The 55,523-nt window shown below is 71.4% G+C and carries 50 protein-coding genes and 5 pseudogenes; 31 read left to right on the forward strand and 24 right to left on the reverse strand.

Annotated elements, in window-relative coordinates; all coding sequences use genetic code 11:
- Positions 1-374 (reverse strand): annotated as a pseudogene (locus ACIRR9_RS42035) (hypothetical protein); the annotation flags it as partial.
- Positions 375-1,068: 694 nt separating this feature from the next.
- Between ACIRR9_RS42035 and ACIRR9_RS42040 the strand changes: the two are divergent.
- Positions 1,069-1,539 (forward strand): ester cyclase, encoded by a 471-nt coding sequence (locus ACIRR9_RS42040; protein ID WP_403763761.1) that lies wholly within the window; start codon positions 1,069-1,071, stop codon positions 1,537-1,539.
- A 128-nt stretch (positions 1,540-1,667) separates the two neighbouring features.
- Here ACIRR9_RS42040 and ACIRR9_RS42045 read toward each other — a convergent pair whose 3' ends face one another.
- Positions 1,668-2,576: a helix-turn-helix transcriptional regulator gene (locus tag ACIRR9_RS42045; RefSeq protein ID WP_403763764.1), complete on the reverse strand. Its 909-nt coding sequence runs from the start codon at positions 2,574-2,576 to the stop codon at positions 1,668-1,670.
- A 281-nt stretch (positions 2,577-2,857) separates the two neighbouring features.
- On the opposite strand from ACIRR9_RS42045, the gene ACIRR9_RS42050 reads away from it, so the two are divergent.
- The 5 genes from ACIRR9_RS42050 (at position 2,858) to ACIRR9_RS42070 (ending at position 9,794) form a co-directional block, all read left to right on the forward strand.
- Positions 2,858-3,619, forward strand: a complete 762-nt coding sequence (locus ACIRR9_RS42050) for an NADPH-dependent F420 reductase (protein WP_403763767.1) — start codon at positions 2,858-2,860, stop codon at positions 3,617-3,619.
- A gap of 307 nt (positions 3,620-3,926) precedes the next feature.
- Complete coding sequence (locus tag ACIRR9_RS42055; RefSeq protein ID WP_403763770.1) at positions 3,927-5,666, forward strand: pyruvate dehydrogenase; 1,740 nt, start codon at positions 3,927-3,929, stop codon at positions 5,664-5,666.
- Between the two features lie 153 nt (positions 5,667-5,819).
- Positions 5,820-8,666, forward strand: coding sequence for an ATP-binding protein (locus ACIRR9_RS42060; RefSeq protein ID WP_403763773.1), 2,847 nt, complete (start codon positions 5,820-5,822; stop codon positions 8,664-8,666).
- A 146-nt stretch (positions 8,667-8,812) separates the two neighbouring features.
- Positions 8,813-9,202, forward strand: a complete 390-nt coding sequence (locus tag ACIRR9_RS42065) for an SsgA family sporulation/cell division regulator (protein WP_403763776.1) — start codon at positions 8,813-8,815, stop codon at positions 9,200-9,202.
- A gap of 67 nt (positions 9,203-9,269) precedes the next feature.
- Positions 9,270-9,794, forward strand: a complete 525-nt coding sequence (locus tag ACIRR9_RS42070) for a hypothetical protein (RefSeq protein WP_403763779.1) — start codon at positions 9,270-9,272, stop codon at positions 9,792-9,794.
- A 96-nt stretch (positions 9,795-9,890) separates the two neighbouring features.
- Here ACIRR9_RS42070 and ACIRR9_RS42075 read toward each other — a convergent pair whose 3' ends face one another.
- The 5 genes from ACIRR9_RS42075 to ACIRR9_RS42095 form a co-directional block, all read right to left on the reverse strand.
- Complete coding sequence (locus ACIRR9_RS42075) at positions 9,891-10,607, reverse strand: NADPH-dependent F420 reductase (RefSeq protein ID WP_403763782.1); 717 nt, start codon at positions 10,605-10,607, stop codon at positions 9,891-9,893.
- A 22-nt stretch (positions 10,608-10,629) separates the two neighbouring features.
- Positions 10,630-11,655 carry an LLM class flavin-dependent oxidoreductase gene (locus ACIRR9_RS42080; RefSeq protein ID WP_403763784.1) on the reverse strand — a complete coding sequence of 342 codons (1,026 nt, stop codon included), beginning with the start codon at positions 11,653-11,655 and terminating at the stop codon, positions 10,630-10,632.
- A 116-nt stretch (positions 11,656-11,771) separates the two neighbouring features.
- On the reverse strand, positions 11,772-12,692 hold the full coding sequence (locus ACIRR9_RS42085) for an NADP-dependent oxidoreductase (RefSeq protein WP_403763786.1): 921 nt from the start codon (positions 12,690-12,692) through the stop codon (positions 11,772-11,774).
- A 215-nt stretch (positions 12,693-12,907) separates the two neighbouring features.
- Positions 12,908-13,303: an SsgA family sporulation/cell division regulator gene (locus tag ACIRR9_RS42090; RefSeq protein ID WP_403763788.1), complete on the reverse strand. Its 396-nt coding sequence runs from the start codon at positions 13,301-13,303 to the stop codon at positions 12,908-12,910.
- 150 nt (positions 13,304-13,453) lie between these two features.
- A complete protein-coding gene (locus ACIRR9_RS42095; RefSeq protein WP_403763790.1) occupies positions 13,454-13,852 on the reverse strand; it encodes a hypothetical protein in 399 nt (132 codons plus the stop codon).
- A gap of 519 nt (positions 13,853-14,371) precedes the next feature.
- Here ACIRR9_RS42095 and ACIRR9_RS42100 point away from each other — a divergent pair.
- Together ACIRR9_RS42100 and ACIRR9_RS42105 are read left to right on the forward strand one after the other, a co-directional pair.
- Positions 14,372-15,322 (forward strand): NmrA/HSCARG family protein, encoded by a 951-nt coding sequence (locus tag ACIRR9_RS42100; protein WP_403763792.1) that lies wholly within the window; start codon positions 14,372-14,374, stop codon positions 15,320-15,322.
- Positions 15,323-15,493: 171 nt separating this feature from the next.
- Positions 15,494-15,961 carry a MarR family winged helix-turn-helix transcriptional regulator gene (locus tag ACIRR9_RS42105; protein ID WP_403763794.1) on the forward strand — a complete coding sequence of 156 codons (468 nt, stop codon included), beginning with the start codon at positions 15,494-15,496 and terminating at the stop codon, positions 15,959-15,961.
- A gap of 227 nt (positions 15,962-16,188) precedes the next feature.
- Here ACIRR9_RS42105 and ACIRR9_RS42110 read toward each other — a convergent pair whose 3' ends face one another.
- On the reverse strand, positions 16,189-16,677 hold the full coding sequence (locus tag ACIRR9_RS42110) for a carboxymuconolactone decarboxylase family protein (protein ID WP_403763796.1): 489 nt from the start codon (positions 16,675-16,677) through the stop codon (positions 16,189-16,191).
- 122 nt (positions 16,678-16,799) lie between these two features.
- Here ACIRR9_RS42110 and ACIRR9_RS42115 point away from each other — a divergent pair, with 122 nt between their 5' ends.
- From ACIRR9_RS42115 to ACIRR9_RS42135, 5 genes are all read left to right on the forward strand, one after another.
- Complete coding sequence (locus tag ACIRR9_RS42115; protein ID WP_403763798.1) at positions 16,800-17,789, forward strand: pirin family protein; 990 nt, start codon at positions 16,800-16,802, stop codon at positions 17,787-17,789.
- Positions 17,790-17,811: 22 nt separating this feature from the next.
- A complete protein-coding gene (locus ACIRR9_RS42120) occupies positions 17,812-18,150 on the forward strand; it encodes a GNAT family N-acetyltransferase (RefSeq protein ID WP_403763800.1) in 339 nt (112 codons plus the stop codon).
- A gap of 9 nt (positions 18,151-18,159) precedes the next feature.
- A complete protein-coding gene (locus ACIRR9_RS42125) occupies positions 18,160-18,627 on the forward strand; it encodes a MarR family winged helix-turn-helix transcriptional regulator (RefSeq protein ID WP_403763955.1) in 468 nt (155 codons plus the stop codon).
- A 91-nt stretch (positions 18,628-18,718) separates the two neighbouring features.
- Entirely contained in the window at positions 18,719-19,825 is a 1,107-nt protein-coding gene (locus tag ACIRR9_RS42130; protein ID WP_403763802.1) for an LLM class flavin-dependent oxidoreductase, read from the forward strand.
- Positions 19,826-19,863: 38 nt separating this feature from the next.
- Positions 19,864-20,295: a tetratricopeptide repeat protein gene (locus tag ACIRR9_RS42135; RefSeq protein ID WP_403763804.1), complete on the forward strand. Its 432-nt coding sequence runs from the start codon at positions 19,864-19,866 to the stop codon at positions 20,293-20,295.
- Positions 20,296-20,343: 48 nt separating this feature from the next.
- On the opposite strand, the gene ACIRR9_RS42140 is transcribed toward ACIRR9_RS42135, so the two are convergent.
- Positions 20,344-21,246 (reverse strand): HAD family hydrolase, encoded by a 903-nt coding sequence (locus ACIRR9_RS42140; protein ID WP_403763806.1) that lies wholly within the window; start codon positions 21,244-21,246, stop codon positions 20,344-20,346.
- 477 nt (positions 21,247-21,723) lie between these two features.
- Positions 21,724-22,371, reverse strand: coding sequence for an isochorismatase family protein (locus tag ACIRR9_RS42145; RefSeq protein ID WP_403763808.1), 648 nt, complete (start codon positions 22,369-22,371; stop codon positions 21,724-21,726).
- A 286-nt stretch (positions 22,372-22,657) separates the two neighbouring features.
- Between ACIRR9_RS42145 and ACIRR9_RS42150 the strand changes: the two genes are divergently transcribed.
- From ACIRR9_RS42150 to ACIRR9_RS42160, 3 genes are all read left to right on the forward strand, one after another.
- Positions 22,658-23,662: a helix-turn-helix domain-containing protein gene (locus ACIRR9_RS42150; RefSeq protein ID WP_403763810.1), complete on the forward strand. Its 1,005-nt coding sequence runs from the start codon at positions 22,658-22,660 to the stop codon at positions 23,660-23,662.
- A gap of 70 nt (positions 23,663-23,732) precedes the next feature.
- Positions 23,733-24,518 (forward strand): peptidoglycan-binding protein, encoded by a 786-nt coding sequence (locus ACIRR9_RS42155; RefSeq protein ID WP_403763812.1) that lies wholly within the window; start codon positions 23,733-23,735, stop codon positions 24,516-24,518.
- A gap of 505 nt (positions 24,519-25,023) precedes the next feature.
- Positions 25,024-26,547 (forward strand): SDR family oxidoreductase, encoded by a 1,524-nt coding sequence (locus ACIRR9_RS42160; protein ID WP_403763814.1) that lies wholly within the window; start codon positions 25,024-25,026, stop codon positions 26,545-26,547.
- 97 nt (positions 26,548-26,644) lie between these two features.
- Here the strand turns inward: ACIRR9_RS42160 and ACIRR9_RS42165 are convergent, their stop codons facing one another.
- Entirely contained in the window at positions 26,645-27,979 is a 1,335-nt protein-coding gene (locus ACIRR9_RS42165; protein ID WP_403763816.1) for an alpha/beta fold hydrolase, read from the reverse strand.
- A gap of 66 nt (positions 27,980-28,045) precedes the next feature.
- On the opposite strand from ACIRR9_RS42165, the gene ACIRR9_RS42170 reads away from it, so the two are divergent.
- Together ACIRR9_RS42170 and ACIRR9_RS42175 are read left to right on the forward strand one after the other, a co-directional pair.
- Positions 28,046-28,663, forward strand: coding sequence for a TetR/AcrR family transcriptional regulator (locus ACIRR9_RS42170; protein WP_403763818.1), 618 nt, complete (start codon positions 28,046-28,048; stop codon positions 28,661-28,663).
- An 80-nt stretch (positions 28,664-28,743) separates the two neighbouring features.
- Entirely contained in the window at positions 28,744-29,031 is a 288-nt protein-coding gene (locus ACIRR9_RS42175) for a hypothetical protein (protein WP_365341673.1), read from the forward strand.
- Between the two features lie 97 nt (positions 29,032-29,128).
- Here the strand turns inward: ACIRR9_RS42175 and ACIRR9_RS42180 are convergent, their stop codons facing one another.
- Positions 29,129-29,782, reverse strand: coding sequence for a TetR family transcriptional regulator (locus ACIRR9_RS42180; protein ID WP_403763820.1), 654 nt, complete (start codon positions 29,780-29,782; stop codon positions 29,129-29,131).
- A 57-nt stretch (positions 29,783-29,839) separates the two neighbouring features.
- Between ACIRR9_RS42180 and ACIRR9_RS42185 the strand changes: the two genes are divergently transcribed.
- The 3 genes from ACIRR9_RS42185 (at position 29,840) to ACIRR9_RS42195 (ending at position 32,021) form a co-directional block, all read left to right on the forward strand.
- The gene (locus ACIRR9_RS42185; RefSeq protein ID WP_403763822.1) at positions 29,840-30,517 is read left to right on the forward strand and encodes a class II aldolase/adducin family protein; all 678 of its coding nucleotides are present in this window, start codon (positions 29,840-29,842) and stop codon (positions 30,515-30,517) included.
- On the forward strand, positions 30,514-31,443 hold the full coding sequence (locus ACIRR9_RS42190) for a carbohydrate kinase family protein (protein WP_403763824.1): 930 nt from the start codon (positions 30,514-30,516) through the stop codon (positions 31,441-31,443). Before ACIRR9_RS42185 ends, ACIRR9_RS42190 begins: the two co-directional genes overlap by 4 nt.
- A 182-nt stretch (positions 31,444-31,625) precedes the next feature.
- Positions 31,626-32,021, forward strand: a complete 396-nt coding sequence (locus ACIRR9_RS42195; protein ID WP_403763826.1) for a luciferase family protein — start codon at positions 31,626-31,628, stop codon at positions 32,019-32,021.
- A gap of 21 nt (positions 32,022-32,042) precedes the next feature.
- On the opposite strand, the gene ACIRR9_RS42200 is transcribed toward ACIRR9_RS42195, so the two are convergent.
- Positions 32,043-32,822: a DeoR/GlpR family DNA-binding transcription regulator gene (locus ACIRR9_RS42200; RefSeq protein WP_403763828.1), complete on the reverse strand. Its 780-nt coding sequence runs from the start codon at positions 32,820-32,822 to the stop codon at positions 32,043-32,045.
- 123 nt (positions 32,823-32,945) lie between these two features.
- Between ACIRR9_RS42200 and ACIRR9_RS42205 the strand changes: the two genes are divergently transcribed.
- Positions 32,946-33,839 (forward strand): SIS domain-containing protein, encoded by an 894-nt coding sequence (locus ACIRR9_RS42205; protein WP_403763830.1) that lies wholly within the window; start codon positions 32,946-32,948, stop codon positions 33,837-33,839.
- A gap of 2 nt (positions 33,840-33,841) precedes the next feature.
- Complete coding sequence (locus ACIRR9_RS42210; RefSeq protein WP_403763832.1) at positions 33,842-34,708, forward strand: ketose-bisphosphate aldolase; 867 nt, start codon at positions 33,842-33,844, stop codon at positions 34,706-34,708.
- A 9-nt stretch (positions 34,709-34,717) separates the two neighbouring features.
- Here ACIRR9_RS42210 and ACIRR9_RS42215 read toward each other — a convergent pair whose 3' ends face one another.
- The gene (locus tag ACIRR9_RS42215; protein WP_403763834.1) at positions 34,718-35,848 is read right to left on the reverse strand and encodes a methyltransferase; all 1,131 of its coding nucleotides are present in this window, start codon (positions 35,846-35,848) and stop codon (positions 34,718-34,720) included.
- A gap of 67 nt (positions 35,849-35,915) precedes the next feature.
- Between ACIRR9_RS42215 and ACIRR9_RS42220 the strand changes: the two genes are divergently transcribed.
- On the forward strand, positions 35,916-36,566 hold the full coding sequence (locus tag ACIRR9_RS42220) for an alpha-ketoglutarate-dependent dioxygenase AlkB family protein (protein ID WP_403763836.1): 651 nt from the start codon (positions 35,916-35,918) through the stop codon (positions 36,564-36,566).
- 135 nt (positions 36,567-36,701) lie between these two features.
- On the forward strand, positions 36,702-37,940 hold the full coding sequence (locus ACIRR9_RS42225; RefSeq protein WP_403763838.1) for an ROK family protein: 1,239 nt from the start codon (positions 36,702-36,704) through the stop codon (positions 37,938-37,940).
- 25 nt (positions 37,941-37,965) lie between these two features.
- On the opposite strand, the pseudogene ACIRR9_RS42230 reads toward ACIRR9_RS42225, so the two are convergent.
- Positions 37,966-38,716 (reverse strand): annotated as a pseudogene (locus ACIRR9_RS42230) (LysR substrate-binding domain-containing protein).
- A 114-nt stretch (positions 38,717-38,830) separates the two neighbouring features.
- Here ACIRR9_RS42230 and ACIRR9_RS42235 point away from each other — a divergent pair.
- A pseudogene (locus ACIRR9_RS42235) lies at positions 38,831-39,040 on the forward strand (ketol-acid reductoisomerase); the annotation flags it as partial.
- Between the two features lie 18 nt (positions 39,041-39,058).
- On the opposite strand, the pseudogene ACIRR9_RS42240 reads toward ACIRR9_RS42235, so the two are convergent.
- From ACIRR9_RS42240 to ACIRR9_RS42250, 3 genes and pseudogenes are all read right to left on the reverse strand, one after another.
- Positions 39,059-39,961, reverse strand: a pseudogene (locus tag ACIRR9_RS42240) (phosphotriesterase); the annotation flags it as partial.
- Positions 39,958-40,542: a DUF4865 family protein gene (locus ACIRR9_RS42245; protein WP_403763840.1), complete on the reverse strand. Its 585-nt coding sequence runs from the start codon at positions 40,540-40,542 to the stop codon at positions 39,958-39,960. The pseudogene ACIRR9_RS42240 and the gene ACIRR9_RS42245, both read right to left, overlap by 4 nt.
- Positions 40,543-40,548: 6 nt before the next feature.
- The gene (locus ACIRR9_RS42250; protein WP_403763842.1) at positions 40,549-41,118 is read right to left on the reverse strand and encodes a TetR/AcrR family transcriptional regulator; all 570 of its coding nucleotides are present in this window, start codon (positions 41,116-41,118) and stop codon (positions 40,549-40,551) included.
- Positions 41,119-41,285: 167 nt separating this feature from the next.
- Here ACIRR9_RS42250 and ACIRR9_RS42255 point away from each other — a divergent pair, with 167 nt between their 5' ends.
- The 3 genes from ACIRR9_RS42255 to ACIRR9_RS42265 are packed head-to-tail and all read left to right on the forward strand — an operon-like array spanning position 41,286 to position 44,880.
- Positions 41,286-41,576: an SHOCT domain-containing protein gene (locus tag ACIRR9_RS42255; protein ID WP_403763843.1), complete on the forward strand. Its 291-nt coding sequence runs from the start codon at positions 41,286-41,288 to the stop codon at positions 41,574-41,576.
- The gene (locus ACIRR9_RS42260; RefSeq protein ID WP_403763845.1) at positions 41,573-42,322 is read left to right on the forward strand and encodes an ABC transporter ATP-binding protein; all 750 of its coding nucleotides are present in this window, start codon (positions 41,573-41,575) and stop codon (positions 42,320-42,322) included. Before ACIRR9_RS42255 ends, ACIRR9_RS42260 begins: the two co-directional genes overlap by 4 nt.
- A complete protein-coding gene (locus ACIRR9_RS42265; protein WP_403763847.1) occupies positions 42,319-44,880 on the forward strand; it encodes an FtsX-like permease family protein in 2,562 nt (853 codons plus the stop codon). The genes ACIRR9_RS42260 and ACIRR9_RS42265 overlap by 4 nt, the downstream gene beginning before the upstream one ends.
- A 131-nt stretch (positions 44,881-45,011) precedes the next feature.
- On the opposite strand, the pseudogene ACIRR9_RS42270 reads toward ACIRR9_RS42265, so the two are convergent.
- Both ACIRR9_RS42270 and ACIRR9_RS42275 read right to left on the reverse strand, forming a co-directional pair.
- Positions 45,012-45,569, reverse strand: a pseudogene (locus ACIRR9_RS42270) (ATP-binding protein); the annotation flags it as partial.
- A gap of 183 nt (positions 45,570-45,752) precedes the next feature.
- Positions 45,753-46,076 (reverse strand): hypothetical protein, encoded by a 324-nt coding sequence (locus tag ACIRR9_RS42275; RefSeq protein ID WP_123971824.1) that lies wholly within the window; start codon positions 46,074-46,076, stop codon positions 45,753-45,755.
- A gap of 369 nt (positions 46,077-46,445) precedes the next feature.
- On the opposite strand from ACIRR9_RS42275, the gene ACIRR9_RS42280 reads away from it, so the two are divergent.
- Complete coding sequence (locus ACIRR9_RS42280; RefSeq protein ID WP_403763849.1) at positions 46,446-47,570, forward strand: PLP-dependent cysteine synthase family protein; 1,125 nt, start codon at positions 46,446-46,448, stop codon at positions 47,568-47,570.
- A gap of 4 nt (positions 47,571-47,574) precedes the next feature.
- Here the strand turns inward: ACIRR9_RS42280 and ACIRR9_RS42285 are convergent, their stop codons facing one another.
- Both ACIRR9_RS42285 and ACIRR9_RS42290 read right to left on the reverse strand, forming a co-directional pair.
- On the reverse strand, positions 47,575-48,045 hold the full coding sequence (locus tag ACIRR9_RS42285; RefSeq protein WP_403763851.1) for an SRPBCC family protein: 471 nt from the start codon (positions 48,043-48,045) through the stop codon (positions 47,575-47,577).
- A 79-nt stretch (positions 48,046-48,124) separates the two neighbouring features.
- Positions 48,125-48,940 carry a DeoR/GlpR family DNA-binding transcription regulator gene (locus ACIRR9_RS42290; protein WP_123971821.1) on the reverse strand — a complete coding sequence of 272 codons (816 nt, stop codon included), beginning with the start codon at positions 48,938-48,940 and terminating at the stop codon, positions 48,125-48,127.
- 615 nt (positions 48,941-49,555) lie between these two features.
- On the opposite strand from ACIRR9_RS42290, the gene ACIRR9_RS42295 reads away from it, so the two are divergent.
- Entirely contained in the window at positions 49,556-51,877 is a 2,322-nt protein-coding gene (locus ACIRR9_RS42295; RefSeq protein ID WP_403763853.1) for a hypothetical protein, read from the forward strand.
- Here the strand turns inward: ACIRR9_RS42295 and ACIRR9_RS42300 are convergent, their stop codons facing one another.
- Both ACIRR9_RS42300 and ACIRR9_RS42305 read right to left on the reverse strand, forming a co-directional pair.
- Entirely contained in the window at positions 51,878-54,310 is a 2,433-nt protein-coding gene (locus ACIRR9_RS42300) for a right-handed parallel beta-helix repeat-containing protein (RefSeq protein WP_403763855.1), read from the reverse strand.
- A 174-nt stretch (positions 54,311-54,484) separates the two neighbouring features.
- Complete coding sequence (locus ACIRR9_RS42305; protein WP_403763857.1) at positions 54,485-55,090, reverse strand: hypothetical protein; 606 nt, start codon at positions 55,088-55,090, stop codon at positions 54,485-54,487.
- Positions 55,091-55,523: the final 433 nt, after the last annotated feature.

Genomic DNA, 55,523 nt, shown 5'->3' on the forward strand with positions numbered 1-55,523 from the left:
ATCTTCAGCGGGTCGGGTGCGGTGGGGTGCGGCACGGTGAAACCCGACGTGAGCGCGGTGACGAGGTTGGTGAGAATCGGGTTGTCGCCGGCCAGTGCGGCAGCCTGGTCGAAGTAGGTCTGCGAAGTCGTGCCGCTGCTGCTCGTGCTTGAGGGAGTGCTCGAAGGGGTGCTCGACGCACTGCTGGAGGCACTGTTCGAGGGCCTGCTCGAAGGCCTGGACGTCGCGGCCCCGGCGGCACCTCCCGGAATCAGCGTTGCCGCGCCGGCGGTGAGCGCCGCGGCGGTGCCGACCTGCCAGAAGCGGCGGCGTGTGAGGGCCCCGTGCTCGGTGGGGACGGCCGGGTGGATGCGGTCGGCTTGCGGCTCGTTCATGTGTGCGGCTCCTTGCCGGTGGATGAGTCCTGGATTTCCTCGGGCGGTGACGATGGCCTGCCCGTCGCGCTGCTCGGGTAGCGATGGCGAAAGAACCGGCGGGGACGGCCGGCGGCCGGTCAGCCGGTGTGGCTGGGTGCGGTCCGGTCGACCCTGCGGCGCAGTGCGCCGCACAGCGGCGCGCCGTCGGAGTGTGTGTGCTCCTGGTTCGTTCCAAGGCATCGTCGGAGATGAGGCGCTGCCCTCGGTGTGCAGGAGCATGAGGCTGAGGCCACTTGCGGGCCAATATCGACGGCGACAGCGAATGAGTTCCGGCGGTGTCTGATCCGACATTGCGTCAGTTACCGCTGCTGGAGCGGGGAATGAGGGTCCGTCGTACGAGGAGTGTCGGTGACGGCAGACGGAGCGACGGTTCGCAGAGGTGAGGCGGTCCGGGGTTCCGAGCGGCGATGCATGCCTTCGACGGGGTGGAACGCCGGGAATCGGGCTCAGCCGACCCTGGGTCCGGCTGGGCCAGGTACGCGCGACGGAAGTGAGTTTTCCGGGTCAAGACTGGATATGTGCCGCCCGGCATTCCTCAAGTGCCAGGGCCGCACATCTCCCCCAGCGGGCCGGCCATGCCGACCGTTCGATCGCGCCGACGCGCATCCCCCGGGGGAATCCGCTGCCACCCCTTCAGACTGGTGAGAACCTCATGACCGACTCCACTGCTCAGCGCAACCTCGACAACACGCTGCTGCTGCTCCAGGACGCGATGCCGAACGGCGACTTCGACCTGATCCGCTCGCTGGTCACCCCGGACGCCCCCATCCGCCGGGCCGGCTTCGCCGACCTGTACGCGCTCACCGGGGACGCGATTCCGCAGGGCGGCAACTTCGTGGAGTGGCTGGAGACGGGCTGGAAGGTGCTGTCCGGTGTCCTGACCGACCAGACGGCGCAGGCCCGTGACATCGTGGCCTCCGGCAACACCGTCATGCTCCAGTTCCACATGAGCGCCCTGCACACCGGTACGTTCGCCGGCGCCCCGGCCACGGGCAAGCGGGTGGAGTGGGACGAGATCGGCGTGCTGCATTTCGACGACGACGGCAAGATCACCGACCTGTGGTTCATGTGCCAGGAACTGGGCCTGGCAGAGCAGCTCGGCTACAGGACGCGGCTCGGCTGAGCCACCGCACCTTCCTGCCCCGGCCTCGTGGTGGTTCCCCTGGTGAACTCCGCGGGGCCGCAGGGGGGAGCCCCTCAGGAACTGCTGAAGGTTCATGACCTGCCGGGGGATGAAGTCGGGGACACCGCTCACTGGGGACGTGTCACGGTGCCGGGCCGAGCGGCGTGTGCCGCGCCGTCACCCCGGGTGGCGTCGGGAGCGCTCCAGCTGGCCAGCAGGGCGAGCGCCTGTGCGGAGGGAGAGCCCGGTTCGGCGGTGTACACACAGACGGTCTGGTCCGGGTCGGCCGGGAGGGACAACGTCTCGTGGTTCAGGGTGAGTTCGCCGACCACGGGGTGGTGGAAGTGCTGGACGCCGTGGGCACACTGGGCCACCCGGTGGCTATCCCACCAGGCGGAGAACTCGGGGACCTTGACGACAGCCTCGCCGATCAGCTCGTTGAGCAGGGCGTCGTCGGGGTGGCGTCCGGCTTCCAGGCGCAGGTTGGCGACGGTGATCTCCGCGACCTCGTCCCAATTCCGGTACAACTCGCGAGCCGCCGGATCGAGCAGGACGTAGCGGGCGAAGCTGCGCTCCCGGTACGGCCGGGCGTCCCAGTCCGTGATCAGAGCGCGCGCCAGCTGGTTGGCGGCCAGCACCTCGCCGCGGTGGTTGGCGACGAAGGCCGGCGACACGCTGTTGAAGATGTCCAGCATCTGATGGACCTCGGGGCGCACCCGCTGCACCCGGTCGGGACCACGGCGCCGCGGACCGGTGGAGCGGGGCCGGGCGAGATCGAAGAGGTGGCCGCGTTCGTCGTCGTCCAGACGCAGAGCACGGGCCACGGCCTCCAGGACGGCCTCGGAGACGTTCGGGTGGCGGCCCTGTTCGAGGCGGGTGTAGTAGTCCGTGCTCACTCCGGCCAGCTGCGCGACCTCCTCACGGCGCAGGCCTGGCACCCGGCGGGCACCGATCCCCGGGTGCAGTCCCGCTTCGGCGGGGCTCAGCCGGGCCCGGCTGGTGCGCAGGAAGTCTGCCAGTTCAGCGTTCTGCTCCATTTCTCCAGTATTCGCACGGGGCGGCTGGGCCGCCCGGTCCAGGGTGGCCCAGCCGGACCCAGGCTCGGCTGGGCCATTCTTCCCGGCCGATCCGTTCTCCGGAGGCGTGAACCTGGAGAAACACGGCCGCTCGGCGGGCCCAGTCGGTCCCGGCAGGCCGTCCCCCCCCCGCCTCAGAAGCGCCCCGCTCCACCCGGTGCCGACGAGCCCGCAGCTGTCTCCCGGTGACCGGGCCGCAGCCTTCCAGCAGCACAGACCCCACTCCCGAAGGAGACATCGCCATGTCCCGGACCATCGCCTTCATCGGCAGCGGCAACATCGGCCGCTCCCTCGCCCGTCTTGCCGTCGACGCCGGACACGACGTCGTCCTGAGCAACTCGCGCGGACCGGAGACCCTCGCCGACACCGTCGCCGAACTCGGCGACCACGCCCGCGCCGCCGCCGCGGCCGAGGCCGCCCGGGCCGGCGACCTCGTCGTGGTCTCCCTGCCCTTCCACGCCTACGACCAGCTCCCGGCCGACGCCCTGACAGGCAGGAGCGTCATCGACACGATGCACTACTTCCCGCAGCGCGACGGCCGCATCGACGATCTGGACGAGCGGCGCGCCACCAGCAGCGAACTGCTCCAGCACCACCTGTCCGGCTCCCACGTCGTCAAGACGCTCGGCACCATGGACTTCCTCCGCCTCCACAGTTCGGCCCGCCCCACCGGCCACCCCGAGCGCAGTGCCCTGCCCGTCACCGGCGACGACCCCGCGGCCAAGGCCGACGTCGCACGGTTCATGGACGCCATCGGCTACGACGCCGTGGACGTGGGCTCGCTCGCCGACAGCTGGCGCCACGAGGCCGGCACCCCCGTCAACGTCCTCCCCTACGTCGGCGAGCCGCCCCGGGGCATGAACCACGAGCAGGCGGAGGACTGGATGTTCAACGGGCCGTCCGCCGTCGTCACCGCCGACCGTGTCAGGGAACTCACCGACCGGGCCGCCCGCACCGGCCGCGTCGGCCTGTTCCTGGAGGATCTCTTCCCGGTCGGCCGCTGAACCTGCCCGCCGGCACCGGGCCCACCACGCGCGCGGCCCTGATACTCGACCGCTCAGTCACCATCAACGGCCTGACGCCACGCGCGCCACACCGTCGCGAGCGCCGGCCCGATCATCACCGACGCGGCCGTCGTCACCGGCCGAGGCATGGGGGGACAGGTGTCTGGAACTCGTCAAGGTCTGGCGGCTGAGCCGTCCCCGACGGCGGGCCCCGGCATCCATGCCCCTAAGGTGGACGTATCAACTATATTGAGGCTGTCGAGTGTCACCTGAGACAGGTGTGCAGCCCGAGGGGAGAAGTCCGGCGATGCGGAATCTGACCGTGGCCCAGCAGTTGGTGGACGTCCTGCGCCAGGCGGGCGTGGAGCGGATCTACGGCGTGGTGGGTGACAGCCTGAACTCGGTGGTCGACGCGGTGCGCCGTACCGACGGCATCGAGTGGGTGCATGTACGGAACGAGGAGGCCGCCGCCTTCGCCGCGGCAGCGGAGGCGCAGCTGACCGGCAGGCTCGCGGTGTGTGCCGGAAGCTGCGGCCCCGGAAACACGCATCTGATCCAGGGGCTGTACGACGCGCACCGCTCCGGTGCGCCCGTGCTGGCACTCGCCTCGCACATCCCGTCCCACCAGATCGGCACCGGGTTCTTCCAGGAGACCCACCCGGAACGGCTGTTCACCGAGTGCAGCGACTACTGCGAGATGATCAGCACCCCCGAGCAGATGCCCCGGGTGCTGCGGATCGCCATGCAGCGGGCTCTCGGCAACAATGCGGTGTCGGTCCTGGTGATACCGGGCGATGTCGCGCACGACGAGGCGATCCACCCGACGGGAAGCAGCGACCTGGTCACCGAGCGCGGCCGGGTCGTCGCGCCGGACACGCAGGTCCGGGCGCTGGCCGAGAAGCTGAACGCGGCACGGAAGGTCATGCTGTTCTGCGGTGCCGGGGTGCGGGACGCGCACGCCGAGGTCATGGCGCTCGCCGAGAAGGCCGCCGCTCCCGTCGGGCACACCCTGCGGGGCAAGGAGTGGATCCAGTTCGACAACCCGTACGACGTGGGCATGAGCGGTCTGCTGGGCTACGGCGCCTGCTTCGACGCGATGCACGAGGCCGACCTGGTCGTCCTGCTCGGCACCGACTTCCCGTACAACGACTTCCTGCCGCAGGCGCGGACCGTGCAGATCGACCACGATGCGGGCCGCCTCGGCCGTCGTACCGTGCTGGAACTCGGTGTTCACGGTGATGTGCGGGAGACGCTGCGGGCCGTGCTGCCGTCGGTCGAGGCCAAGCGGGACCGTGCCTATCTGGACCGGATGCTGCACAAGCATGCCAGGTCGCTGGAGACGGTGGTCTCCGCCTACACCCACGACGTCGAGCGGCACACCCCGATCCACCCCGAGTACGCGGCTTCGGTGCTGGATGAACTCGCCGCCGACGACGCGGTGTTCACCGTGGACACCGGCATGTCCAACGTCTGGGCGGCGCGCTATCTGACCCCCAACGGGCGGCGCCGGGTGATCGGTTCGTTCCTGCACGGCACGATGGCCAACGCGCTGCCGCACGCCATCGGCGCGCAGTTCGCCTACGCCGGCCGTCAGGTGATCTCGATGTCGGGTGACGGTGGACTGGGCATGCTGATGGGCGAGTTGCTCACGGTGAAGCTGCACGATCTGCCGGTGAAGACGATCGTCTTCAACAACTCCTCCCTGGGCATGGTGAAGTTGGAGATGCTGGTCGAGGGGCTGCCCGAGCACGAGACCGACCACGAGCCGGTGGACTACGCGGCGATCGCCCGCGGCGCGGGTATCGAGGCGATCCGCATCGAGCGCCCCGGGGATGTCGTCGAGGGTCTCAAGCGGGCGCTCGCCCACGACGGACCATTCCTGGTCGATCTGGTGACCGACCCCAACGCGCTGTCGATCCCGCCGCACATCTCGGCCGCCCAGGTCAGGGGATTCGCCTTCGCCGCCGGCCGGACCGTGCTCGACGGGGGCGTCGGCAGGATGCTCGACCTGGCCCGCGCCAACCTGCGGAACATCCCCCGCCCCTGAGATCGCCTTCGGCCTCGTCGAGGTCCCCGGTGGGAGGGACGCCGGTGGTCGCGTTCTCCTGTGACGATTACTTTGGGATTCACCTGAGGGGACGTGCGCCGTCCTGAGCCTCAGGTGATGCGACTCGCCTCGCTCCCGCCCCGAGGACCGCCCGTGAAACCGACCCAGCCGCCCCCGCCGTTCCCCGCCGACGAGGCGCGTCGCCCGCCGGTGCGGGGCCGGCTGGAGGAACGCGCCGTGCTCGGCACGGGGTTCGATGCGCTGGCCCGGGGCCGCGGCGGGGTCCTCTGCGTGGAGGGACCGCCCGGCAGCGGTAAGACCCGGCTCCTCTCGGAGGCGTGTTCGGCGGCCGGGCGCCGGGCGTTCAAGGTGTTCAGGGGCGGCGCGGACCCCGACAGCCAGTTCGTGCCGCTGGCCCCGCTGCTGGAGGGCACACAGGCCGACGGGAAACCGCTCTTCGACACGGTCGGACTGCGTGCCCTGGCCACCGCACCCGAGCAGCGCTTCTGGCTGCTGCAGGAACTACAGGACCAGCTGGAGCGGGCGGCTCTCGACTGCCCCCTGGTCATGGTTCTGGACGATGTCCAGTGGTGTGACGACCTGACCCTCCTCGCCCTGCGCACGCTCTCGTCCCGGCTGTCGGCCCACGCCATTCTGTGGCTGGTGGCGGTACGGGGCGGGAGCAGCACTCCGGAGGTGCTCACCACACTGGACCGGTTGGAGCGGGACGGCGCACTCCGGGTCAGCCTCGGTCCGCTCTCCGATGCCGCCGTCAGCGAGATCACCCAGGACGTGCTCGGTGCCCCTCCGGACAGCGCGACACTGGACGTCGTCCGGCGGGCGGAGGGTGTTCCCCTGCTCCTGGTGGAGCTGCTGCACGGCATGACGGCCGAGGGCAGGGTGGTCGTCAAGGACGGTGTGGCCCGCCTGGTCGGCCGCCGCCTGCCGGCCCGGTTCCAGACCTCAATCCGGCAGCGCCTCTGCAGCCTCTCCGAGCCCACCAGGGATGTCGTCCGGGCGGCTTCCGCGATCGGGCACACCGTCACCGTCGAGCTTCTCGCCGGACTCCTCGACCGGCCGGTCGGCGCGCTGGTCGCGCCGGTGCAGGAGGCCCTCGACTCCGACCTCTTCACCGAACGGGAGGGACGGCTGGTCTTCCGGCACGACCTCATCCGCGAAGCCGTGGCGGACAGCCTTCCGGAGTCCGTACGAAAGGCCCTGCGGCGCCATGCGGCAGAGATCGTTCTGGCCCGTGGCGCATCGCTGAGCGAGGCGGCCGCCTTGGTGATGGACAGCGCGGAACCCGGCGACCAGGCAGCCGTGCAGCTGCTGCGGGCCGCCGCCGCGGAGCTGTCGGAGACCGCTCCTTCGGCCGCCGGAGAACTGAGCCGTCAGGCACTGGACCTGACCGCCGCCCAAGCGCCGGAGCGGTCGACGATCACCGCCGAGACGATGGTGCTCCTCTGGCGGGCCGGACGCGCCACACAGGCGCGCGCACTCGGCGCCACGGCCCTGCCCGGCACCCTGCCCTGCGAGGCCGAGGCACGGGTGCGTCTCAGCCTCGCACGTGTGTCGAGCCAGTACGACTTCACCGAGGGAGCGCGCCAAGCCGGCATCGGAGCAGCTTTGCCGGGGATCCCGGAGTGCCTGCGTGCTCACCTACTGGCCCTGTACTGCCTCGATCTGGGGCTGGTGGGGGACTTCGGAGCCACGGCCCTGGCGGCTGTCGACGAGGCGCTGCGGTCCGCGCGGCAGGCGGGGGACAGGGACGCGTTGGCCACCGCCATGACGGCCCACTCGGTCGTGCTCTACTACCAGTGCGACTGGGCACGGGCGTTCCAGCGGGCGGACGAGGCCGAGGAGATCGCTTCCGGGCCCGGATTCTCGCGCTCCCTCTGGGTGCCCGAGGCGCTGTGGAAAGCGTTCATGCTCAACGCGGCAGGGCGTACGGCGGAGGCACTCGCCGAGTCCGAGACCGGCATCCGGGACACCCAGCGGCAGGGCCAGGCGGCCGCCATGCGTCTGTGGCTCATGAACCGCTCCCGCGTCCTGCTGGACGCCGGCCGGCTGTCCGACGCGCGAGCGGAGGCGGAAGCGGGCACCGCCATGGCCGACGAACTGGGCATGGGCAACTTCGCCGACGCGACCCTCCTGTACACGCTGCTCCGGGTCGCCCTGCACACCGGCGACCGCGACGCGGCGAAGGCCTGCGCGGCCGAGGTCGGACGGATGGTCGGCGATCCGGCCATACTCGTCCGCAACGCCGGGTCCTGGCTGCTGGCGCTCATGGCCGATGCGCAGGGCCGCCCGGACGAGGCCATGGCGCTGCTCGACGAGTCGTTCACCACGTTCGAGCAGGTGGGCCCCTCGCTGGCGAGTCCCGACGACCCGGCCGATCTTCCCGTCTTCGTGCGTATGGCGCTGCGCGCGGGTGCCCATGACCGTGCCGCCGCCGCGGTCGCCCTCGCCGAGCACCGGGCCGCCCGCAACCCCGGGTTCCCGATCCTCGCCGCGGCGGCGGCCCACGCCCGGGGCCTGCTCGACAACGACACCGCACACCTGCTGTACGCCGTGGACCTGTACGACGGGATCGAACGGCTCCTGCCGCACGCCTCGGCCCTGGAGGACGCCGGGCGGAAACTGGCCGTGGCCCATCCCACGGACGCCGTGCCCGTCCTCGGCACGGCCCTCGACCGCTACATCGAGGCGGACGCCGAGCACGACGCCGCCCGGGTCCGCCGCCGGCTACGGGTGCTGGGCGCGCCTCGTCGCCGTACGACCTCCACCGGGACCGGGACCGCGTGGCCGGAACTGACGGCGTCGGAGGTCGCCGTGGTGCGACTGGTGGCGCAGGGCATGACCAACCGGCAGGTCGCCGAACACCTCGCGAACTCGCCGCACACCGTCAGTTCCCACCTGCGGCACGCCTTCCTCAAACTCGGCCTGACCTCGCGTACCGAACTGGCCCGGCTGGCGCGCGAGCGCGAACACACGGAGTAACCGCTTCATATCCCACATCCGTCGGTGGAACCGGCGGGAAGACGTGCGATGTGCCGATTTGCCCGGTAATGCGAGGCTCATCCATGTAAGGCCATGGATGGAGGGGTGAAATGCGAAAGTCAATTCACTCGGTCGTGTACGAAACGATGGCACAAGTGAAGGTCAGGGGGGAGCCCGCGGTTTCCCTTCTGGCGGAGCTGCGCTACAGAACCACCGATCCCTATGCTGTCTGCCTTTCCCTCGGGGCGCCCCTCGCGACTCCGGTCGACTGGCTCTTCGCCCGCAGTCTGCTCACGGAGGGGCTGTGTCTGTCGGTCGGCACGGGGGACGTGCTGGTGATCCCCCGGCGCCCCGGACACCCGGACCTCGTACGCATCGTGCTCCGGTCGCGGGCCCAGGAGGCGGTCGTCGACATCGACACCTCCGTGGTGAGCGCGTTCCTACTGCGGACCCTCGCACTGGTGCCCGAGGGTGAGGAGGGCCTGCATGTCGACCTGGACCGTGCTGTCGCCGAGCTTCTGGAAGATGCCGAATGAATTCCGAAACGTTCCGGCCTTTCCCGTACCACCCGTATACGAAGAAACCTCTCTGCTCGGAGATGCGATGCAGCTCGTGACACATGCACCCACACGTTCGTACGATCTCGGTCACCTGAGGATCTATGTTCTGCATTCCGACGGCCGGTCCGCCCCGGCGCCCCCGTGGGTATCGGACCCGGACGCCGGTGATGCCCTGTACGCGGCGATACACGGGCACGGTTCGGTCGCCGCGATCCACGGTCGGCAGGAGACCTGCGGGCACGCGGGTGACATCGTCTTCTGCCACCCGCGGCGGTCGGAATTCACCCGCTGCGGTCACCCATGCGCCATGACGGTCCTCCGCGTGCCCCGGCGCAGCCTGGGCATCGCCGAATCAGACCTGCGCCGTATCCACGGAGTGCGTCTGGCCTGTGCGGAGAGTGCGCGGGCGCGGGTGGCCCACTTCCTCACCGCGCTCGTCTCGGAGGCGGAGTGCCGTCGGACCCGGATCGGTGACCGGCTCGCCCGCAGCGCTGTGGACCTGCTGGCCGTACTGGTCACGGAGTGGGCACTGGAGCGACGGGCGGAGGCGGAGAACGCGGGGGCGTAGCCGCCGACGCGACCGCGGTTGTCCCAAGCCGGTCGGGCGCGGGGATGGGGCCCCTGGACGTGGACATCCGTCCGCCGACCGACTCGGATCGGGCGATCAGGCCGCGTGCTCCGCCGACTCCACGGCGGCGGCCCGTGCGCCGAGTACGACCCTTCCGCGCTCCGACTCCGGAAAGCGGAGGAGCATCGCACGCAGTTCCTCGGCGCCGACGTTGGCACCGAACGGCTCGGTGCCCGGTTCCAGTCGTACCCCGTCGGCCAGGGGGCCGGCGATGACGGGGTCGAAGCCGACCGCGTCGACCATGCCCGCGACGGTGGTGAGGTCGTTCGGATCGTCACCGGCGATCGCGATCGCCTTGCGTCCGGGTGTTCCAGGGCGCTGGGCCCCGTCCTCCAGATCGTGGTAGCCCATGTGGTTGAACGCCTTGACCACCCGTGAATCCGCCAGGTACTCCTGCACGATCTCGCTGGAGGAGGTCAGCGGGTCGGTCAGGTCCTCGCGGATGCCGTCGACTTCCCACCAGTAGTTCATGGCGTCGATCACGAGCTTGCCGCGCAACGCGTCCAGGGGAAGAGCGCGGTACTTGCCGAGCGGAAGCGCCAGGACGACGACGTCCGCCGCCGCGGCGGCCTGAGCCGCGGTGACCGCGGCCGCGCCGGGCGTGAGGACCTCGACGGTGAGCGCGATCTTGGCGGGGTCGCCCGAGCCCGCGATGAGCACCCGGTAACCGGCGGCCAGGGCCAGCCGCCCCAGCGCCGTGCCGACCTTGCCCGCGCCCAGGATGCCTACGGTGTTCACGGCCGTGGTGGGCATGTCTTCTTCTCCGTTCACGGTGTCAGCCCGCGAGGATCTCGCGGACCATCGGGAGCACCTTGGTGCCGTACAGCTCGACGGCGCGCAGGCGGGCGCTGACCGACTGGTTGCCGTAGATGAGGTCGAAGCGGCCGACGCCGAGTGCCTTGATCGCGCGGGCCGTCTTGCGGGCGACCGTCTCCGGAGACCCGACGTAGAGGGAGCCGTGCTCGATCTCCGAGTCGTACTCCTCCTTGCGCAGCGGCGGCCAGCCCCGCAGCGCGCCGATGCGGTCCCGGACGACCTTGTAGCGCGGCCAGTGCAGTTCCCGGGCCTGCTCGTCCGTGTCGGCGACGAAGCCGGGGGAGTGCATGCCGACCGGGTGGGCGGTCGTGCCGAACTGGTCGGTGGCGCGCCGGTAGAGGTCGATGAAGGGCGCGAAGCGTTCCGGGCTGCCGCCGATGATGGCGATCATCAGCGGGAAGCCGTAGTGCGCGGTGCGGATGACCGACTGCGGAGAACCGCCGACGCCCACCCAGGTGCTCAGGTGGCCGGACTCGGTCTTGGGGAAGACGTCGGCGTTCTCCAGCGGAGCCCGTTTGCTGCCGGTCCAGGTGACGGGCTTCTCCTCCAGCAGCTTGGCGAAAAGCTCGATCTTCTCCTCGAACAGGACGTCGTAGTCGGCGAGGTCGTAGCCGAAGAGGGGGAACGACTCGGTGAAGGAGCCGCGTCCGAGGATGACCTCGGCCCGGCCGTTGGACAGTGCGTCCACGGTCGCGAACCGCTGGAACACGCGGACCGGATCGTCGGAGCTGAGGACGGTCACGCCGGAGCTCAGGCGGATCCGGCTGGTGCGCGTGGCGATCCCGGCCAGCACGGTCTCCGGGGTGGTGATCGCGAACTCGGGGCGGTGGTGTTCGCCGAGCGCGATGACGTCCACGCCGGTCTCCTCCGCGAGTACGGCCTCCTGGACCACCTGGCGGATGGCCTCCGCGTAGGACACGGGGGTGCCGGAGTCGTCATCCGGAACGTCTCCGAATGTGTCCAGACCGAAGACGAGATCAGACATGGTGGGCTCCTGCGCAGGGCCGATTGTTGAGGTGTCAATCATCCTGCATTTGGTTGCTATGTCAACTAATAGGTGCTGGTGCTTCGGGGGAGGGGGGAGGGAATCCCCCGACCGCTCTACTCCGTCAACAGGACGATCTTGCCGGTCACGTGGCCGGCCCGGCTCTCCTCCAGTGCGGCGGCCGCCTGCGTGAGGCCATAGGTGCGCGCGATCGCCACGCGCAGTCGGCCGTCCTGGATCAGGCCCAGGATGTCGCTCAGGGCGCGAACACCCTGCCCGGCCGCGCCGCCCGCATGGATCTGGATGCCGGTCCCGGCGGCGTCGAAGGCCACCAGTGTGAGAACCCGCTCCGGGCCTCCCGCCAGCTCGATCGAGTCCGGGATCTCACCGCGGCCGGACGCGTCGACGACGGCGTCGACGCCGTCGGGGGCGATGGCGCGGACCCGCTCCACCAGCCCGGGCATGTAGGTGACCGGCAGAGCACCGAGATCGCGCAGCAGCCCATGGTTGCGCTCGCCGGCCGTGCCGATGACGCGGGCACCGCGGGCAACGGCCAGTTGGACCGCGAAGGTGCCGACGCCGCCGGCGGCCGCATGGATCAGTACGGTCTCGCCTTCGGTGACCTTCAGCCGCTCCAGGACCGCCCATGCGGTGCCGCCCGCGCCGGCGAGGGCGCCCGCCACCTGCCACGGCACCGTGCTGGGCCTGGCGACCAGCGCGGCGGGATCGGCCAGGGCGAACTGGGCGTAGGAGGGGGTGAGCGAGGTGCCGAGCACCTCGTCGCCGACCTCGGTCCCGGTCACACCCTCGCCGACGGCGTCGACCACGCCGGCCACGTCGGACCCGAGACCGGAGGGGAGGACGAGGGGGATCTGCTCGCGCATCGCTCCTTGGAGGATCTTCCAGTCGACGGGATTGACGCCGGCCGCGCGCACGGCCAGCCGTACCTGACCCGGCCCGGGAGCCGGGGGCGTCACGTCGACGACACGCAGTTGTTCCGTGCTGCCGTACTCGGAGAACTGCACTGCAAGGGACATCTCCTGGCTCCGTACTTCTTCAGCGGATGTGCGGGGTTCGATGCTAGCAAGAAGATGACGCATCAACCATATGGTGATCCTAGGGTCGCTCGACGGCGCCCATGGCGAATGTCTCGTGCTCGCCCGGCTGTTGTCTCGTGTTCGCCCGGCTGCGCGAGGCGCCGGATCGTACGCGGCGGCGGTGAGCCACCCGTGGTTCCCGCGGGAGGTTCTTCTCAGGCCGCGCCGTGCAGAAGCCGGGACAGTTCGGCGTCCACGTCCAGACCCTCGGCCTCCTGTCCGGACGGTACCGATTCATATGTCCGTCCGAGCCACTGGGCGATCGCCCGGAGCGGAGCGGCGAGTTGGGCCCTCCCGTGCGGGGAGGACAGGGTCAGGCCGAGCTCGGCATCGGGGCCGGACCCGGTCGGCCGAAGGCGTACGTCGCCGCGCCCGGTGGGCCGGCGGAGCCCTTTCGCCAGCATGTCGCGGTCCAGAACCCAGCGGACCTGATGGTCGGCGCCGGTGTAGAAGACGAAGACTGCGGCAAAGGGGTCCTCGGCGCTGTAGTGCAGAAGAGTCGGCACGGGGAGACGTTCGCCGGACGGGAGCACCAGCTCCATGTGCAGCATCTGATCTATTGCATGGTCGGGCATGGCTCGGATCGCTTCCAGAAGGCCTGCGCTGCCTGGGCGCCCCCGCTCCCCCTCAGCGGTCGGGCCCGGATTCCCGGAGGCGGCCCGGGTCGGCACGCGATATGTCTGCCGGGCCGCCCTGCAGGGTCAGCCGAAGATACGGTGGTCGAAGTTGTGGGAGTAGGTGTTCACGACGCGCCACTCGCCGTGGTTCCGCTCGTAGAACCGGTGTCCGTCGTACCGGTACTGCCGGCCATGGTCGTTGCAGTACCAGTCGCCGCTGCCGGTCCGCTCCCACCTGCGGTGCCCGTCCCAGCGGTTGTCGCGGCGGTCGTCCCGGTCGTCGCGCCGGTGGTCGCCGCGGTTGTTGTCGCGGTGGTTGCCGTACTCGGTCCGGTCCGAGGAGTGGTGCGCGGTGACCGTGATCCGGCCGGTTGCCTTGCCCGGCGCGGCCGAGGCGGTGCCGCCCACCGCCAGCAGTGTGCCGGCGGCAACGGCGAGCACCGCCGCCGTGATGGCCGTACGCCGCGCGAAGTAGTGCTTCATGACGGTTCTCCTTGCTGTCTCCGGAACCTCGGATGGAGGTTCCGTTCGATGGGTGGGGCCTTGGGCGTCCCCGGAAGCGATCCGCTCCCGCACCCGGCCGCCGCGTTCCGGTTCGACGGAGCGGGGGTCTGCGTCGCCGTGACGATGGGCCGCACCAGCCTCAGAGGCCCCGGTTGACGCTTGAAGTGAGAACGTATGAGGACTTAAGGTGATACGTCAAGTAAAAAGGGACAAAGTGCAGCAGATCACTTTGATGACGCATCAACTATCATTCTGCATGTAATCGCTCGCACATGGACCTTGCCGAGGCGGTTCCGTGGGGATCGGGAGCCGGCCTGTGCGCCTGTCGGGGTGAAACGCCCCACTCTCGGCCGAGTTGGACGGATGGCCGGCCGCGTCGCGCCACTCGGGTGACTTTCGTGCCGATCACGGCTCAATCCCGCGCCACAAGTTGATTCGTCTACCGAAATGTGCTTCGGTTGATGCGTCAACAATCTCCCGTCGGGCAGGGGTAACGGCATGAGTGAGAAGAAGGTCATCGCGGTCGCCGGAGCCACCGGTGCACAGGGCGGCGGTACCGCGCGGGCGATCCTCGCCGATCCGGACTCGGGGTTCACGGTGCGTGCGCTGACCCGGAATCCCGACTCGCCCGCGGCCAAGGAACTCGCGGAGCTCGGTGCGCAGGTCGTGCGGGCGGACTTCCATGACGAGCCGACCGTGCACAAGGCGTTCGAGGGTGCCTACGGCGCCTTCCTCGTCACCAACTTCTGGGCGCACGGTTCGGCGGCCAAGGAGACGGAGGAGATCGAGGTTCTGGTGCGGGCCGCGAAGAAGGCCGGACTGCGGCACGTGGTGTGGTCGACGCTGGAGGACACCCGCGAACTCCTGCCGCTGGAGGACGAGAGGATGCCCGTCCTGCAGGAGAAGTACAACGTCCCGCACTTCGACGCCAAGGGCGAGGGCAACGAGCTGTTCCGGCGGGCCGGGGTGCCGACCACCTTCCTGAACACCACCTTCTTCTTCCAGGGCTTCCTGTCGATGATGGGTCCCAAGCGCGCCGAGGACGGCGTGCTGACGCTGACCCTGCCGCTCGAGGACGGCAAGCTGCTGGCCGGCGTGGACGTGGACGACATCGGCCGCACGACGCTCGCCATCCTCAAGGGCGGCGAGCGGTTCATCGGCCAGACCGTCGGCCTGGCCGGCGACCACCTGACCGGCGCCCAGTACGCGCAGAAGCTGGGCGCCGCGATCGGCGAGCCGGTGCGCTTCCAGTCGGTGCCCTACGACGTCTTCCGCTCCCTGGGCGTACCGGCGGGCGACGAGATCGCCAACATGTTCCAGTACTACGGCGACTTCGACCAGGAGTTCACCGGCGCCCGCGACCTGGACCTCCTGCGGGAGATCAACCCGGCACTCAAGAGCTTCGACGACTGGCTCGCCGAGAACGCCGCGAACATCCAGGCGGGCTGACCCGCTGCTGCCGGCAGGGGGTGTCTTCGGCGGCACGACGGCGTGCCGCCGAAGGGGCAGCCGCAGTGGCACCGGGTGCACCCCTGGCTCGGCCCCATCGGCTGGGGCGCGCAGGTGGCCGGCGCTCCGGCGCCTATTTGGTGAACTGTCAACTACGTTTACACTTGCTTCATGGAACAGACGGTGCGTTGGTTGACGGCGGAGGAGCAGCTCGCCTGGCGGAGCTTCGTCCGCATGCACGAGAGGCTCATGGGCCGGTTGTCCCGCTTGTTGCAGACGGAGTCCAACGTGTCGCCCGCGGACTTCGCCGTACTGGTCGAGCTGACGGACGTACCGGACGGGCGGCGTCGGTTCCTGGACCTTGCCAGGGCGTTGGAGTGGGAGAAGAGCCGGATGTCCCATCACATCGCCCGGATGGTGAAGCGTGGGCTCGTGGTGCGGGACGAGTGTCCCGAGGACGGCCGTGGCGCGTTCGTGGTGATCACGGACGAGGGGCGGGCGATGATCGAGGCCGCCGCCCCGCGCCATGTGGAGGCGGTGCGTGAGCTCTTCCTCGACAACGTCACTCCGGCGGAGCTGCGGTTGCTGGCTCGGATCTCCGAGCGCGTGGTGGAGAAGCTGGACGAGGAACCGGTCTGACCGGAACGGGCGGCCCGCGCCGGCGAAGTCGTCGGCGCAGAGGTGATGGCCCACGGCGCCGATCGCGGTGCGAGCCCGGCCGGTGGCCGCCGCCGCGACCTCGGCCAGCCCCTTGAGCAGAACCTCGGGTGCCCCGCGCCGTGACTCGTCACCAAGTCTTCGCGGCACCCTTCGCGGCACTGGCTGCGCCGAAGGTAGGCGGCATGGCGGCCTGCCCCCTCTGCTCGCTACTCGTCGTGAAGTGGCGGAACCGGGTGCTTGCTCATGATCGACACGCGATTGAACGCGTTGATGGTGACCGCCACCCAGATCGCGGCTGAGATCTGGTCCTCGGAGAGAACCTGGCGGGCGGCCTCGTAGGCGGATGTCTGGGCCGCGGTGTTCACCGGATCGGTCGTGGCCTCGGCAAGCGCCAGGGCGGCGCGCTCCGCGGGGGTGAACAGGCCGGTGTCCCGCCACGCGCTCAGGACTCCGAGTCTCTGCGGTGACTCGCCGGCGCGCAGGGCCGCTCTGGTGTGCACGTCGAGACAGTAGGCGCAGCCGTTGAGCTGCGACACGCGGAGGTTGATCAGCTCCACGGTGATGCGGTCGAGCCCGGCCTCGGAGGCCGTTGCCCGGACCGCCTCCGCGGCCTGCACCAGGGCATGGAAGGCCTTGGGGCTCTGCTTGTCGATGAAGATCCTGCGGGGTGGGGAACTGGTGGTGCGGTCGCTCACGTCGGGGCCTCCTTCGGGCCACGCTCGGGGTGGCCTGTGTGCGGGCGGGGGCTGTGGTCATCGGCCAGCCTCCATGGCATCATAGTTGATGTGACAACCAGATCGTGTGGGAGGTGCTCTCGGTGAGCAACGTGGAATCCGACGCCGCGGCGCTGCGCTGCGGTGCGCTCGTCGAAGGCGACCGGCCGGCCGGAGCGCCCCGGGTCGACGTCCTGTCGGCACGTGAGGTCCCCCTGGGCGGTCCGCGCGCGATGCATGTGCGGCGGACGCTGCCCCAGCGGGAGCGCACACTGATCGGCGCCTGGTGCTTCGCCGATCACTACGGCCCGCACCGGGTCGCCGCGGCGGGCGGCATGGACGTGCCCCCGCATCCGCACACCGGCCTGCAGACGGTGAGCTGGCTGTTCAGCGGCGAGATCGAGCACCGCGACACCCTCGGCACCCACGCCCTGATCCGGCCCGGCGAGATGAACCTCATGACCGGCGGACACGGCATCGCCCACTCGGAGGTCTCCACCCCGGACACCACCGTCGTCCACGGCGTCCAGCTGTGGGTCGCGCTGCCCGGGGAACACCGCGACACCGCCAGGGACTTCCAGCACTACGTGCCCGAACCCACGCGGGTCGACGGGGCCGAGATCAAGGTCTTTCTGGGCTCGCTCGCCGGCCGGACCTCCCCGGTCCGGGCTTTCACGCCGCTGCTCGGCGCCGAGATCGTCATCGAACCGCACGCGACGCTCACCCTCCCCGTGGACGCGGCCTTCGAGCACGGCCTCCTCGTCGACAGCGGGGACATCCGCCTGATCGGCACCGTGCTGCGGCCCGCCGAACTCGGCTACGTCCCCCCTGGCGCGGACGTCCTGACGATGGTGAACGAGACCGACGCCCCGGCGCGGACCATCCTCCTCGGAGGACCTCCCTTCGGGGAGGAGATCGTCATGTGGTGGAACTTCATCGGGCGCAGCCACGAGGACATCGTGAAAGCCCGCGAGGACTGGGAGGCCTCCTCCGACCGCTTCGGCGTGATCGAGGACTTTCCCGGCGGCCGCCTTCCCGCACCGGCCCTGCCGAACGCCGTCCTCACACCGCGCCGGAACCCACCGACCCGCTGACCTCCCTGACGAAAGGCCCACCATGAGCGAGTCCTCCACCACCACGGTCGTCGAGCGTGTGGACGCCGGTCACCGGTACGACATCCTGGTCGACGGCCGACGCGCCGGTCTGACCGCCTACCGCGACCGGGGCGCGCAGCGTGTCTTCTTCCACACGGAGATCGACGAGGCCTTCGCCGGCCAGGGGCTGGGCGCACAACTGGTCCAGCAGGCACTCACCGACGTGCGCGCGTCCGGCATGCGGATCGTCCCGGTCTGCCCCTACGTCGCCAAGTTCCTCAAGCGGCACGACGAGTTCGCGGACATCACCGATCCGGTCACACCCGACGTCCTGCGGTGGCTGGAGGCACAGCTTGGCTGAGTGGTCCAGGTGAACGAGGCGTCGAGACGGCTCGGTCCGGCGGAGGGTGACGCCTGGCGCTGTCTGGTCCGGATGCAGGAGAGACTCCACGGCCGAGTGGCCCGCCGCCTGCAGGCGGACTCCGGTCTGTCCGCCGCCGACTACATCGTGCTCGTCCATCTCACCGAGGCACCCGGCGCCCGTATGCGCTGCGCGGACCTGGCCAGGGCGGTGGAGTGGGAGAAGAGCCGGATGTCGCACCAGATCTCCCGCATGGTCAAGCGCGGGCTGGTCGTACGGATGGAGTGCCCCGAGGACGGGCGCGGCGCGTTCGTGGTCATCACCCCGCTGGGACGGGGGGCGATCGCGTCGGCCGCGCCCGGCCATGTGGCCACGGTTCGCGGTCTCTTCGTTGACCTTCTCACGCCGGAGGAACTCGGCACGCTCGCCAGGGTCGCGGGCCGTGTCGTCGAGCAACTGGACAAGCGGTCCGAGTAGTTCTGCGCCCGACGCAAGCGGAATAGGCATCGCTGTGCCCGTGTTGCCACGACATAGTTGATGCATCAACAATATGGAAAGGCTGAAGACGATGCAGTTCGGCATCTTCACCGTCGGCGATGTGGCCACCGACCCGAACACGGGTCGTACGCCGACCGAGCACGAGCGGATCAAGGCGATGACCGCCATCGCGCAGAAGGCCGAAGAGGTGGGCCTGGACGTCTTCGCGACCGGGGAGCACCACAACAGGCCGTTCGTGCCGTCCTCCCCGACCACGATGCTGGGCTGGATCGCCGCGCGTACCGAGCGGATCGTCCTGTCCACGTCGACCACGCTGATCACCACCAACGACCCGGTGAAGATCGCCGAGGACTACGCGATGCTGCAGCATCTGGCCGACGGCCGGGTGGACCTGATGATGGGCCGGGGCAACACCGGCCCGGTCTACCCGTGGTTCGGCAAGGACATCCGGCAGGGCATCAACCTCGCCGTCGAGAACTACGCGTTGCTGCGCCGGCTGTGGCGGGAGGACGTCGTGGACTGGGAGGGGAAGTTCCGTACGCCGCTGCAGGGCTTCACCTCCACTCCGCGCCCGCTGGACGGTGTGCCGCCGTTCGTCTGGCACGGGTCGATCCGCTCGCCCGAAATAGCCGAGCAGGCCGCCTACTACGGTGACGGCTTCTTCCACAACAACATCTTCTGGCCCAAGGAGCACACGCAGAAGCTGATCGACGTGTACCGGCAGCGCTACGCGCACTACGGCCACGGCAGCCCCGAGCAGGCGATCGTCGGCCTCGGCGGCCACGTCTTCATGCGCCGCAACTCCCAGGACGCGGTGCGGGAGTTCCGCCCGGTCTTCGACCATTCACCGGTGATGGGCGGTGGGGTCTCCATGGAGGAGTACATGGAGCAGACCCCGCTGACCGTCGGCAGCCCCGAGCAGGTCATCGAGAAGACGCTCACCTTCCGTGAGTACGCGGGGGACTACCAGCGCCAGCTGTTCATGGTGGACGGGGGCGGAATCCCGCTGAAGACCGCCCTGGAGCAGATCGACATGCTCGGCGAGGAGGTCGTACCGGTCCTGCGGAAGGAATTCGCCGAGAAGCGGCCGGCCGGTGTCCCCGACGCCCCCACCCATGCCTCGCTGCTCGCCGCGCGTGACGCGGCCGGCACGCCGGGCGCCGCACCGGCGGTCTGAGCCGGCCCATTGCACAGCACTTGGGAACGGAGGAAACGATGACCGACAACTTCAACGAACACCCGTCCACCGACGGAGTTTCGCCAGACCGGTGGGCCAGCGCTCTGCACCTCTTCGACAACGGCGTCGGCGGACCGCACGAGGAGAGCACCACCGAACGCTGGGAGCGGGCCAAGCTGCTGTTCGAGGCCAGGGACTACATCGGCGCGGCCCGGCTGCTCGCCGACGTGGTCCAGGAGGCTCCGGAACAGACCGGCCCGAGGCTGTTGCTGGCCCGCGCCTACTACCACTCCGCACAACTGCGGCGCGCCGAAGAACAGTTGCGCCAGATCGTCGAGCGTGATCCGGTGGAGCACTACGCCCACCTGATGCTGGGCCGGACACTACAACGCCAGGGGCGCCAGGACGAGGCGCAGCCGTGGCTGCGTATGGCCGCCGCGTTCTCCGGCGAGTTTCCCGACGACGACTGAGCCGTGCGGCGGCGCATGCGTGAGCGGAGGACGCGCACACAGCGGCGATCAGCCTGAGGAGGATCCCGGGCCGGGCTCATGTGCACCACATGCGCCGGCCCGCTCCGCCGATCGGTGGTCCCGGGCAGCGATGAAACCTTCCAGCACCTGGGCCACGCCGTCCTCGTCGTTGGAGGGGGCGCGATGACGGGCGGCCGCCAGGACGTCCGGGTGGCCGTTGGACATGGCGTAGGAGTGCCCCACCGCGCGGAGCATGGGCAGGTCGTTGGGCATGTCGCCGAAAGCTGCGATGTCGTGGCTGTCGATGCCCTGCCCGCTGCTCCAGGCGACAAGGGTGGTTGCCTTGGTGACGCGGGGCGCGCTGAACTCGACCAGGGACAGCCCGGTGGAGTGTGTGGTCTCGGCGCTCGGTCCGGCCGTGTTCCGTGCCTGTTCGTGGAAGTCGGACAGCGAGAGTACGGGATGCTGGGCGAGGATCTTGACCAGGGGACTGCCCGGGACCTGGGCGAGTATCTCCTCGGCCGGCCCGACCAGTTTGACCGCCTCGTCCCCGAACGACCAGTCCGGATAGGCCGGTTCATGACCGAACGCCTCGCCGAACTCAAGGGCGAAGGACACACCGGGGATCGCCGCGCGTATGCGTCGTACGAGCCGCACGGCTGCGGGGTACGGGATGGGGAAGGCCTGGGCGACGGCCCCGTCCGGGGAATGGACCGTGGCGCCGTTGGCGGCGATGACGACGTGCGGTCCGATCCGCTCCAGCAGCGCGGGCACGCTCCGCGGCGGGCGGCCCGTGACGAGCGCCACGCGTATCCCGGCGTTCTCCGCCGCCGCCAACGCGGCTTTCGTCCGGGGTGACAACGCCCCGTCACTGCGCAGGAGCGTGCCGTCCAGATCCGTGGCGACCAGCTTCGGACGCACGGCGAGCGGGGGGAACGGCACGGTGGTCATGGGTGTGGGCACCTTCGGGATCGGCGGCTGTCCGCTAGGGGGTGTTCGGCGGATCAAGTCGCAGGAAAGCAGCGGTGCCTGGTCGGCCGAGGTGAGCGGGGTCTGGTGCGTCCGACTGCAAGGCGGAGGAGGGAGTCGACGCGGAGCGTCGGCGAGTGACGACAACGCCGCAGGTGGGCATGCCAGACCCCGCGTCTGCGGCATGATCCGCCGGACACCCCCTAGTCGCAGCAGTAGCGGGACGTGGCACCTGCGGTCATGGTCAGGAGGGCGGCGTAGACGAGGACGGTGACCGCCACGCCCGTGGCCCAGCGGCACAAGCCGCCCTGCGACCTGGTTCCACACGGAGGCCGGCCGGAGGGCGGAGTGGGATCGTCGGCCGGGGCCGGAGAGGGGGGAACGGGGGCGGCGGTCATCGGACCGTTCCGCTCGTGGCCTGTGGGTTCATGGCGGTTCCTGGCCGAGTGGGGGTGGGCCCTACAGCCCGAAGGACGGGACGGCAAGAAGCGGACGCGCCCAGGCGAAGGACGTGGCAGCGCCTTCGCCGCTCCGCGTCACGGCGGTGCCCGGGGCCGTGCCCGTCGCCCTCCGGGCCCGCTCGCGCAGCCATGCGGCGCCGGCTAGTTCCCAGGTGACGGGGGTGACGCCGGTCCGCGCCAGGTGCCGCACGATGTCGTCGTGGCTTTCGGCCGCCACACCTCCGCAGGCGTCGGTGACGACGTGCACATCCAGTCCTTCGCCGACCGCCCGCAGAGCCGGCATGCACACCGAGGTCTCCGTGTGCATGCCGGCGATGATCAGGTTCTTGCGTCCGGTGCCCAGCACCGCATCCGTCACACGTCGGTCGTCCCAGCTGTCGACGAGCGGCCTGTCGATCGGCTTGTGTTCGCCGAAGACGTCCTGGAGGGGGTGGAGCAGAGGTCCGTTGCGCTCCGCCATGAGGGTCGTCAGCACCGTCGGAACACCGAGTGCCTGGGCCGTCTCGGCCAGTGCCAGAACGGTCTCGGACACCGTTGTCGGATCGTGGCTGTACAGGTACTGAGGCGGCTGGTGGTCGATCAGCAGCAGGACACTTGCCTCGGGCACCGGCAGTGCGACGAGGCCGCGCAGATGTGGCGTGCTCATGGGATCTCCTCCGCCCGTCCCGGGGTTTCCGGTACAAGTAGATGACACATCACCGATAGATGAAGTGTCAACTATTGGCTCACTGGTATCCACGGGTGGCGCGACTTCTGGGGTGAGAAAGCTGCACGGCTCCCGCCGCCTGACTCATCACCTGCAGACAGGACGCGGCAAGTTGACCCAGTGGTTGCGAGGGCGAAGGGCCCGTTTGGGGCTTCCATGACAGTGCGTTGAATCTGCTGTGCTGTCCTGCTTTCGTTGACTTTCCGGGGGAGGACAGCACGTGATCATGACTATGCGCACCGAAGACCTGCCGGTCGCCGACCGATTTCCCTGGTGGTGCGAGCAGATGGCCCAGGACATCGTGCCGTCGGCGGTCAGCAGCCCGCACGCCGACGATTTCCGGTCCGTGGTGACGGTGGCGGAGCTGGGCCCGGTCCTGCTGACGGCGCTGGACTACCCCGAGATGCGGTCCGTGCGCTCGTCGGCCCTGGTGCGCCGCTCCGACCCCGAGCGGTACGGGCTCAGCCTCGTCATGGCGAACGAGCTGTACTTCGCCCAGGGGGACAACGAGGCCCGGCTGACCTCGGGCCAGCTGCTGCTCCACGACACCTCCCAGCCCTTCGAGACCCGTGCCCTGCCCGGGGCCGGCCGGGGAGAGCTGGTGATGCTGCAACTGGCCAGGACCGCACTGCCGTTGCGACCGGAGCGGCTGAACCCCCTGCTCGCGCACGGCATGTCGGGCGCCACCGGGATGAGTGCCGTCTTCACCCGCTACCTCGTCGACGTCGCCGGGGTGGTCCGGCGGCGAGAGGTCGGCGAGCGCGAGGTCCGACGGCTGGGCGAGGTGGCCCTCGACCTGGCCGCCGCGACACTGGCCTCGTACATCGACGCCGAGGACCGGCTGCTCCCGGAGACCCGACGCCAGGCGCTGCTCGCCCGGATCGAGGCGTTCATCGAACTCAACCTCGCGGACCCGGAGTTGACGCCCGCCACGATCGCCGTCCACCACCACATTTCCCTCGGCTATCTGCACCGGCTCTTCCAGCACCGTGAACTCACCGTCGCGGCCTGGATACGCCACCTCCGCCTGGAGCGCGCCCGGGCCGACCTCGCCGACCCGCGGCTGCGCCACCACCCGGTCCACGCCCTCGGCGCACGCTGGGGCTTCCACCACGCCGCCGACTTCAGCCGCGCCTTCCGTACCGCGCACGGGGTACCCCCGGGCGACTACCGCCGCCAGGTCCTGGAGGCGGGCGGTACGGCAGTGGACGCAGCGTCAACGAACGGGTGACGCTGCGCCAACGACGTCACCCCCTGCGCACTGACACCGTGTCCAACAGGTTCACGAACAGGAGTGCAGGATGAGTACTACCGCTCAGGCAACCACGGCACAGGTCCGGCAGGCGATGGTGAGCAACTGTCTCTGGGGGGTACAGCACAACGCGGACATCCACTACTCGCAGGCCCGGCCGATGCCCATCGGCATAGCGGTGCACGCGCTTCCCTTCTCCACCGACTGCTCGGGCTTCGCCACGCTCATGGCGAAGTGGAGCGGGGCCGGGGACCCGAACGGCTCCGGGTTCAACGGGCAGGGCTACACCGGCACGATGCTCGACCACTGCGAGCACATCACCGCCGCCGAGACCCAGCCCGGCGACTTCGTGGTCTTCGGCGCGGGCACAGGTACGCACGTCGTCGTCCTCGTCGAGAGCGCGGCGGGCGGCCTCGGGGCGCTGTGCGTGTCCCACGGCCAGGAGGCCGACCCGATCCGCACCACCCTGGCGGACGAGGCGAACTCGCACCGGGGCGAGCCCCTCACCTATCTCCGGCTGCCCGGCGGCGGCACCGGCTCGCCCACTCCGCCGGCCTCGAACCACAACCCGTACTGCCCGCTCGCCGTGGACGGCGGGTTCGGACCGGACACCACCAAGGCGCTGCAGTGGGTGCTGGGCGTGACCGCTGACGGCGAGTTCGGGCCGAACACCAAGAAAGCTCTCCAGAGCCACCTCCATGTGCCCGTCGACGGGCAGATCGGTCCGCAGACGATCAAGGCTCTCCAGGCGCACGTCGGTGTCCCCCAGGACGGGGACTGGGGGAAGCAGACCACGGAAGGGCTTCAGAAGGCGCTCAACGCAGGCCGCTTCTGAGGATCCGGGTGCAGCCCGGCCGAGAGCTTCGGATCAGGGAGGACGTGCGCTCGCGGGGGCGGGTGGCGCACCGGCTCGACCCTGACCGGCGTGCCGCCGCCCGCCCGGAAACCGCGCGCATCTCGTGTGTTCACGCGGCATCGGCCTACCGGCCGCCTGGGCGACTCGACGACCTGACGACCGACGACCTGACGACCTGACGACCTGACGTCCGCGATGCTGGGCCGCAAGATGGCGATCGTCCGCAAAAACCCCGGTCGGCGGGGTTTCCCGGTGCAGCCGAGGCGGTGGCCACCAGGCATGGACGGACGCGGCGGGTGAGAGCTCTGCGTCACCCGGATGCCGCAGTCGCACGGCGTACCCGGACCGGTGGGCGGCACCGTAGAGGTGTCGGGGGCGCGAGGGCCCAGGGACGACGACCGAGGCGGTTCGCGTGGCGGACGAGACGGCCGGGACGGCGACGAACGGGAACGTAGCGGCTGCCGGTCGTCCGAGGACCTGTCTGGTGACCGGTGCCAGCGGCTATATCGGTGGGCGGCTGGTGCCGGAACTGCTGGACGCCGGGTATCGGGTGCGCTGCCTGGTACGCACACCCCGGAAGCTGCGTGACCAGCCATGGGCAGGGCGGGTGGAGGTCGTACAGGGGGATGTCACCGACGCGGGCTCGGTGGCGGCGGCGATGGCGGGTGCCGATGTCGCCTACTACCTGGTGCACGCACTCGGCGCCGGCCGTGACTTCGAACGCACCGACCGGCAGGCGGCCCGGGTGTTCGGCGAGCAGGCCCGCTGGGCCGGCGTCGGCCGCCTGATCTACCTGGGTGGGCTGACCCCGGCCGGCGTGCCTGAACGGGAACTGTCGCCGCACCTGCGCTCCCGCGCCGAAGTGGGGCATATCCTCCTCGGCTCGGGGGTGCCGACGGCCGTGCTGCGGGCGGCTGTCATCATCGGTTCCGGCTCGGCCAGCTTCGAGATGCTGCGCTACCTGACCGAGCGGCTGCCGGTGATGATCACGCCGCGTTGGGTGCACACCCACATCCAGCCGATCGCCGTACGGGACGTGCTGCGCGTCCTGGTGGGATGCGCCGGCCTGCCGTCCGACGTCAGCCGCGCCTTCGACATCGGCGGCCCCGAGGTGCTCACCTACCTTGAGATGATGCATCGGTACGCCGCCGTCGCCGGACTGCCCCGGCGGCTCATCGTGCCCGTGCCGGTGCTCACACCCGGCCTGTCCAGTCAGTGGGTCGGCCTGGTGACCCCCGTACCGGCCTCCATCGCCCGCCCGTTGACGGAGTCGCTGCGCCACGAGGTGGTGTGCCGGGAACGGGACATCGAGCGGTACGTGCCCAGCCCGCCGGGCCACCCGGTCGGTTTCGACCGCGCCGTCGCCCTCGCGTTGCAGCGTGTGCGGGACGCCCAGGTCGCCACTCGCTGGTCCTCCGCCTCCGTGCCGGGTGCTCCCAGCGGGCCGCTGCCCACCGACCCGGAGTGGGCCGGCGGCAGCCTCTACACCGATGTGCGCCAACGCCACGCCGATGTGGCTCCCGAGGCGCTGTGGGATGTGGTCGAGAGCATCGGCGGCGAGAACGGTTGGTACTCCTTCCCGCTGGCCTGGGCGGTGCGCGGCTGGCTCGACCGCCTCGTCGGCGGGGTGGGCCTACGCCGGGGACGACGTGACGCGCGGCGACTGCGGGTCGGTGACTCGCTGGACTTCTGGCGGGTGGAGGAGATCGAACGAGGCCGGCTGCTGCGACTGCGCGCCGAGATGCGGCTGCCCGGCCTGGCCTGGCTGGAGATGTGTGTCGACGAGGAGGGGGCCGGCGGCGCGCGCTACCGACAGCGGGCCCTGTTCCACCCGCACGGACTGCTCGGCCAGCTCTACTGGTGGAGCGTGTCGCCGTTTCACGCGATCGTCTTCGGCGGCATGGCGCGCAACATCGTCCGCGCCGCCGAACGTGTGCGGAAGCCCGCCTCGGCCGCGGACGACAGCGCCGCCCGCACCGGCCTCCGCCCTCCCTCGGCGGGAAGGTGAAACCGGTGCACGCCTCGGTTGTCACGTCCACCTCGGGCACTTCGCACCGATCTCGGAGCCGTGGCCGTTTCCCCGGACGAGGGCCTCGGCGCGGGCGTCACCTGTGGTCACGGAGGAAGTCGGCGATTCCCGCGCGGGTGGGGTAGTTCGGCAGCGGTGCCGGTTCGCCCAGGAGGAACGCGGTGATGACCGCGGCGGCTCGGCCGTTGTTGTCGTCCAGGCCGTTCCAGAGGTGATGCCCGACTCCGGGCATGTACTGCGTGCGCCGGATCGCGGGGTCGTCGGCGAGGACGGCGGTCTCCCATCGGCGTACCTGGGAGGAACACTCGGCGATCATCAGCATGGCGGGTGTCTTCGAGTGCCGCAGCCGTGGAGCGATGGAGGGGGAGTCCTTCACCGTCTGCTGGATGCGGAGGCTGGCGGCGGCGCTGAAGGAGAAGTTCTGGGGCGTGTCTTCGGCCGGGATGCGATGCGCGTCATGCGCGCAGTAGGCGGATGCGGTGTCGCTGCCGAGGTCGGCGGCCGTGAACGCGTTGTCGCCTTCGGCCTGTCCGATCAGTCCGGTGCCGGGGCTGAGGAGTCCGAGCCGCATGAGGCCGAATGCCACGGCGTACCGGGGGAGGCGCGTTGACCGCGGGCCGCGCGGGCTCGGTGCGAGCCCGCGCGCGGACGGGCGTCCCCGCTGTCCGGTGATCCTCGCTGTGGGACCGTCCATCGGGCCGGGCTCGGCGATGACGGCCCGGTGGATGCGGGTGCTGACCGCGGGGTCGGCCAGGGCTCGGGTGAGCACGACCGCGCCGGACGAGAAGCCGAGGACGTCGACCGCGCCCTTGCCCAGGCGGTGGACGAAGGCGTCGAGATCACGGACGGATCTGGAGATCGAGTACTGGTCCATGGGGAGCAGGTCGCTGCGTCCGCCGCCGGCCTGTTCGTAGGCGTAGACGTCGAAGCCCTGGCCCGCCAGCAGCCGCAGGAACCGATGGTCGAGCACCGAGATGCCGCGGACCGGTCCCCCGTTGAGGTACACGAGCGGGACCGGGTGCCGGCTGCCGGAGTCGGTGGGCGCGTAGTGGTACACCGCTACCCGGCTGCCCGTGGTCAGGCTCCAGTGCTGGGTGGCGACGAAGGGCAGGGCGGGCGGGTACTGCCGGGCCGTGGGCACGGTCGGGAGGCAGACCGCCGCCGTCAGCGCCGCCGCGAGGAGCACCGGCACGAACGGTACGAGGCGCGCCTTCCGTGCGCGGTGCCGGCTCCGCCACACCGCGGCGGCACAGGCGATGCCGAGGGCCGTCAGCCAGGCGACGAGCCCCGAGCCGGCCCCGTCCGTGAGGACGATCAGTACGAGAAAGACAACAACCTGCGCCAAGAGGGCAGTTGGCACCAGTAGTAACCGCCCGGTGCGGCGGGCGAGGCGTATGGCGAATCCGGACATGATGGTCTCCCGAGTTTCAGAACGCTGTTTCAAAACGACGTTATCAGAAGAGGTAGGCTTCCTGTCATGGGCAGACCGAGGACGAACGACGATGCCGTCAAGGAGAGGCTCGTGGTGTGTGCGACCGAGCTGATGGCCACCGGTTCACGGGAGTCGGTCACCGTGCGCGCCGTGGCGGTTGCCGCCGGCACCTCGACAACGGCGGTGTACTCCCTGTTCGGTGGCAAGGACGGCCTGATCGCAGCGGTACGTGACAGGGCTGTCGCCGGGCTGTTCCAGGATCTGTCGGCGGTGCCGGGCTCCGCGGATCCCCTCGCCGACCTCTATGCCCTGGCCGTCGCGTACCGGCGATGGGGTTGTGGACACCGCCACCTGTACGCGGTGCTGTTCGGCGGGGTGCAGTCCTTCGATCCGTCGGGCGCGGTCGGCACCCGTGACCCCGTACGGCCGCTCGTCGCGGCGATCGACCGGGCCGTGGCCGGGTCCGTGCTCGCCGGTGAATCGACGTCGATCGCCCTCTCGTTGTGGGTCACCCTGCACGGCCTTGTGACACTCGAACTGGCCGAAGCCCTCGACGCCCCGACGGCGGAGGCCGCATTCCGGTCGGTGATGCGCGCCGCTCTGCGGGGCTGGGCGACCCCCGCGGCCTTCCAGAGCCTTCGGCAGGCCGAACTCGCTCCCTGACGGGGCAGGCGCAACGGCGGGGCGCGGGGACGGAGTTGCGGATTTCCTGCGCGGTGAAGGGCCCGCTTATGATCTTGATCATGACTGTGCAGAATTCCGACAAGACGCTTTCCCGCAAGCAGCGGCTCCAGGAGAAGCAGCGTCGCCAGCTGACGGTGGTCGACACCGTGGACAAGGCCGAGGTCAAGGTTCGCAAGGCGGAGGCCGAACTGGCCGTGGCCGTCACCGAGGCAGTGCAGGTGTTCGGCGACGAGCGAGCCGCGTCCGAAGGGCTGGACATGCCCGTCGAGACCATACGTCGTTTCGTGGTCATCGCGGCGAAGGTGGCGGCCGACGCGGACGCGTCCGACGCCGCCGACAGGGACTGAGGAAACCGCCGACAGGGACTGAGTAAACCGGAGTCGCGGGCCTGCCCGCCACCTTCGTCCGTTCCCTCTGGGGTCCGGCCGCCTTGCGCGCAGCGGCTCAGACGCGGTCCTGCTCCCGGCGCCCGGTGATGGCCGTGAGGTAGCCGCGCAGCATGACCTTGGCCTCGTCGAGGAGGGCCGTGTCGCCCTCGGCATCGCGGCGGAAGGCCTCCTGGGCGAGCGCGTCGGCGGTCAGGACGGCGGCGTGGCAGGCCCGGCCGAGCGCGTCCGTGTCGGCGGCGACACCGAGGGCTAGGAGTACCCGGCGGACCCCGTCGGCCATCCGGCGCTTGTGCTCGCGGTCCGCCTCCCGGGTCCGGTCGGTCAGCCCGCTGCCGAACCACAGGGCCCGGAAACCGTGTTCGGTGCGGTACAGCGCGGCGTAGGTGTCGATGAGCACGCCGACCGGGTCGGGCCACCGCTCGACGGCCGCGGCTCGGGCGAATTCGTCCATCACGCCTTCGAGCTGGGCGAAGTAGCCGGCCGCCAGCGCGTCGATGATCGCGTCCCGGTCCGGCAGGTACTGGTACAGCGAACCGACCGATACCCCGGCCTCCGCCGCGACCCGGGTCGTGGTCAGGGCCCCGACGCCCTCGGCGACGAGCACTCGCTCCGCCGCTGTCAACACCCTCGCCAACCGGGCCTTGCTGCGCGCCTGTTGAGGAGTCCGGCGCAGCACGACCCCGGTCTCGTCGGCGGTCTGCTCGCTCACGCACGGCTCCTGAATCTGAACGTGACTTTGTTTCACGTCTACGTTACGGTCGCGGCCATGACGGACTCAAGTTCCGCGCTGGTTCAGGAGCGGGCCGCGGTCGCGGACGCATGTCGTCGGCTGGGAGCGGCGGGACTCCTCATCGGTACGGCGGGAAACGTCAGCGTGCGAGTGGGGGACCGGGTCGCGGTCACCGCGACCGGAGCGGTGCTCGCCCAACTCACCGCAGGTCAGGTGACAGTGGTCGACCTGGACGGAGTGACCGTCGCCGGGACGCTGCAGCCGACCTCCGAACTCGACCTGCATCTGGGGGTCTACCGGCGTTACGGCGCCGGCGCGGTCGTGCACACCCACGCCCCGATGGCCACCGCCCTCTCCTGCGTGCTCGACGAACTGCCCTGCATCCACTACCAGTTGCTCGCCCTCGGCGGCACCGTGCGGGTCGCGCCGTACGCCACCTTCGGCACCCCGGACCTCGCCGAGTCGGTTCTCGCCGCGCTCGACGGCCGCAGCGCCGCCCTGATGGCCAACCACGGCTCGGTCACCGTCGGGCCGACCCTCGACAAGGCCGTCGAGAACGCCCTGTTGCTCGAATGGGCCTGCGGTGTCTACCAGCACGCGGCGGCCCTCGGAAAACCCCGCGTCCTGGACGAGCGGCAGCAACTCGCCGTGATCGAGGCCGCGATCGCACGGAACTACGGCACCACCCAACCCCTGCAGGAGGGCAAGGCATGAGAGTCGTCACGATGGGCGTACACGTGCTGGACGTGCTGGTACGGCCGGTCGACGCGATACCCGAGGGCCAGGGCGCCACCCTGGTCGAGGACATCAGGATGACGGCCGCCGGGACCGCCGGCGGAACCGCGCTGACCCTGGCCAAGCTCGGCGCCACCGTGCAGAGCGCCGGGGCCGTCGGTGCCGACGCCACCGGCGACATGCTGGTGCACCTGCTCGCGAAGGCGGGGATCGGCACCGAGTTCCTGGTGCGCCGCATCGACACCGGCACCTCGGCGAGCGTGCTGCCCATCCGCTCCAACGGCGACCGGCCCTCCCTCCATCTGCTGGGCGCCAACGTCACCTACGGCCTCGACGACGTGCCCTGGGACGCCCTCGCCGAAGCCGATCACCTCCACCTCGGCGGACCGGAGCTGATCGGTGTCGACGTCGCCGCGCGCATCCTGCATTTCGCCAAGGAACACGGTGCGACGACCTCCGTGGACCTGCTCGCGCCCGGTGTGTTCGGCAGTTTCGAGCAGATCGCGGCGGCACTGCCCCACATCGACCATCTGCTCCCCAACGACGACCAGGTGCTGGGATTCTCCGAGGAGGACGACCTGGTGGCCGGCGCGAAGAAGCTGATCGACGCCGGGGCCGGGCTGGTCGCCGTCACACGCGGTGGCGACGGCGCCCTCCTGGTCACCGCGGAGGGTGCCGAGACCGTCCCCGCCTTCGAGATCGACGTCGTGGACACCACGGGCTGCGGCGACGCCTTCTCCGCCGGCTTCGTCCACGGCATCGGGCTGGGCCGCACCCCGCAGGAGTCCGCCGTTCTCGGCAACGCCGTGGCCGCACTGGTCGCCCAGGGCCTCGGCAGCGACCACGGGGACTTCGACCTCGCGGCCGCCGACGCGTTCGCGGCCACGGCCACCAGACGTGCCTGAAAAGTGACATCGGCCACGGCTGTCCCGGACGCCCGAGTGGTACCTTCCGTCCCTCGAACCGCTGAAGCCCTGCGGATATTCACTCGCCCCCTGCGTCTGTGTTCGGACAGAGTCCGGCAACAGCTCGGTTAATAACTGCTCGCTAGTTGGTTACCGGAGAGTGAGCGGGTCATGATGGCTCCATGACGTTGGCCTTGCGCGCACTGGCGCAACTGGCGACCTGGCCCGACCTGACCCCGGCCGTACCGAGCTGCGGCCTGGGCCAGGCGGTGAGTTCGGCGCAGGGCGAGATCGCGCACTTCCACTCGGAGCGCGATGTGGACCTGCGTCTCACCGCCCGTGCCATCCGGCATTTCGCCAAGGACCTCAGGAACACCGGAGCGATCCGGATCGTCCCGGGCTCGCAGTGGGTGACGATACGACTCGACGCCGCGAGCGACGTCGACCTGCTGCTGACCCTGGTGAGCGTCGCCCTCCAGGCCCAGCAGAGCTGGCCCGACCCGGCCGACCGGCCCGTGTTCGGCTGCAACGACCAGCGGGGCGCGGGGTTCGTCAGCGCGGACACCAGCGGGTTCTGACAACAGGGGGCCGCGGCCGGGTCACACGGTCATGACCCGGATCCCCGCCTCCTCGAACCGGCGTACCGTCTCCGGCGCCGCCGCCGTGTCCGTCACCAGCGTGTCCACCAGCTCCGCCGCGCAGATCCGGGCGAACGCCCGCCCGCCCAGCTTGGTGGAGTCCGCGGCGACGACCACGCGGGCCGCGCGCTCGCACAGCAGCCGGTTGATCGCGGCCTCCGCCTCGTCGTGAGCCGCCGCCCCATGGGTGACGTCGAAGGCGACCACCCCGAGCACCGCCACGTCGAGGGTGATCTGCCCCAGCACCCCGTCGGCGAGCGGTCCGATCAGCTCGTACGACTGCGGGCGCGCCACCCCGCCCGTCACCACGATCTTGAACTGGGGCCGTACCGCCAGCTCGTTGGCGATGTTGAGCGCGTTCGTCACGACCGTCAGCGCCGGCGTGCCGGTGGCGAGGTCGCCCCGCACGGCGAGAGCACGGGCCACCTCCGTCGTGGTCGTACCGCCCGTCAGCCCCACCGCCTCGCCAGGTGCGACCAGTTCCGCCACCGCCTTGGCGATCCGCTGCTTCTCGGAGGCCCGCCGGGCCGTCTTGTAGCGCAACGGCAGCTCGTACGACACCCCGTGCACCACCGCCCCGCCCCGGGTGCGCACCAGCATCTGCTGCTCGGCGAGCTGGTCGAGGTCCCGGCGGATCGTCGCCGCCGACACCGCCAGCTCGGCCGCCGCCTCCTCGACATCGAGGCGGCCGCGCTCGACGAGCAGCTCGAGCAGTGCCTTCCAGCGGGCGTCGCGCGACATCCGCCGCCTCCGTTCCTCGATCTTCCGGTGACCCTAGCGCACCCGGCATTCAACAGAATGCTTGATTGTGATTGAAACTCGGCTCTATCTTGCAATAACAATCACTGAAGGGGAGACGGTGGTATGTCACACATCACCCAGGAGCTGAACGGCCAGCCCGACTGCTGGATACGCGCCGCCCAGGAAGCCCACCGGCACACAGAGGCGTTGCCGCTGCCGGGCGAGCGGGTCGCGATCGTCGGATGCGGCACCTCGTACTTCATGGCCCAGGCGGCGGCCGTACTGCGCGAGGGCGCGGGGCACGGTGAGACAGACGCCTTCGCCGCCTCGGAGTTCCCACGCGGGCGGTCGTACGACCGGGTGCTCGCCCTCACCCGGTCCGGCACCACCACCGAAGTAGTGGACCTGCTGGGGCAGCTGAAGGGAACCGTGCGTACGACGGCGATCACCGCCGACCCCGGCACCCCCGTCATGCGGGCCGCCGACGACCTCGTCGTCCTGGACTTCGCGGACGAACGCTCCGTCGTGCAGACCCGGTTCGCGACCACCGCGCTCACCCTCCTCCGCGCCCACCTCGGCCTCCACACCGACGCCGTGGTCGCCGACGCCCGCACCGCGCTGTCGACCCCCCTGCCCCAAGGGCTCGTCGAGTGCACCCAGTTCACCTTCCTCGGGCGCGGTTGGACCGTCGGACTCGCCGCCGAGGCGGCACTGAAGATGCGCGAGGCCTCGCTGTCCTGGACCGAGGCCTACCCGGCGATGGAGTACCGGCACGGCCCGATCAGCATCACCACCCGCTCCACCGCGACCTGGATGTTCGGCCCGGCACCCGCCGGACTCGCCGAACAGGTGAGCGCCACCGGGGGGCTGTGGGTCGAAGGGGCCCTCGACCCGCTCGCCGAACTCGTCCGCGCCCAGCGCCTCGCGGTAGCCGTCGCCGCCGCCCGGGACCTCGATCCCGACCGGCCGCGTCATCTCACCCGCTCGGTGATCCTCGTCCCGTCCGGCCAGGAGTGACCGTGCCCCTCGCAGCCACCGGCGAACTGCTGACCCGGGCCGCCGAAGCCCGCTCCGCCGTCGCCGCGTTCAACATCATCACCCTGGAGCACGTGGAGGCCGTCGTCACCGGCGCCGAGGCGGCCGGGGCGCCCGTGGTGCTCCAGGTCAGCGAGAACGCCGTCAAGTTCCGCTACGGACGGCTCCTCCCGCTGGCCCGCGCCGCCACCGCCGCCGCCGAACGGGCCGATGTTCCCGTCGCGTTGCACCTCGACCACGTCCAGAGCGACGACCTGCTCCGCCAGGCGCCCGGCGCCGGCTTCGGCTCCGTGATGTACGACGCGTCCCGGCTGCCCTACGCGGAGAACCTCGCCGCGACCGCGGCCGCCGTGGACTGGGCGCACACCCAAGGCCTCTGGATCGAGGCCGAGTTGGGGCAGGTCGGCGGCAAGGACGGCGGTGAGCCGCTGGACGCGCACGCACCCGGTGCCCGTACCGACCCCGACGAGGCACGGGCCTTCGTCGCCGGCACCGGAGTCGACGCGCTCGCCGTGGCGATCGGCAGCGTGCACGCCATGACCACCCGCACCGCGGCCCTCGACCACGACCTGCTCCGGCGACTGTCGACCGCCGTACCGGTCCCGCTCGTCCTGCACGGCTCCTCCGGAGTCCCGGACGACGGCCTGGTCGCCGCGGTGGCCGGAGGCATCGCCAAGGTCAACGTCGGTACGGCGCTCAACATGGCGATGACGCGTTCGATCCGCCGCTTCCTCGCGGACCACCCCGAGGCCGTGGACTCCCGCAAGTACCTCAGCGTCGGCAGGGAGGCGATGGCCCGGGAGGTGAGGCGGATCATCACCGTACTGACCCGCGGGACTACCCCCGACTGACCGGCGGCACTACCCTCGCCTGACCGCCTTCAGCACCACGAACTTCGGGTCACTGGCCACCAGTCGGCTGTTGCCGAACAGCCGGCGCAGCGTCACGTGATAGCCCAGGTGCCGGTTGCCGACCACCCACAGTTCGCCGCCCGGCCGCAGCGCCCGCTTCGCCCCGGCGAACATCCGCCACGCCGTCGCGTCGGTGGTCGCCTGGTGGGAGTGGAAAGGCGGGTTGTTCAGCACCACGTCCACGCTCCCGTCCGCGACCCCGGCCAGCCCGTCCCCGACCCGGAACTCGGCATGCCCGGGCACCCCGTTGGCCTTGTAGGTGGCCTCCGCCGAGGCCACCGCCTGGAACGACTCGTCGACGAACAGCACCTCGGCCGTCGGATCCGCCAGCGCCACCGCCGTACCGACCACCCCGTTGCCGCACCCCAGGTCCACGATCCGCCGCCCGCCTCCGGGCAGATGCGCCAGGAAGAACCGCGTACCGATGTCGAGCCGGTCGGCGCAGAAGACCCCCGCGTGGTTGACGACCGTACGCCCGGAGACCGCGCCGATGCCGTCCGGGAGCGCGTAGCTGTACGGCCACGGGTTCGCCGGACGCTCCAGCGCCGGGTCCGGCGTGCAGTGGATCAGCCGCGCCTTCTGCTCGGCCGGCGAGGTCCGGGTCGGCCCCAGGATCCGCTCGAACAGCTGGAGTGTCGAGGTGTGGATCTCCTTCACCATGCCGGTGCCGATCACGACCGTGCCGGCATGCACGGCGGGCGCCAGCCGCAGCAGCTGGTCCTCAAGGAGCGCCAGGCTCTTCGGCACCCGCACCAGCAGCACGTCCACCCGCTCCGGCGGCGGATCCTGGGTGGTGAGCAGCTGTACCGCACCCGGCTCGACACCCGCGCGCGCCAGATTCGCCCGAGTCGCCTCCTGGCTCAGATACGAGTCGGTGATCTGTGCCGGCCGGTGCTCCGCCAGCGCCGTGACCAGCGCGCCCCAGCGGTCGCCCAGCACCACGACCCTGCCGGACAGCCCGACCCGCTCCCGGTCGAGATACCGCAGCAGGTACGAGTCGGAGGCGTCCCAGGCACGCAGCCGGTCGCGCGGATCCTCCGGGAAGCGGGACAGTTCGAACTCGCCCCACGCAGTCGTCATACGGTCGCTCATCGTGCGTCCAGGCTAGCCGAACCCCAGCTCAGACCCGGTCGGGCAGGATGGGGGCATGGAGGATGAGCTGTTCCCGAGGGCGTGCGCCCGTATCGCGCCGGGCGCCGTGCACGTCCCCGGCTGGCTGGACGCGGAGCAGCAGCGCGCGCTGCTGACCGCCTGCCGCGACTGGGCCCGGCCCCCGGCCGGCCTGCGCACGGTCCGCACACCGGGAGGCGGCACCATGACCGCCCGCCAGGTCTGCCTGGGCTGGCACTGGTACCCGTACGCCTACGCCCGCACGGTCACCGACGGCGACGGCAGCCCCGTGAAGCCGTTCCCGGCCTGGCTGGACGAACTGGGCCGCCGCGCGGCGACCGAGGCGCTGGGCCCGGAGGCGGTCGGCGGATTGTCGTACGACATCGCACTGATCAACTTCTACGACGCCGACGCCCGGATGGGCATGCACCGGGACGCCGACGAGAAGTCGGACGCGCCGGTGGTGTCGCTGAGCCTGGGGGACACGTGTGTGTTCCGTTTCGGGAACACGGAGAGCAGGACCAAGCCCTACAGGGACGTGGAGCTGCGCTCGGGAGACCTGTTCGTGTTCGGGGGAGAGTCCCGGCTCGCCTATCACGGAGTGCCGAAGGTGTACCCGGGCACGGCACCGGCGGACCTGGGCCTGACCGGCCGCCTCAACGTCACATTGAGGATCAGTGGCTTTTGACGCCCTGAGGTGTAGCGCCCCTTCAGGGGCACGGGGCTGAATCGACGTGCGGCTCCGCCGCGTGGGCGCGACCAGCCCCAACGGCGCCGCACCTTTGATGCGGCCCCTCCGGAGGATCATGGCAGACTCCCTCTCATGAGCGGCAAGGCGCACCCCCGGCCGGCGGGGGAAGGGACCACCTCGAAACCCCGGTTGGACAGAGGGCGCGGCGCACTCGGCCCCGCACTGGAACTCGTGCACACCGGCCGGGCCCCCACCCGCGCGGTCCTCACCGCGGAACTCGGCGTCACCCGGGCCACCGCCGGCGCCGTCGCCGCCGAACTGGAGGCACTCGGCCTGATCAGGGTCGACGCGCACCCGGGCGCCGCGGCCGGATCGCAGGGCCGGCCCTCGCACCGCCTGGAGGTCGCCGAGAACGGCCCCGTTGTGCTGGCCGCACAGGTCCACGCCGACGGTTTCCGCGCGGCGCTGGTCGGCCTGGGCGGCCGTATCGTCGCGACGGCGCCCGGCTGCGAGACGGTCGACGCCGACCCGGCGAAGGTGCTCGGCTCGGTGGTGGAGGCCGGCGCCGACCTGTTGCTGACCACCGGCCGCCGCTGCGCCGGCGCCGGCCTCGCCGTGCCGTCCGCCGTCGCCGAACCGGAGGGCCTCGCCCTCAACCCCCTGCACCTGGCCTGGCCGGTGGGCGCGCCGGTGCGCCGCATCTTCGCGGAGTGCGTGCGCGCGGCCGGGATCACCGGTCCTGCGTTCGCGGGCAACGACGTGAACCTGGCGGCGCTCGCCGAACACCGGCACGGCGCTGGCCGGGGCGCCCGGGACCTGCTGTGCGTGGCCACCGGACACCGGGGCGTCGGCGGCGCGCTGGTCCTCGACGGCCGCCTGCACACGGGGAGTTCGGGCCTGGCCCTGGAGGTCGGCCACCTCACGGTCAACCCCGAGGGCCGCCCCTGCCACTGCGGCAGCCGGGGGTGTCTGGACGTCGAGGCGGATCCGCTGGCACTGCTCATCGAGGCGGGCCGTGCGCCCGGCCCCGAGGTGTCGCTGCTCCGACAGGCCGAGGACCTGGTCCGCGACCACTACGACGACCCGACCGTCCGCAGGGCCACCGAGGCCCTCATCGACCGGCTCGGCCTGGGCCTGGCCGGACTGGTCAACATCCTCAACCCCGACCGGATCATCCTCGGCGGCCTGCACCGCACCCTCCTGGACGCCGACCCGGAGCGGCTGCGCGCGGTCGTCGCCGACCGCAGCCTGTGGGGGCAGAGCGGCGGCGTACCGATCCTGCCGTGCACACTCAGCCACAACAGCCTGGTGGGGGCCGCCGAGTTGGCCTGGCAGCCGGTCCTGGACGACCCACTGGGGGCGCTGCAGTAACCACCCGCAAGCCAACGCCAACGGTCTACCACCGCGCCGTCAGACTCCACGGCGCCGCCACCAACGGCCGCCGCAGGTCGGCGCGGCGGATGCACAGACCGATGGGGAACGGCTCCGGCGCCGGGTCGGCCGGGAGTACCGCGATGCGGTCCTGCACCGCGCTGTGTTCCAGTACGGTCCGGGGCACCATCCCCGTGCCGCAGCCCAGGGCGACCAGGGCCAACAGCGCTTCGTGGCCGTCCGGTTCAGAGGCGAGGTCCGGGACCGTGCCCCGGGTGCGGAACCAGCGGTCGGCCGCCTCGCGCACCAGACCCCGCTGCGGGAGCACGAACGGGCCGTCCGGACCGGGGTCCGGGCGGTCGCGCGCGGTGACCAGGACCAGGTCGGTGACCGCGACGGTCCGGCCGACCAGCGGTTCCGGCAGGCGTGCCGGGATGCCGGCGACGGTCACGTCGGCCTCGCCCTCGTCGAGCCGGGCCAGCGCCGCGGCCGCGTCACCGGTGCGCAGATCCAGCCGTACCTGCGGATGCGCGGTCCGGAACGGCGCCAACAGATCGGGCAGCAGGGCCTGGCAGGCGGTCACGGTGGCGAACACGGACAGTTTGCCGACGAGTTCTGCCGGGTCGGGATGGTCGTCAGGGGAGGCCAGCCTCCAGGCGCTGCACGGCCCGGGTGAGCGTGGCCGGGCTGACATGGCAGTCCAGGCTTGTGCGGCCGAAGTTCAGGGACTGCGCGAGATGGAGGAAGAGCCGCAGCTCCCGATGATCGTCCCGCACCCTGTGGCCAGGCTCTTTCATGATCCGCAATAGGGTGCTGCGAAGGTTGCGCTTGTCGCAACGCCCGCCCGGAGCCCGCAACTCGACCATGACCACGACGACCACCTACACCTCCACATGGTCGACAACTGCTCCCGCACGGCCCGCCTCGGCACCCGCCGCTGGGGCCCGCGCTTCCTGGCCGCCTACGAGCAGATCGCCTTCCCCGCCTCCGAACTCCCCGCTGACAGCGCGCTGTTGACCGCCTTCGACACCCACCCGGCCCACGAGGCCCTGGCCGCCGCCGCGAAGCTCCGCCCGTCGGTCGACATCTCCGTGGCCTGACGCCTCCGGTGGCTGGCGCCACTCGACGGCGAACGCCCGGGCCGGGTTGTGGATCAGGATGCGTTCGACGTGCTCGGCACCCAGCTCCGCCACCAGCCGCGGGCGCACCCGCCGCAGCAGGTACGGCATCCCGGGCCCGCCGTCCACCGACCGTGCCCCGGCCATCACGGTGTCCCCGCCGAGCAGCAGCCGGTCCCCGAACCCGGCCTCGGTCAGGGCGCGTACGGCCTCCGGCATCCGCCAGTCGGTGGCGTGGTTGGCGCGCGACGGCCCGTCGAAGGCCAGCCAGCAGCCGGAGGCGGCGGCCTCACGGTGGACGACCGGGTCGGGGGAGCGGTTGAGGTGGCCGAGGACCACCCGGTCGCCGGGGACTCCCAACTCTCCGCACAGCAGGTCGAGTACGTCCAGTGCGCCGGTCCCCAGCTCCAGGTGGACGGCGATCGGCGCACCGGTGGCCCGGTGCGCCTCGGCCGCCGCGGTCATCGTCCAGCGGGCGTGTGCGTCGAGGCCGTGGAAGCCTCCTGCCACCTTGATCAGACCGGCGCGTACCCCCGAGGTGCCGATGCCCCGGGTCAGCTCGTCGACGAACACCTCGGCGAGTCTCCCGCGCAGCGCGTCGAGCAACTCCGGGTCGTAGTGCGAGGCTTGGTGCAGTCCGGTCGCGCAGACCAGGTGCACCCCGGTGGCCCGGGAGAGCAGCGGCAGGTCGGCGGCCCGCCGGCCCATCCCGTACGGCGTCCACTGCACGACGGCCGTCCCGCCCGCCGCCCGGAACGCCGCCGACTCCGCCCGTGCGGCGGCCGCGTCGTTCAGCTCCCGGCCCGGGAGCTGTGGGCTGCGGAGGAAGAGGTGGTCGTGTGCGTCGCACACACCCAGGTCCTCGGGCCGTACATCACCGAGGACCGTACGGACTCTGCTCACCACTGCCGCCCGCGCGGCAGCCGGTCCCGGCCGGGCGCCGACATGTGCAGCACCTGGAACACGTCCCCCTCGGCCTTCGGTGTGTCATGCGTCCAGAGGGAGAAGCGGACCAGTTCCCAGCGGCCGGTGTCCACGGCGGCCGCCGCCAGCACGGCACCGTCCTGGTCCGCGATCCGCCGTGTCTCCCGCGCCGCCTCAGCCATCAGCCCGGAGAGTTCGACCCCGTCGGGCACCGGCTCGCGCCGCCGTACCGCGAAGGCCGCAGGAGCGCCGGCGGCGCTGCCCTCCTCGTACGCCAGCCCCGACCACTGCCGTGCCGAAGGCCGCCCGAAGTCGTTCACGAGTCCCTGGAAGGCGCCTCCCCACAGGAAGCGGTTCATGCCCTCCACGGTGTTCCAGAGGTAGAACGGGGCGTACTGGTTGACGGGCGAGCCGTGCACACCGCGCTCGCGCAGCAGAAATGTCTTGAAGCCGAGGCCGTCCCAGTCGTCGAGCAGATGCGCGACGCGGGCCACCCGGTCACGGATGATGCCGGTGTCGTAGTCGGCGGGGAGCGTCAATTCGTACTGCAGGGCGTGCATGTCGCGTCAACTCCTCAGCAGGGACAGCAGTCCGCGCACGCTGGTGTCGAACGCGGCCGGTGAGCCGGAGGCGCGGGCGAGGACGTAACCGCCCTGGACGGTCGCGAGGACGGTCGCGGCGATCTCCTCGCCGTCCAGCTGGGGCCCGAACTGCCCCTGTTCCTTGCCCTCTTCGACGATCCCGGCGATCAGCTCCCGGATCCGGTCCAGTGTCTTGTCGACCGGCGCCCGCAGTTCGTCGCTCGCGACGATGTCCGGGTCCATGGTCAGCCGCCCGATCGGACAGCCGCGCAGCACATCGCGCTCGCGCCGCAGATACGCCTCGATCCGCTCGTACGGCGTGCCGGGCCCGGTGAGTACTCCCTCGGCGGTGGCCAGCAGTTCCTCGGCGGTCCGGCGGATCGCGGCCAGCGCCAGGTCCTGCTTGCCCTTGAAGTGGTGGTACATGCTGCCCTGGCCGGCGCCGGAACGCTCCAGGATCGCCTTCGGGCTCGTACCGACGTAACCGCGCTCCCACAGCAGCTCACGCGTGGACTCGATCAACCGCTCCGACGTGCTCATGCAACGACTGTACATACTAGTAGTTACAGAACGCCAGTGCTTTCGGGAGCAGCGCGCCCGCCGTCACGTACTCCCCGGGAGGTACGGCCGCTGCCGCCGGCCGCACGACGACCCGGACCCCTTCCCGCGGCCAGGCTCGGAGGCATCGCACAGAACCTTTCCGATGGAGGAGTTGAACCGAGATGCAGACCCTGGCGAACTGGGACGGCGGGCCCGGCCCGTGGATCCTGTTCCTCCCGCTGATCTGGGCGGCCGTGGTGATCGGCGCCGTCACCTTTCTGCGGCGTACCGTCCGGCGCGGGCGCGGCGGGCCCTGGCGCCCGATGGATGCCGGACGCCCGGCCGGTGACTCGCCGCTCGCGGTCCTCGGCCGCCGTTTCGCCTCCGGTGAGATCGACGAGGACGAGTACTGGCGGCGGTCGTCCGTCCTGGAGGAGCAGTTCGGCCGCATCGGCAAGGGCGGTGCGGCATGACCACGACGACAGCGGTACGGGCCGCGGCCCGGGTCGTGGGGGCCGTGAAGGTGTACGGGGGTGGCGACACCGCCGTACACGCGCTGGACGGCGTGGACGTGGCGTTCCCGGAAGGGCGGTTCACCGCGATCATGGGCCCGTCGGGCTCCGGCAAGTCCACCCTGATGCACTGTGCGGCCGGCCTCGACACCCTCACCTCCGGCGCCGCCTACATCGGTGACACCGAGCTGGGTTCGCTCGACGACCGGCGGCTGACGCTGCTGCGCCGGGACCGGATCGGCTTTGTCTTCCAGGCGTTCAACCTGCTGCCGACGCTGACCGTCGCGGAGAACATCACCCTGCCGCTGGACCTGGCGGGCGGGCGCGGCGACCCGGAGTGGATCGACGCGCTCGTCGACGTCGTCGGGCTGCGCGACCGGCTGCGCCACCGCCCCTCCGAACTCTCCGGCGGCCAGCAGCAACGCGTCGCCGTGGCACGGGCGTTCGCGGGCCGCCCGGAGGTCGTCTTCGCCGACGAGCCCACCGGCAACCTCGACTCCCGCTCCGGCGCCGAGGTCCTCGGCCTGCTCGGCGACGCCGTACGGCGGACGGGCCGCACGGTCGTCATGGTCACCCACGACCCGGTGGCCGCCGCCCACGCCGACGAGGTGGTCTTCCTCGCCGACGGGCGCTTGGTCGACCGGATGCAGTCCCCGACGGCCGACACGGTCCTGGACCGGATGAAGGCCTTCGAGGTGCGGTCATGAACGCCTCCGTACGGCTGAGTCTGTCCTCCCTGCGCGCCCACCGGCGCCGGTTCGCCGGTACCTTCGTCGCCGTCTTCCTCGGGGTCGCCTTCCTGGCCGGCACCCTGGTCATGGGCGACACGCTCAGGGCCGGCTTCGACTCCATGTTCGGCGAAGCCACCAGCGGCACGGACGCCGTGGTGCGCGGCGCCGACGCCATCACCACGCCCGGCGAGGCGCAGGGGGTACGACAGCCGGTCCCCACCTCGTTGGTGAACGCGATCGAGCGGGTGCCCGGTGTCGCGGCCGCCGCTCCGAACATCCAGGGCGCGGGGCAGCTGGTCGGCGCCGACGGCGAGCCCATCGGCGGAAAGGGGCCGCCCACCCTGGCCGGCAACTGGATCACCGACCCGAAGCTCAACTCCTACCGACTCGCCGAGGGCCGCGCCCCCGCCAGGTCCGGGGAGGTCGTGGTCAACCGGGGCGCCGCGAAGAAGGGCTGTCTGAGGATCGGCGACACGACCGTCCTGCGCACCCCCGACCCGGTGAAGGTGACCGTCGTCGGCCTCGCGACCTTCGGCGGCGAGGACGGCATGGCCCAGGTGACCTTCACCGGCATGACCCGTGCCGACGCCGAGAAGTACCTCACCGCGAAGCCCGGCGAAGCGGCGGGCATCCTGGTGCGGGCCGGTCCCGGCGTCGGCCAGAAGGAACTGGTCGACCGGCTGACTCCCGTGCTCCCCAAGGGAGTCGAGGCCATCACCGGTCAGGAGTCGGCGCAGGAGAACACCGACATGATCTCCAGCCGGTTCCTGACCGTCTTCACGACCTTCCTGCTGGTCTTCTCGGGCGTCGCCATGCTGGTCGCGACCTTCTCCATCCACAACACCTTCGCGATCGTCGTCGCCCAACGCACCCGTGAGAACGCCCTGTTGCGCGCCCTCGGCGCCTCCCGTCGCCAGGTGACCGCGTCCGCCCTGGCAGAGGCGAGCGTCGTGGCGGTCGCCGCGTCCGCCGCCGGACTCGCGGGCGGGATCGGGATCGCGGCCGGGCTGCAGGCGCTCTTCCCGGCGATCGGATTCCCTTTCCCCGACGGCGACCTGGTGATCAAGACGCTCTCGATGGCCCTCCCGCTCGTGGTGGGTGTCGCCGTCTGTCTGGGCTCCGCCCTGCTGCCCGCCGTACGCGCCGGACGCTCCGCTCCGCTGGCCGCTCTGCGTGAGACGGCCGTCGACGCCTCCGGCGCCTCGCGCGGGCGTGCCGTCATCGGGGCGGGCCTCGGCGCCCTGGCCGTCGCCCTCGCGCTCACCGGCGTCCTGGTCTCACCGTCCGTCTGGTCGGCGGGCCTCGGCGCGCTGCTGGCCCTGGTCTCCTTCGTGATCCTGGGACCGGTCGCCGCCACCACGGCCGTACGGCTCCTCGGCGGCCCCCTGGACCGGCTGCGCGGAGTGACCGGCGCGCTCGCCCGGCGCAACGCGCTGCGCAGCCCCAGGCGGACCGCCGCCACCGCGAGCGCGCTGATGATCGGTGTGGCCGTCGTCTCGCTGTTCACCGTGTTCGGCGCGTCCCTGAAGGCCACCATGGACCAGACCGTCTCCCGGTCATTCGCCGGCGACCTCGCCGTCAGCAACCCGTCCTACGGCGCGGGCGGCAGCGGACTCAGCCCCCGGCTGGCCCCGGCGATCCAGCGACTGCCGGAGGTGGACACCGCCGTCGGACTCGGCCGCGGGGTCGCCGAAGTCGACGGCAGGGGACGGGCGCTGACCGTCACCGACCCGGCAGCCCTCGCCCGCACCTTCGACCTGGGCACCGTCCAGGGCTCACTGGCCCGGCTCGGCACCGACGGCATCGCCATCACCCGGACGGAGGCCGACCGGCTGCACCTGCACACCGGCGACACCGCCCGACTCGCCTTCACCGACGGCAAGAAGGAGGACTTCACCGTCCGCGCGGTCTACGGCAGGTCCGAACTCGCCGGTGACTACGTCATCACCCGCGCCGCCTGGGCCCCGCACCGCATCCAGGACTCCGACACCCTGGTGGCCGTCACGCTCAAGCCCGGGGTGAGCGCGGACGCGGGCCGGGCGGCGGTGACGAAGGTGGCCGCGGAGTACGGCAACCCGCAGGTCCAGACCCGCGACGACTACGCCCGGTCCTCGGCCGGCGGCATCGACATGATGCTCACCCTCGTCTACGCGCTGCTCGCCCTCGCCGTGCTCATCGCCCTGCTCGGCATCGCCAACACGCTGACCCTGGCCCTGCACGAACGCACCCGGGAACTGGGCCTGTTGCGTGCCGTCGGCCAGACCCGCCCCCAACTGCGGGCCATGGTCCGCTGGGAGTCGGTCCTGGTCGCCGCCTTCGGCACGGCCGGCGGCCTCGGTCTCGGAGCCTTCCTCGGCTGGGTGCTGGTCAAGGCCTCGGACGGCGCGAGCGACACCGCGTTCGCCTTCGCCGTCCCACCGGCCCGACTCACGGTCGTGGCTCTGGTCGGGCTGGCGGCCGGCGCCCTGGCGGGCCTGCGTCCGGCCCGGCGGGCGGCACGCCTGGACGTTCTGCGGGCGATAGCCATGGAGTAGCGCCGGGGAGAGGACTCACCGCCCGCTCAACTGGCGACAGCCGAGCGGGCGGGAGCGTGTGCGGTGGCCGGGGCTCCCGCTGTCGCGTGCGCGGCGACGGGGGCGCCGACGGTCGCATGGGCGGTGGCGGGAACCGCGGCCACCGCGTGTGCGGGAGCCGGCGCAGCCGCAGCCGCGGTCGTGTGTACGGGAGGGGAGGCACCCGCGGTCACGGGTTCCGCCCCGACGATCCGGCGGGGTGCCGGTTCGGCCGTACGGCGCGCCGGGCGGGCCGTCTTCGGCGCGGCAGCCTTCGCCGGCAGGGTGAACCACACGACCTTGCCGTCGTCGTGCGGCCGTACCCCCCAGCTCTCGCTGACCGCGGCCACCATCGCCAGGCCGCGCCCGCAGGTGGCCATCGGTGCGACGTCCGTGCCGTCCTCCACCACCGGGAGGCGCGGATCGTGGTCGCGCACCGACACCGTGAGCCGGTCGAGCTGGAGCTCGATCTCCACGGTGCAGTTCTTGTCGGGCTGGGCGTGCCGGTGGACGTTGGTCAGCAACTCCGTCACACCGAGCGCGGCCCGGTCGATGAGCGGGTCCAGACGCCAGTAACGCAACTGCGCAGATACGATTCTGCGGACCTGGCCGATCCGCGAGGGCAAAGCTTGGAGCTCCACCGAGCAGTGTCTGCTTGGGTGTTCGATCACGACTGCGACTCCCCGACGTGAGGTCCGGAAGAACACGAAGAACGAATCCAGCAGGGTGCCGCCGTCCATGGGGCCGCCTGCTGTCGTGGCCGGCGGGCTGGTTCGCAGCGTTGTCGCCGGTAAACCCAGAGTGACGTGAGACAAGCGTGACCCAGTGCCTACGGTCCCGCAACTCGCCGTGATTCAGCGGTCACGCCCTGCGGCTCGCCGTACCGCCTCGATGAAACGGCTCGCCGCGGGCGGCCCGGGCTCGCCCGGCGCCGGGTCGTGGTCACCGAGGGTGAGTGAGTAGCGCTGGCCGTTGAGGTCGGCCAAGGCCCGGTCCTCCGACGCGAACCACGGCCTCGAGGCCCGTACCGCCTGCACGGGCGCACTGTCGATCTCGCTGCCGTAACTGGTCAGCAGCTGCAGCCTGCCGTCGCTTATCCGGACCTGCCCGGCCCGGGTGAGGGAACGCAGGCGCTTGTCGATCCGCACGCCCATGGCCGTGAATTCCGGCTCCGCCATCCTGCCCCGCCCCTTTTCGAGTACCTAGGTCGCCGGTCCGGGTGCTTGTGGCTCCGGCCCGCGCGCTCCGGCTCGTGTCGTGATCCAGTGTGCGCCCCCGTTCGGGACATCCGTCCCGTCCGGGGGCAGTCTGCCCGCCCTCGGCGAGGAGCACCAGTACACGCGGGCCGGTGGGCGGGGGGCGCTCGGAGCACTCGCGAGAATGCGCCCCCGAAGGGTTCGCGCCAGTGTCCCCTCCTGTTCCCCAGGGGTGCCTTTGAGGCGCCCAAAGATGCGTTTATGCAGGTGAGAAGCGTGCGGAAGGTGTTTATGATCGATGCGACGGCCGCGTTCCCGACGCCGTCGGCGTGCAGCGTTAGGAGTCCCGCCGTGAGCACCACCCCGCAGATCCGCACCGGCGCCACCCTGGACGTCGACCGCAGCGACACGCCCTACCGTGACTGGCTCAAAGAGGCCGTCCGCAAGGTCCAGGCGGACGCGAACCGCTCGGCGGACACCCACCTGCTGCGCTTCCCGCTGCCCGAGGCCTGGGGCATCGACCTCTACCTCAAGGACGAGTCGACCCATCCCACAGGCAGCCTCAAGCACCGGCTCGCCCGCTCGCTCTTCCTCTACGGCCTGTGCAACGGCTGGATCCGGCCGGGCCGCCCCGTGATCGAGGCGTCCAGCGGCTCGACGGCCGTCTCCGAGGCGTACTTCGCCAAACTGATCGGTGTGCCCTTCATCGCGGTGATGCCGCGCACGACCAGCGCCGAGAAGTGCCGGCTCATCGAATTCCACGGCGGGCAGTGCCACTTCGTGGACGACTCCCGGAAAATGTACGAGGAGTCCGCGCGCCTCGCGGTGGAGACCGGCGGCCACTACATGGACCAGTTCACCTACGCCGAACGGGCCACGGACTGGCGGGGCAACAACAACATCGCCGAATCCATCTTCCGCCAGCTGCAGTTGGAGCGGTTCCCGGAACCGGCGTGGATCGTCGCCACGGCGGGAACCGGTGGCACCTCGGCGACCCTCGCGCGCTACGTCCACTACACCCAGCGCGACACGCGGATCTGTGTCGCCGACCCGGAGAACTCCTGCTTCTTCGAGGGCTGGACCACCGGTGACCCCGACGTCACCTGCGACTGCGGGTCCCGCATCGAGGGCATCGGGCGGCCGCGGATGGAACCGAGCTTCGTGCCGGGGGCGGTCGACCGGATGATGAAGGTGCCGGATGCGGCGAGCGTGGCGGCGGTCCGGGCGCTGGAGCGGGTGATCGGACGCAAGGCCGGGGGATCCACCGGGACGGGGTTGTGGAGTGCGCTGAAGATTGTCTCGGAAATGGTGGCCGCCGGGCGCACGGGGAGTGTGGTGACGCTGCTGTGCGATCCCGGGGACCGGTATCTGGACAAGTACTACTCGGATTCATGGCTGGAAGAGCAGGGGCTGGACATCGCGCCGTACGCGGCGGCGATCGACTCGCTGCTGGAGACGGGGGTCTGGCCCGGCTGAGCCGCTACCGCGAAAGACGCCGGTCCAGTTCGGTGACCGCGCCCCGGAAGGCCCGGCCCAGCCCCGCGCGTGCCACCCTGACCGCGAGACGGAACGGGGCCGAGCCGTCCACCGCGAAGGTCCACTGCACGCCTGTGCCGCTGCCGGACGGCACGAGCCGCCACTCCTCGGCGATGGCGTGCGCGCCCGGAGCGTTGGTCAGGTCGACCCGGTAGGCGTACACCTCGGCCTCCTTGGCCGCGATGATCGTCTCGCGGAAACGCCCGCCGCCCTTGAGCCGGATGGCACGCCCGGCACCGTCGTCGACGGACTCGGCGTGCGTCACCGCGGCGAACCACTCCGCCCAGCCGGGCACGTCGTCGTTGAGCGCGTGGAAGACCCGCTCGGGTGGCGCGGACATCTCCTGCGCGAAGACCAGACGGACGGGCGCGGTCTCGACGAAGTCGAGCCCCACAGGGCGCAGTCGGCGTGGCATGGACGAGAACCCCCTTGACGCAGAAGGCGGTTGACCGGCCTCGCCACGATAGCTGACGGACCGTCAGCTGTCTGTACCCTCAGTCGGTCTCGCCCGCCACCACCAGGCGGCGCAGGTGCTCGGAGATCTCCGCGCGGGCGTCGCCGGGCAGTCCCGCGTCGGTGACCAGCGTGTCGACCTGCTCCAGCTCGGCGAACGAACTCAGGCCCACGGTGCCCCACTTGGTGTGGTCGGCGACCACCACGACCCGCCGGGCCGAGTGCACCAGACGGCGGTTGGTCTCCGCCTCCGCGAGGTTCGGAGTGGAGAGGCCGGCCTCGACCGATATGCCGTGCACGCCGAGGAACAGCAGATCGAAGTGGAGGGCCGCGATCGCCTGGTCGGCCACCGGGCCCACCAGGGAGTCCGACGGGGTGCGCACCCCGCCGGTCAGGACCACCGTCGCCGCGCCCTGGCGCTGCCCGGAGACACGCTGCGCCGCGTGGAAGACGTCCGCGACCCGCACCGAGTTCGTCACCACGGTCAGGTCGGGGACCTCCAGGAGCTGATGGGCCAGCGCATAGGTCGTCGTACCGCCGGACAGGGCGATCGCCGTACCCGGCACGACCAGCTCGGCGGCGGCCCTGGCGATGTCCTCCTTGGCGGTCAGCTCCAGCCCCGACTTCGCCTCGAACCCCGGCTCGTGGGTGCTCGCCTCGACCACCGGCACCGCGCCGCCGTGCACCTTCTCCAGCACGCCCTGCCGGGCCAGCGCGTCCAGGTCCCGGCGCACGGTCATGTCCGACACGCCGAGCTTGCGCGTCAGCTCGTTGACCCGTACGCCGCCCCGGCGCCGGACCTCGTCCAGGATCAGGGCGCGGCGCTGCTCCGCGAGGAGGTTCTGGTTCTCGCTCACGTACGCTCCGGTCCTCTCGACTCAAGCCGTCCGACACGCCCTGCATACCGGCTCCGACCAGGACATTCCATCCGGCTCCGGTGCGCGGGCGCCCCATCCTTTCACGGGACCACGCCGGTTGCGCCACTCCCTGTGTCGGTGCGCACATGTCATTCGGTCACCACGTGTCGCACCGGGTGTCACACACATCGGGGAGATTCCGTGGCGAGTGGTGTGCGTCACACCGGAATCGGCGATCCTGAAACCCGCACGGACACAGACCATTCGGCGCGTCACGGGGGAAGTGCGAGAAGAGTGGAACGCGCGCAGGAACACACCGCTGACGACTTCGCCGAGCGGCCGACAGGGGCGCGGACCGCGCCTGTCGAACCCCCCGGCGCCCCGGCACCGGCGGAACCGGCTGGGCGGGTCCCGGCCACGGGGTCGGAATCGGCCGGGCGAGCAGTGGCTACGAGGGTCGAGGCATCCGAGCCGGGAGCAGCTACAGGGGCGGAATCGGCCGGGGCGGCTGCGGTTGCGAGGGCCGAGACGGCTGGGCGGGTCCCGGTCACGAGGATCGGAGCGGCCGGGCCGGCCGCGGCTGCGACGGCCGAGGTGTCAGAGCGGGCAGGAGCCATGGGGACCGCGACGGCCGCGCGGCCCACGGTCACGGCGACCGGCGCGGCCGGGCGGACGGTCACGCCGGAGATCGACCTCGAACTGCTGGTGCACGGTGTCGGCGGGACCACGCCCGAGAAGATGCTCGACGATCCGCGCACGGTCCGGATCACCGGCGACGACACCGCCGCCGTCTTCCGGCGTGCCGAGGACGTGGACGCCGAGTCCCGGCCCGGCGACTACCGCGACCGGCCGGTGCCCGAGGCGTACGTCTGGTGCAACCTCACCTCCGGCAACGCCTCCCGCGCCCTGTGGCTGCTGCTCCTGCCCTTCATGGTGGTCAACCTCGCCCACTGGATGCGCCCCGCCGCCCAGGACCGCCCGCGCACCGTGCGCTTCTACGGCCTGCTGGTCCGGCTCGCCGGGCTCACCCTGACCGTGCTGCTCGTCGCGGCCGCCTGCGAGGTCGCCCTGGACCTGGCCGCCTGGCAGTGCGCGGGTGTCACCGCCTGCGCCGCCCGCCACTCCTGGCTCGGCTTCCTCTCGCCGGCCGGCTCCGACGGCGGCTGGTGGAGCACCCCCGGGCGCCGGCTCGCCCTGGCCGCCCTGGTGCCCACCGCACTGACGGGCCTGCTCTGGTATCTCTCGCACCGCACCTGGAGCGCCTACGAATCCACCCGGCCCCTGGTCCACGACCCCGAGCCCGGCCACACCTCCCTCGGCAGCCCCGGCTTCTGGTACGGGCGCCGACTGGTGGCCCGGCTGCGCGCCGCCCACACCGCGGCGGGCCTGCTCACCGTCGCCGCCGCGGTCCTCTCACCCGCGGCCGCCTTCGACCGCCGGCCGGGCGGATCCGCCGTACTGGACGCGCTCGGGTGGCTGCTGACCGGTGCCCTGGTCACCGGAACCGTGGCCGTGGTGTGGGTGGTCTGCCGCCGGGGACGCAGTGAGAACCTCCTCGACCAGGAGCTCGACCGCCGTCTCGTACGACGCCTGCCGCTCGGCTCGCTCGCCCTGCTGGTGCTGGTCGTGCTGTACGCCGGCTGGTCCCGGCCGGGGTGGCACTCCGTGGGACGGCTCGCCGGGGACACGACCTTCGGCGGCCTGGCCCTGGCCCAGGGCGTCCTGGTGATCGTCCTCGGCGCCGTCGCCCGCGACCTGCACCGCCGGCTCCCCGATCCGCGCGCCGCCATGCGCGGTCTCGGCGGGCCCGCGGTCGCGCTGCTCGCCTGTGCGCTGGGCGGGGTCATCTCGGGCGGGGTCGCCCAGCGGGTCTCCGACTGGCTGGACGGCACCGGAACCTCCATCGCCGGGCCGCCGGTACTGCTGACCTGGCAGGCGTCGGTTATCCCGCCGGTGCTGGTGGTGCTGCTGGCCGCCGTCGCCTGGCTGTCCTGGCGCACCTCGCGGATCAGCCGCGCCGACCGGGCCGGGGTCGACCGGGACCACCCCGGGGAGCCTGCGGACGCGGCCCGTACCCGCCGTATCGCCCGGGTCCGCGCCATGGCGGCCCTCACCGACCGGACACCGCTCGTGGTCACCGTGCTGTGCGCCGCCACGCTCGTCCTGGGTGCCGGGGCACTGGTGGGCGCGCTGGCCACCGGGGAGACCCCCGACACGGCCGCCGACCGGACGTACGCCCTGGTGCACGGCGCGGCCGAGGCCTCGCAGGCGCTCGGCTCCTGGCTGGTCGGGCTCGGCTTCATCCTCTTCGTCACCTGGGGCCGGCGCGCCTACAAGGACGCCTCCGCCCGGCGCACCATCGGCATCCTCTGGGACGTCGGCACCTTCTGGCCGCGCGCCGCCCATCCCTTCGCGCCGCCCTGCTACGCCGAGCGCGCGGTGCCCGACCTGACCTGGCGGATGGACACCTGGACCCGCCGCACCGGCGGCCGGCTGGTCATCTCCGGCCACTCCCAGGGCAGCGTCCTCGCCGCGGCGGCGGCCTGGCAGCTGACCCCGGCGGTCCGCAAGAGGGTCGCCCTGCTGACGTACGGCTGCCCGCTGGAGCGGTTGTACGGGCGCTGGTTCCCGGCCCACTTCGGTCCGGCCGAACTCGGCTCCCTGCACCGCGAGGTCGCCTGCTGGCGCAACCTCTACCGGCTCACCGACCCCATCGGCGGCCCCGTCCTGATCTCCGACGGCGACGGCCCGGAGGTCGACCACACACCCCTGAAGGACCCCCTCGCCTACGGACGCACCCCGGCACACCCGCTCCCCGCCCCGATCCTCGGCCACTCCGACTACCAGGCCGACCCGGTCTTCGCCGAGGAACGCGAACGGCTGCTGGCGCGGCTGCGCCCGGACCTGCCCGGGCAGCGGCCGCAACCGGCGGGCTGATCAGGCCAGTTCCGGCAGATCCTCCGCGTACAGCAGGGTCAGGTCGTCGGTCGTCGGGTCGGCGAGCTGGGCCACCCGGCTCGCGTGCCGCTCGACCATCGCCTCGAAGGTCTGCCGGGCGGTACGGCCGTTGCCGAACGCGGGGCCCTTCGGGAGCGCCGTGAAGTACTTCAGCAGGCCCTCGGCCGCGCCCGGCGCCAGTCGGTACTCGTGCTCGTCGGCCTGCTGCTCCACGATCCTCAGCAGTTCGTCGGGGTCGTAGTCGCTGAAGGTGATGGTCCGGGAGAAACGGGACGCCACACCGGGGTTGACCGAGAGGAAGCGCTCCATCTCCTCCGTGTAGCCCGCGACGATCACCACCACCGCGTCCCGCTGGTCCTCCATCAGCTTCACCAGGGTGTCGATGGCCTCCTTGCCGAAGTCACGCCCGGCGTCCTCCGGCGACAGCGCGTACGCCTCGTCGATGAACAGCACACCGCCGTGCGCCCGCTGGAAGGCCTCCTGGGTACGGATCGCCGTGGAGCCGATGTGCTCGCCGACCAGGTCGACCCGGGACACCTCGACCAGATGCCCCTTCTCCAGCACCCCGAGGGAGGCGAGGATCTCGCCGTAGAGCCGGGCGACCGTCGTCTTGCCGGTGCCCGGGGAGCCGGTGAACACCAGGTGCCGCTTGACCGAGGCGGCTTTCAGACCGGCCTGCTGGCGGCGCCGGCCGACCTCGATCATGTCGGTCAGCGCACGGACCTCGCGCTTGACGCTGTCCAGGCCGACCAGCGCGTCGAGTTCACCGAGCACGGCCTTGGAGGTCCGGGCCGGCTCCTCGGGCGCGGCGGGGGTGAGCAGGGGCTCCTGCTCGGTGGTGCGCTGGCCGGGGATCGCCCCCAGCAGCCCGGGGGAGTGGGCCGTGGTCTGTACGGCCGTCTCGTGCGCCGCGGGCGGCCGCAGGCTGCCGCTCTCGTCGCTGGTGCAGTCCTCCACCACCGGGCCGGTACCGGCGTCCGGGCCGCCGTCCGCGAACTCGTAACCCCCGCGCGCGCACCGCTCCGTACGGCACTTGCGCAACGTCGTACGGCAGCCGTCGAGCACATGGAAGCCGTAGCCGCCGCTGCCGGTGACCCGGCAGTTCAGGAAGCTGCCCCGGCCGCCCGCCGACACATAGAAGCCGGCCTCCGCCGGGGAGGTCACCGTGCAGCGCTCGATCGTCGGGTCGGCGCCCTTGGTGACGATCACTCCGGTCTGGGTGCCGTCCACCGTGCAGTTGTTGAGGGTGCCGCCGCTGCCGTGGTCGCGGAACCAGGCGCCGGTGGCCGCCTCCCGGATCCGGCAGTCGTCCAGCTGCGCGGTCGCCCCGTCGCTCACCGACACGGCCGTGTTGCGGACCTGGGAGAGGTCGCTGTCGACGACATCCGCGCGGGAGCCCCGGTCCAGCACGAACAGCGCGTCCGGCACGTCGTGCACCCGGCAGGACTCCAGGACGGCGGTGGCGCCGTCGCTCACCCACACCGCCGGATAGTCGCCCGTGCTGTCGAAGATCTCGCACTGGTTGGCGTCCACCCGGGTGCCCGGGTCCCACACCGACAGGCCGTTGCGCCCGAACTGACGCACTGTCGTCCGGGTCAGCGTGAGCACCGAGCGGGAGCGCAGGTCGACCGCGTTCTCCGGGATGTCGTGGATACGGCAGTCGGCGAGGGTGAGCACCGCGTCCGTGTCGAGCGTGACGCCGTCGGCCGTGGTGCGGTGCACATCGCAGTCGGTGAGGTGCGCCGTGGCCCGCCCGGTGACCTGCACCCCGGAGCCGCGCACCTCGTAGATCTCGCACCCCACCGCTTCCAGCGCGGAGTTCTCCCCGGTGGCCGTCAGACCGGTGCCCGAGGCGTGGTGCACCCTGCACCGCTCGAACCGGGGATGGGCGCCGCCGCGTACCGCCACACCCGCCTGACCGGCCGATACGACCTCGCACTCCTCGAACACCCCACCGCCGCCGTCGAGTACGGCGATGCCGATTCCGGCCGGGTTGTCCACGGTGCACCGCCGCACGGTCGGCCGCGCTCCGCCGCGCACCTCGATCCCGGAGGCGGACCGGGTGACGATCCGCACGTCCAGCAGCTCGGGTGTGCCCTCCTCGACGAGCAGCGCGGGCGCGGCCGCGTCCTGGCCCTCGACATGCAGGTCCTGTACGACCGCCGAGGCACGCACGGTCAGCGGCACCCCGTCGGCGGGCGCGATCCGCACCGAGCCGGGCGAGCCCTCCGGGCCGCGCAGTGTCACCGCGCGCTGGACGACGAGGTTCTCCCGGTAGGTGCCGGGGGCGACCGTGAGGACGTCGCCGTCGGCGGCGGCCTCCAGGGCGGCGGCGAGCGAAGCGTACTCACCCGTGCGGCGCCGCCACCGCGATGTGCCGGTGTGCGTCACCTGGACCGTGCCCTGTGCCATGGCGTTGCCGTGCCCCCACCTCGTCGTACAGATCGCTCGCTCGCCTTCGGGGCGCCACCTCGGAGGGTGTCGCGCCCTGCGGTTCGCTCGCGCGCGGGTCGATGCCGAATGCCCTTCGGCCGGTCCACCGTAGCGTGCGCCGAGGTGGTGGATCGACCAGAGACGGAAAGGCCGTCAGCTGCCCGTGCCTGCCTTGCCCCAGTCCGGGCCCGCCCGCTCCCAGGCCTGGTCCCAGCGTGCGTACCTGCGACGGACCATACGCCAGACGATCATCCGTCTGCCGCCCTCGACCAGAACCGTGGTGAGCAGCGCCGCCCCGAAGCCGGCCAGTACGGCGTGTGTCGTCGCCGTCGCGGAGTCCAGCGGGCGGGCGGTCATGAGCCCGTGCCGGTCGGTCCAGACGCCGAAGTGGTCGCCCTTGTGCGGAGACTGGAGGGTCGTCAGGGCCGGGCCGTGCCGGTGGGTGCCGTCCGGTGCGGTCCAGTCGGCGAGGACACGGCTGCGGGTGTCGTGGGCGCTGGTGGCGTCCGGGTCGGGCTCCACCAGGGGACCGCCCAGTTTCCGTACGACCGTGGCGGTGACGAGACTTCGGTCGTGGTGCTGCTGCCGGACCGACTCCTGGAGCGCCTTCTGGGCGGCGGCGCCCACGAGTGAGCCGAGCAGGGGCGCGGCCACCACGGTCAACAGCAGCGCCGCCAGGGCCACCCAGGCCTCGACCAGGTCGGTCGCGCGGCGCAGCGGATTGCGCCGCCAGCGCCACAGGCCGCGGATCGCTCGCACCGTCCACCACCCCCTTCCCGCTCCGTGATAACCCCCGCCCGTGCCGTTCACCCGAGACCCCGGCCGAAGAGAGAGCGAAATCACCCCCGGCCGGGACTCTCGTGAACGTCCCACGACCCCCAACGACCGGGCCGCGGGCTTCGGTTCCCACCGACTGACGGAGATCCCCCGACCGCCGGACGAGGGCGCGTCTGGCGACGGGAGGCGGGGAGGGCGGCTCGGGCGAGGACCGTTCGGACGGCGGCGGCTCGGGGAAGCCGTTCGCACGACGGCGGGCTCGGGTGGAGACGAGCCGGGCGTGAACGGCTCGTGCGCCGGTGGGCCGGGTGAGGGGTGGCTCGGGGAAGGTGCGCTCGGGCGACGGAGGCTCGGGCGAGGCCCGCCGAGGCGATCGCCGCTGGGGCGAGGACGACGTGTGCCGGTGCGGCTCGTT

The organism is Streptomyces sp. NPDC101234, from assembly GCF_044767525.1.
GTDB classification, from domain to species: Bacteria; Actinomycetota; Actinomycetes; order Streptomycetales; family Streptomycetaceae; genus Streptomyces; species Streptomyces sasae.

Coding starts and splice junctions, on each gene's coding strand:
- ACIRR9_RS42040 (WP_403763761.1), top strand. CDS start 1,069: ATGACCGACTCCACTGCTCAGCGCAACCTCGACAACACGCTGCTGCTG.
- ACIRR9_RS42045 (WP_403763764.1), bottom strand. CDS start 2,576: ATGGAGCAGAACGCTGAACTGGCAGACTTCCTGCGCACCAGCCGGGCC.
- ACIRR9_RS42050 (WP_403763767.1), top strand. CDS start 2,858: ATGTCCCGGACCATCGCCTTCATCGGCAGCGGCAACATCGGCCGCTCC.
- ACIRR9_RS42055 (WP_403763770.1), top strand. CDS start 3,927: ATGCGGAATCTGACCGTGGCCCAGCAGTTGGTGGACGTCCTGCGCCAG.
- ACIRR9_RS42065 (WP_403763776.1), top strand. CDS start 8,813: ATGGCACAAGTGAAGGTCAGGGGGGAGCCCGCGGTTTCCCTTCTGGCG.
- ACIRR9_RS42070 (WP_403763779.1), top strand. CDS start 9,270: ATGCAGCTCGTGACACATGCACCCACACGTTCGTACGATCTCGGTCAC.
- ACIRR9_RS42075 (WP_403763782.1), bottom strand. CDS start 10,607: ATGCCCACCACGGCCGTGAACACCGTAGGCATCCTGGGCGCGGGCAAG.
- ACIRR9_RS42080 (WP_403763784.1), bottom strand. CDS start 11,655: ATGTCTGATCTCGTCTTCGGTCTGGACACATTCGGAGACGTTCCGGAT.
- ACIRR9_RS42085 (WP_403763786.1), bottom strand. CDS start 12,692: ATGTCCCTTGCAGTGCAGTTCTCCGAGTACGGCAGCACGGAACAACTG.
- ACIRR9_RS42090 (WP_403763788.1), bottom strand. CDS start 13,303: ATGCTGCACATGGAGCTGGTGCTCCCGTCCGGCGAACGTCTCCCCGTG.
- ACIRR9_RS42095 (WP_403763790.1), bottom strand. CDS start 13,852: ATGAAGCACTACTTCGCGCGGCGTACGGCCATCACGGCGGCGGTGCTC.
- ACIRR9_RS42100 (WP_403763792.1), top strand. CDS start 14,372: ATGAGTGAGAAGAAGGTCATCGCGGTCGCCGGAGCCACCGGTGCACAG.
- ACIRR9_RS42105 (WP_403763794.1), top strand. CDS start 15,494: ATGGAACAGACGGTGCGTTGGTTGACGGCGGAGGAGCAGCTCGCCTGG.
- ACIRR9_RS42120 (WP_403763800.1), top strand. CDS start 17,812: ATGAGCGAGTCCTCCACCACCACGGTCGTCGAGCGTGTGGACGCCGGT.
- ACIRR9_RS42130 (WP_403763802.1), top strand. CDS start 18,719: ATGCAGTTCGGCATCTTCACCGTCGGCGATGTGGCCACCGACCCGAAC.
- ACIRR9_RS42135 (WP_403763804.1), top strand. CDS start 19,864: ATGACCGACAACTTCAACGAACACCCGTCCACCGACGGAGTTTCGCCA.
- ACIRR9_RS42140 (WP_403763806.1), bottom strand. CDS start 21,246: ATGACCACCGTGCCGTTCCCCCCGCTCGCCGTGCGTCCGAAGCTGGTC.
- ACIRR9_RS42145 (WP_403763808.1), bottom strand. CDS start 22,371: ATGAGCACGCCACATCTGCGCGGCCTCGTCGCACTGCCGGTGCCCGAG.
- ACIRR9_RS42150 (WP_403763810.1), top strand. CDS start 22,658: ATGACTATGCGCACCGAAGACCTGCCGGTCGCCGACCGATTTCCCTGG.
- ACIRR9_RS42155 (WP_403763812.1), top strand. CDS start 23,733: ATGAGTACTACCGCTCAGGCAACCACGGCACAGGTCCGGCAGGCGATG.
- ACIRR9_RS42165 (WP_403763816.1), bottom strand. CDS start 27,979: ATGTCCGGATTCGCCATACGCCTCGCCCGCCGCACCGGGCGGTTACTA.
- ACIRR9_RS42170 (WP_403763818.1), top strand. CDS start 28,046: ATGGGCAGACCGAGGACGAACGACGATGCCGTCAAGGAGAGGCTCGTG.
- ACIRR9_RS42175 (WP_365341673.1), top strand. CDS start 28,744: ATGACTGTGCAGAATTCCGACAAGACGCTTTCCCGCAAGCAGCGGCTC.
- ACIRR9_RS42185 (WP_403763822.1), top strand. CDS start 29,840: ATGACGGACTCAAGTTCCGCGCTGGTTCAGGAGCGGGCCGCGGTCGCG.
- ACIRR9_RS42190 (WP_403763824.1), top strand. CDS start 30,514: ATGAGAGTCGTCACGATGGGCGTACACGTGCTGGACGTGCTGGTACGG.
- ACIRR9_RS42195 (WP_403763826.1), top strand. CDS start 31,626: ATGACGTTGGCCTTGCGCGCACTGGCGCAACTGGCGACCTGGCCCGAC.
- ACIRR9_RS42200 (WP_403763828.1), bottom strand. CDS start 32,822: ATGTCGCGCGACGCCCGCTGGAAGGCACTGCTCGAGCTGCTCGTCGAG.
- ACIRR9_RS42205 (WP_403763830.1), top strand. CDS start 32,946: ATGTCACACATCACCCAGGAGCTGAACGGCCAGCCCGACTGCTGGATA.
- ACIRR9_RS42215 (WP_403763834.1), bottom strand. CDS start 35,848: ATGACGACTGCGTGGGGCGAGTTCGAACTGTCCCGCTTCCCGGAGGAT.
- ACIRR9_RS42220 (WP_403763836.1), top strand. CDS start 35,916: ATGGAGGATGAGCTGTTCCCGAGGGCGTGCGCCCGTATCGCGCCGGGC.
- ACIRR9_RS42225 (WP_403763838.1), top strand. CDS start 36,702: ATGAGCGGCAAGGCGCACCCCCGGCCGGCGGGGGAAGGGACCACCTCG.
- ACIRR9_RS42245 (WP_403763840.1), bottom strand. CDS start 40,542: ATGCACGCCCTGCAGTACGAATTGACGCTCCCCGCCGACTACGACACC.
- ACIRR9_RS42250 (WP_403763842.1), bottom strand. CDS start 41,118: ATGTACAGTCGTTGCATGAGCACGTCGGAGCGGTTGATCGAGTCCACG.
- ACIRR9_RS42255 (WP_403763843.1), top strand. CDS start 41,286: ATGCAGACCCTGGCGAACTGGGACGGCGGGCCCGGCCCGTGGATCCTG.
- ACIRR9_RS42260 (WP_403763845.1), top strand. CDS start 41,573: ATGACCACGACGACAGCGGTACGGGCCGCGGCCCGGGTCGTGGGGGCC.
- ACIRR9_RS42265 (WP_403763847.1), top strand. CDS start 42,319: ATGAACGCCTCCGTACGGCTGAGTCTGTCCTCCCTGCGCGCCCACCGG.
- ACIRR9_RS42275 (WP_123971824.1), bottom strand. CDS start 46,076: ATGGCGGAGCCGGAATTCACGGCCATGGGCGTGCGGATCGACAAGCGC.
- ACIRR9_RS42285 (WP_403763851.1), bottom strand. CDS start 48,045: ATGCCACGCCGACTGCGCCCTGTGGGGCTCGACTTCGTCGAGACCGCG.
- ACIRR9_RS42295 (WP_403763853.1), top strand. CDS start 49,556: ATGGGGACCGCGACGGCCGCGCGGCCCACGGTCACGGCGACCGGCGCG.
- ACIRR9_RS42300 (WP_403763855.1), bottom strand. CDS start 54,310: ATGGCACAGGGCACGGTCCAGGTGACGCACACCGGCACATCGCGGTGG.